The organism is Haloferax litoreum, from assembly GCF_009674605.1.
Lineage (GTDB): Archaea > Halobacteriota > Halobacteria > Halobacteriales > Haloferacaceae > Haloferax > Haloferax litoreum.
Map to the genome: position 1 here is coordinate 999,713 of NZ_WKJO01000001.1, position 55,026 is coordinate 1,054,738.

The 55,026-nt window shown below is 63.1% G+C and carries 57 protein-coding genes and 1 tRNA gene (2 of these 58 only partly in view); 35 read left to right on the top strand and 23 right to left on the bottom strand.

Annotated features, from left to right (window positions below; all coding sequences use genetic code 11):
* A protein-coding gene (locus tag GJR96_RS05205; RefSeq protein ID WP_151161963.1) for an ABC transporter ATP-binding protein crosses the window boundary here: on the top strand, positions 1-90 show its final stretch. It extends 960 nt beyond the left edge of the window; 90 of the gene's 1,050 nt are visible here — the last part of the coding sequence; the start codon falls outside the window, past its left edge; its stop codon occupies positions 88-90.
* Between the two features lie 48 nt (positions 91-138).
* On the opposite strand, the gene GJR96_RS05210 is transcribed toward GJR96_RS05205, so the two are convergent.
* Both GJR96_RS05210 and GJR96_RS05215 read right to left on the bottom strand, forming a co-directional pair.
* The gene (locus tag GJR96_RS05210; protein ID WP_151161964.1) at positions 139-348 is read right to left on the bottom strand and encodes a hypothetical protein; all 210 of its coding nucleotides are present in this window, start codon (positions 346-348) and stop codon (positions 139-141) included.
* A 41-nt stretch (positions 349-389) separates the two neighbouring features.
* The gene (locus GJR96_RS05215) at positions 390-1,070 is read right to left on the bottom strand and encodes a class I SAM-dependent methyltransferase (protein WP_151161965.1); all 681 of its coding nucleotides are present in this window, start codon (positions 1,068-1,070) and stop codon (positions 390-392) included.
* A 126-nt stretch (positions 1,071-1,196) separates the two neighbouring features.
* Between GJR96_RS05215 and GJR96_RS05220 the strand changes: the two genes are divergently transcribed.
* Complete coding sequence (locus tag GJR96_RS05220; RefSeq protein ID WP_151161966.1) at positions 1,197-1,655, top strand: DUF2391 family protein; 459 nt, start codon at positions 1,197-1,199, stop codon at positions 1,653-1,655.
* 115 nt (positions 1,656-1,770) lie between these two features.
* Positions 1,771-2,349, top strand: coding sequence for a DUF7090 family protein (locus GJR96_RS05225; RefSeq protein ID WP_151161967.1), 579 nt, complete (start codon positions 1,771-1,773; stop codon positions 2,347-2,349).
* A 60-nt stretch (positions 2,350-2,409) separates the two neighbouring features.
* On the opposite strand, the gene GJR96_RS05230 is transcribed toward GJR96_RS05225, so the two are convergent.
* From GJR96_RS05230 to GJR96_RS05235, 3 genes are all read right to left on the bottom strand, one after another.
* A complete protein-coding gene (locus tag GJR96_RS05230; protein ID WP_151161968.1) occupies positions 2,410-3,222 on the bottom strand; it encodes a DUF7089 family protein in 813 nt (270 codons plus the stop codon).
* Between the two features lie 4 nt (positions 3,223-3,226).
* Entirely contained in the window at positions 3,227-3,313 is an 87-nt protein-coding gene (locus GJR96_RS18600) for a hypothetical protein (protein WP_449271782.1), read from the bottom strand.
* Positions 3,314-3,464: 151 nt separating this feature from the next.
* Positions 3,465-3,710: a ferredoxin gene (locus GJR96_RS05235; RefSeq protein ID WP_151161969.1), complete on the bottom strand. Its 246-nt coding sequence runs from the start codon at positions 3,708-3,710 to the stop codon at positions 3,465-3,467.
* 78 nt (positions 3,711-3,788) lie between these two features.
* On the opposite strand from GJR96_RS05235, the gene GJR96_RS05240 reads away from it, so the two are divergent.
* Both GJR96_RS05240 and cgi121 read left to right on the top strand, forming a co-directional pair.
* Entirely contained in the window at positions 3,789-6,224 is a 2,436-nt protein-coding gene (locus GJR96_RS05240; RefSeq protein WP_151161970.1) for an ATP-dependent DNA helicase, read from the top strand.
* Positions 6,221-6,715: a KEOPS complex subunit Cgi121 gene (gene cgi121 / locus GJR96_RS05245; RefSeq protein ID WP_151161971.1), complete on the top strand. Its 495-nt coding sequence runs from the start codon at positions 6,221-6,223 to the stop codon at positions 6,713-6,715. Before GJR96_RS05240 ends, cgi121 begins: the two co-directional genes overlap by 4 nt.
* Before the next feature lie 155 nt (positions 6,716-6,870).
* On the opposite strand, the gene GJR96_RS05250 is transcribed toward cgi121, so the two are convergent.
* Positions 6,871-6,943, bottom strand: a tRNA-Gln gene (locus GJR96_RS05250).
* 132 nt (positions 6,944-7,075) lie between these two features.
* On the opposite strand from GJR96_RS05250, the gene GJR96_RS05255 reads away from it, so the two are divergent.
* Together GJR96_RS05255 and GJR96_RS05260 are read left to right on the top strand one after the other, a co-directional pair.
* Positions 7,076-7,648, top strand: coding sequence for an IMP cyclohydrolase (locus tag GJR96_RS05255; protein WP_151161972.1), 573 nt, complete (start codon positions 7,076-7,078; stop codon positions 7,646-7,648).
* Positions 7,649-7,717: 69 nt separating this feature from the next.
* Positions 7,718-8,377 carry a metallophosphoesterase family protein gene (locus GJR96_RS05260; RefSeq protein WP_151161973.1) on the top strand — a complete coding sequence of 220 codons (660 nt, stop codon included), beginning with the start codon at positions 7,718-7,720 and terminating at the stop codon, positions 8,375-8,377.
* Between the two features lie 33 nt (positions 8,378-8,410).
* On the opposite strand, the gene GJR96_RS05265 is transcribed toward GJR96_RS05260, so the two are convergent.
* Positions 8,411-9,757 carry a tryptophanase gene (locus GJR96_RS05265; RefSeq protein ID WP_151161974.1) on the bottom strand — a complete coding sequence of 449 codons (1,347 nt, stop codon included), beginning with the start codon at positions 9,755-9,757 and terminating at the stop codon, positions 8,411-8,413.
* Between the two features lie 273 nt (positions 9,758-10,030).
* On the bottom strand, positions 10,031-11,209 hold the full coding sequence (locus tag GJR96_RS05270) for an aspartate kinase (RefSeq protein ID WP_151161975.1): 1,179 nt from the start codon (positions 11,207-11,209) through the stop codon (positions 10,031-10,033).
* A 185-nt stretch (positions 11,210-11,394) separates the two neighbouring features.
* Here GJR96_RS05270 and GJR96_RS05275 point away from each other — a divergent pair, with 185 nt between their 5' ends.
* Positions 11,395-11,823, top strand: a complete 429-nt coding sequence (locus GJR96_RS05275) for a hypothetical protein (RefSeq protein ID WP_151161976.1) — start codon at positions 11,395-11,397, stop codon at positions 11,821-11,823.
* A 97-nt stretch (positions 11,824-11,920) separates the two neighbouring features.
* Here GJR96_RS05275 and GJR96_RS05280 read toward each other — a convergent pair whose 3' ends face one another.
* Positions 11,921-13,477, bottom strand: a complete 1,557-nt coding sequence (locus GJR96_RS05280; protein ID WP_151161977.1) for a DNA-directed DNA polymerase II small subunit — start codon at positions 13,475-13,477, stop codon at positions 11,921-11,923.
* 145 nt (positions 13,478-13,622) lie between these two features.
* Between GJR96_RS05280 and GJR96_RS05285 the strand changes: the two genes are divergently transcribed.
* Complete coding sequence (locus GJR96_RS05285) at positions 13,623-14,369, top strand: S26 family signal peptidase (protein WP_225317753.1); 747 nt, start codon at positions 13,623-13,625, stop codon at positions 14,367-14,369.
* A 51-nt stretch (positions 14,370-14,420) separates the two neighbouring features.
* Here the strand turns inward: GJR96_RS05285 and GJR96_RS05290 are convergent, their stop codons facing one another.
* Positions 14,421-16,022: a Cdc6/Cdc18 family protein gene (locus GJR96_RS05290; RefSeq protein ID WP_151161978.1), complete on the bottom strand. Its 1,602-nt coding sequence runs from the start codon at positions 16,020-16,022 to the stop codon at positions 14,421-14,423.
* A 1,580-nt stretch (positions 16,023-17,602) separates the two neighbouring features.
* Between GJR96_RS05290 and GJR96_RS05295 the strand changes: the two genes are divergently transcribed.
* The 5 genes from GJR96_RS05295 to GJR96_RS05315 all read left to right on the top strand — a co-directional run bounded on the left by GJR96_RS05295 (position 17,603) and on the right by GJR96_RS05315 (position 22,956).
* Positions 17,603-18,244 (top strand): Era-like GTP-binding protein, encoded by a 642-nt coding sequence (locus GJR96_RS05295; protein ID WP_058572979.1) that lies wholly within the window; start codon positions 17,603-17,605, stop codon positions 18,242-18,244.
* Positions 18,245-18,250: 6 nt separating this feature from the next.
* Complete coding sequence (locus GJR96_RS05300; protein WP_058572980.1) at positions 18,251-18,643, top strand: DUF2073 domain-containing protein; 393 nt, start codon at positions 18,251-18,253, stop codon at positions 18,641-18,643.
* A gap of 49 nt (positions 18,644-18,692) precedes the next feature.
* Positions 18,693-19,697, top strand: a complete 1,005-nt coding sequence (locus tag GJR96_RS05305; protein ID WP_151161979.1) for a Zn-ribbon domain-containing protein — start codon at positions 18,693-18,695, stop codon at positions 19,695-19,697.
* A 320-nt stretch (positions 19,698-20,017) separates the two neighbouring features.
* Positions 20,018-22,588, top strand: a complete 2,571-nt coding sequence (locus GJR96_RS05310) for a DEAD/DEAH box helicase (RefSeq protein ID WP_151161980.1) — start codon at positions 20,018-20,020, stop codon at positions 22,586-22,588.
* 143 nt (positions 22,589-22,731) lie between these two features.
* Entirely contained in the window at positions 22,732-22,956 is a 225-nt protein-coding gene (locus GJR96_RS05315) for a hypothetical protein (protein WP_151161981.1), read from the top strand.
* A gap of 102 nt (positions 22,957-23,058) precedes the next feature.
* Here the strand turns inward: GJR96_RS05315 and GJR96_RS05320 are convergent, their stop codons facing one another.
* On the bottom strand, positions 23,059-23,448 hold the full coding sequence (locus GJR96_RS05320) for a universal stress protein (RefSeq protein ID WP_151161982.1): 390 nt from the start codon (positions 23,446-23,448) through the stop codon (positions 23,059-23,061).
* A 54-nt stretch (positions 23,449-23,502) separates the two neighbouring features.
* Entirely contained in the window at positions 23,503-24,198 is a 696-nt protein-coding gene (locus GJR96_RS05325) for an Sjogren's syndrome/scleroderma autoantigen 1 family protein (RefSeq protein ID WP_151161983.1), read from the bottom strand.
* 152 nt (positions 24,199-24,350) lie between these two features.
* On the opposite strand from GJR96_RS05325, the gene mdh reads away from it, so the two are divergent.
* Complete coding sequence (gene mdh / locus GJR96_RS05330) at positions 24,351-25,265, top strand: malate dehydrogenase (RefSeq protein ID WP_151161984.1); 915 nt, start codon at positions 24,351-24,353, stop codon at positions 25,263-25,265.
* A 199-nt stretch (positions 25,266-25,464) separates the two neighbouring features.
* A complete protein-coding gene (locus tag GJR96_RS05335) occupies positions 25,465-26,406 on the top strand; it encodes a CPBP family intramembrane glutamic endopeptidase (RefSeq protein ID WP_151161985.1) in 942 nt (313 codons plus the stop codon).
* Position 26,407: 1 nt separating this feature from the next.
* Here the strand turns inward: GJR96_RS05335 and GJR96_RS05340 are convergent, their stop codons facing one another.
* Positions 26,408-28,147, bottom strand: coding sequence for an excinuclease ABC subunit C (locus tag GJR96_RS05340; protein ID WP_151161986.1), 1,740 nt, complete (start codon positions 28,145-28,147; stop codon positions 26,408-26,410).
* A gap of 227 nt (positions 28,148-28,374) precedes the next feature.
* Between GJR96_RS05340 and GJR96_RS05345 the strand changes: the two genes are divergently transcribed.
* Complete coding sequence (locus GJR96_RS05345; protein ID WP_151161987.1) at positions 28,375-29,889, top strand: methyl-accepting chemotaxis protein; 1,515 nt, start codon at positions 28,375-28,377, stop codon at positions 29,887-29,889.
* Between the two features lie 38 nt (positions 29,890-29,927).
* Here GJR96_RS05345 and GJR96_RS05350 read toward each other — a convergent pair whose 3' ends face one another.
* Positions 29,928-30,464, bottom strand: coding sequence for a VIT1/CCC1 transporter family protein (locus GJR96_RS05350; RefSeq protein WP_151161988.1), 537 nt, complete (start codon positions 30,462-30,464; stop codon positions 29,928-29,930).
* A gap of 137 nt (positions 30,465-30,601) precedes the next feature.
* On the opposite strand from GJR96_RS05350, the gene GJR96_RS05355 reads away from it, so the two are divergent.
* The 3 genes from GJR96_RS05355 to GJR96_RS05365 all read left to right on the top strand — a co-directional run bounded on the left by GJR96_RS05355 (position 30,602) and on the right by GJR96_RS05365 (position 32,930).
* Complete coding sequence (locus GJR96_RS05355) at positions 30,602-30,877, top strand: hypothetical protein (RefSeq protein ID WP_151161989.1); 276 nt, start codon at positions 30,602-30,604, stop codon at positions 30,875-30,877.
* A 161-nt stretch (positions 30,878-31,038) separates the two neighbouring features.
* Positions 31,039-32,007, top strand: coding sequence for an ABC transporter ATP-binding protein (locus tag GJR96_RS05360; protein ID WP_151161990.1), 969 nt, complete (start codon positions 31,039-31,041; stop codon positions 32,005-32,007).
* On the top strand, positions 32,004-32,930 hold the full coding sequence (locus GJR96_RS05365; protein ID WP_151161991.1) for an ABC transporter permease: 927 nt from the start codon (positions 32,004-32,006) through the stop codon (positions 32,928-32,930). Before GJR96_RS05360 ends, GJR96_RS05365 begins: the two co-directional genes overlap by 4 nt.
* 48 nt (positions 32,931-32,978) lie before the next feature.
* Here GJR96_RS05365 and ligA read toward each other — a convergent pair whose 3' ends face one another.
* Complete coding sequence (ligA, locus tag GJR96_RS05370) at positions 32,979-35,081, bottom strand: NAD-dependent DNA ligase LigA (protein ID WP_151161992.1); 2,103 nt, start codon at positions 35,079-35,081, stop codon at positions 32,979-32,981.
* 257 nt (positions 35,082-35,338) lie between these two features.
* On the opposite strand from ligA, the gene GJR96_RS05375 reads away from it, so the two are divergent.
* The 5 genes from GJR96_RS05375 to fer all read left to right on the top strand — a co-directional run bounded on the left by GJR96_RS05375 (position 35,339) and on the right by fer (position 41,106).
* Positions 35,339-36,664 carry an O-acetylhomoserine aminocarboxypropyltransferase/cysteine synthase family protein gene (locus tag GJR96_RS05375; RefSeq protein WP_151161993.1) on the top strand — a complete coding sequence of 442 codons (1,326 nt, stop codon included), beginning with the start codon at positions 35,339-35,341 and terminating at the stop codon, positions 36,662-36,664.
* Positions 36,661-37,908: a homoserine O-acetyltransferase MetX gene (gene metX / locus GJR96_RS05380; RefSeq protein WP_151161994.1), complete on the top strand. Its 1,248-nt coding sequence runs from the start codon at positions 36,661-36,663 to the stop codon at positions 37,906-37,908. Before GJR96_RS05375 ends, metX begins: the two co-directional genes overlap by 4 nt.
* Before the next feature lie 142 nt (positions 37,909-38,050).
* Positions 38,051-39,343: an O-acetylhomoserine aminocarboxypropyltransferase/cysteine synthase family protein gene (locus tag GJR96_RS05385; RefSeq protein WP_151161995.1), complete on the top strand. Its 1,293-nt coding sequence runs from the start codon at positions 38,051-38,053 to the stop codon at positions 39,341-39,343.
* Between the two features lie 128 nt (positions 39,344-39,471).
* Complete coding sequence (locus tag GJR96_RS05390; protein ID WP_191965885.1) at positions 39,472-40,593, top strand: inorganic phosphate transporter; 1,122 nt, start codon at positions 39,472-39,474, stop codon at positions 40,591-40,593.
* Between the two features lie 123 nt (positions 40,594-40,716).
* A complete protein-coding gene (gene fer / locus GJR96_RS05395) occupies positions 40,717-41,106 on the top strand; it encodes a ferredoxin Fer (protein ID WP_151161997.1) in 390 nt (129 codons plus the stop codon).
* A gap of 735 nt (positions 41,107-41,841) precedes the next feature.
* Here fer and GJR96_RS05400 read toward each other — a convergent pair.
* Together GJR96_RS05400 and GJR96_RS05405 are read right to left on the bottom strand one after the other, a co-directional pair.
* Positions 41,842-42,195, bottom strand: coding sequence for a type II toxin-antitoxin system PemK/MazF family toxin (locus GJR96_RS05400; RefSeq protein ID WP_151161998.1), 354 nt, complete (start codon positions 42,193-42,195; stop codon positions 41,842-41,844).
* Positions 42,192-42,428, bottom strand: a complete 237-nt coding sequence (locus GJR96_RS05405; RefSeq protein WP_151161999.1) for a hypothetical protein — start codon at positions 42,426-42,428, stop codon at positions 42,192-42,194. Before GJR96_RS05405 ends, GJR96_RS05400 begins: the two co-directional genes overlap by 4 nt.
* Positions 42,429-42,628: 200 nt before the next feature.
* Here GJR96_RS05405 and GJR96_RS05410 point away from each other — a divergent pair, with 200 nt between their 5' ends.
* The 4 genes from GJR96_RS05410 (at position 42,629) to GJR96_RS05425 (ending at position 45,450) form a co-directional block, all read left to right on the top strand.
* Positions 42,629-43,585, top strand: a complete 957-nt coding sequence (locus tag GJR96_RS05410) for a hypothetical protein (protein ID WP_151162000.1) — start codon at positions 42,629-42,631, stop codon at positions 43,583-43,585.
* Positions 43,586-43,687: 102 nt separating this feature from the next.
* Positions 43,688-44,713 (top strand): A24 family peptidase, encoded by a 1,026-nt coding sequence (locus GJR96_RS05415; protein WP_151162001.1) that lies wholly within the window; start codon positions 43,688-43,690, stop codon positions 44,711-44,713.
* A 98-nt stretch (positions 44,714-44,811) separates the two neighbouring features.
* Positions 44,812-45,180 carry a phosphoribosyl-AMP cyclohydrolase gene (gene hisI, locus GJR96_RS05420; protein WP_151162002.1) on the top strand — a complete coding sequence of 123 codons (369 nt, stop codon included), beginning with the start codon at positions 44,812-44,814 and terminating at the stop codon, positions 45,178-45,180.
* Between the two features lie 24 nt (positions 45,181-45,204).
* Positions 45,205-45,450 carry a hypothetical protein gene (locus tag GJR96_RS05425; RefSeq protein WP_151162003.1) on the top strand — a complete coding sequence of 82 codons (246 nt, stop codon included), beginning with the start codon at positions 45,205-45,207 and terminating at the stop codon, positions 45,448-45,450.
* A 12-nt stretch (positions 45,451-45,462) separates the two neighbouring features.
* On the opposite strand, the gene GJR96_RS05430 is transcribed toward GJR96_RS05425, so the two are convergent.
* Together GJR96_RS05430 and glmM are read right to left on the bottom strand one after the other, a co-directional pair.
* Positions 45,463-46,059, bottom strand: coding sequence for a GNAT family N-acetyltransferase (locus GJR96_RS05430; RefSeq protein ID WP_225317700.1), 597 nt, complete (start codon positions 46,057-46,059; stop codon positions 45,463-45,465).
* Between the two features lie 39 nt (positions 46,060-46,098).
* On the bottom strand, positions 46,099-47,463 hold the full coding sequence (gene glmM, locus GJR96_RS05435; protein ID WP_151162004.1) for a phosphoglucosamine mutase: 1,365 nt from the start codon (positions 47,461-47,463) through the stop codon (positions 46,099-46,101).
* Between the two features lie 126 nt (positions 47,464-47,589).
* Here glmM and hisA point away from each other — a divergent pair, with 126 nt between their 5' ends.
* Positions 47,590-48,306 carry a 1-(5-phosphoribosyl)-5-[(5-phosphoribosylamino)methylideneamino]imidazole-4-carboxamide isomerase gene (gene hisA, locus GJR96_RS05440; RefSeq protein ID WP_151162005.1) on the top strand — a complete coding sequence of 239 codons (717 nt, stop codon included), beginning with the start codon at positions 47,590-47,592 and terminating at the stop codon, positions 48,304-48,306.
* Positions 48,307-48,324: 18 nt separating this feature from the next.
* Here hisA and GJR96_RS05445 read toward each other — a convergent pair whose 3' ends face one another.
* On the bottom strand, positions 48,325-48,681 hold the full coding sequence (locus GJR96_RS05445; RefSeq protein WP_151162006.1) for a hypothetical protein: 357 nt from the start codon (positions 48,679-48,681) through the stop codon (positions 48,325-48,327).
* Positions 48,682-48,696: 15 nt separating this feature from the next.
* Positions 48,697-48,855, bottom strand: coding sequence for a hypothetical protein (locus GJR96_RS05450; RefSeq protein WP_225317701.1), 159 nt, complete (start codon positions 48,853-48,855; stop codon positions 48,697-48,699).
* A gap of 443 nt (positions 48,856-49,298) precedes the next feature.
* Here GJR96_RS05450 and GJR96_RS05455 point away from each other — a divergent pair, with 443 nt between their 5' ends.
* The 3 genes from GJR96_RS05455 to hisB all read left to right on the top strand — a co-directional run bounded on the left by GJR96_RS05455 (position 49,299) and on the right by hisB (position 50,899).
* Complete coding sequence (locus GJR96_RS05455; protein ID WP_151162007.1) at positions 49,299-49,925, top strand: DUF7344 domain-containing protein; 627 nt, start codon at positions 49,299-49,301, stop codon at positions 49,923-49,925.
* A 140-nt stretch (positions 49,926-50,065) separates the two neighbouring features.
* Positions 50,066-50,239 carry a hypothetical protein gene (locus GJR96_RS05460; RefSeq protein WP_154326179.1) on the top strand — a complete coding sequence of 58 codons (174 nt, stop codon included), beginning with the start codon at positions 50,066-50,068 and terminating at the stop codon, positions 50,237-50,239.
* A 66-nt stretch (positions 50,240-50,305) separates the two neighbouring features.
* Positions 50,306-50,899 (top strand): imidazoleglycerol-phosphate dehydratase HisB, encoded by a 594-nt coding sequence (hisB, locus tag GJR96_RS05465; RefSeq protein ID WP_151162008.1) that lies wholly within the window; start codon positions 50,306-50,308, stop codon positions 50,897-50,899.
* Between the two features lie 6 nt (positions 50,900-50,905).
* Here hisB and GJR96_RS05470 read toward each other — a convergent pair whose 3' ends face one another.
* Positions 50,906-51,715: a hypothetical protein gene (locus GJR96_RS05470; protein WP_151162009.1), complete on the bottom strand. Its 810-nt coding sequence runs from the start codon at positions 51,713-51,715 to the stop codon at positions 50,906-50,908.
* Between the two features lie 138 nt (positions 51,716-51,853).
* Here GJR96_RS05470 and GJR96_RS05475 point away from each other — a divergent pair, with 138 nt between their 5' ends.
* The gene (locus tag GJR96_RS05475) at positions 51,854-52,357 is read left to right on the top strand and encodes an ACT domain-containing protein (protein ID WP_151162010.1); all 504 of its coding nucleotides are present in this window, start codon (positions 51,854-51,856) and stop codon (positions 52,355-52,357) included.
* 291 nt (positions 52,358-52,648) lie between these two features.
* A complete protein-coding gene (locus GJR96_RS05480; RefSeq protein WP_151162011.1) occupies positions 52,649-53,281 on the top strand; it encodes an IMPACT family protein in 633 nt (210 codons plus the stop codon).
* A 51-nt stretch (positions 53,282-53,332) separates the two neighbouring features.
* On the opposite strand, the gene GJR96_RS05485 is transcribed toward GJR96_RS05480, so the two are convergent.
* On the bottom strand, positions 53,333-55,026 hold the 3' portion of the coding sequence (locus tag GJR96_RS05485; RefSeq protein WP_151162012.1) for a TRAP transporter permease. It continues 1,147 nt past the right edge of the window; 1,694 of the gene's 2,841 nt are visible here — the last part of the coding sequence; its start codon lies off the right edge, out of view — the gene reads right to left on this strand; it ends in the stop codon at positions 53,333-53,335.

Sequence of the window (55,026 nt, forward strand, 5' to 3'; positions counted from 1 at the left end):
GTCGTCGCGGACGACGGCGACACCACGTTCGAGGTCGGTCAAGAACTCGTCGTCGGGTTCGACCCCGACGCGGCACACGTCGTAGCGTGAAGCGTGTGCTCGAACGTCTTTTGTGCCCACTACCGCAGACGGCGGCCGTTAGTTGGCGAACGCCAGCAGGAGGAACCCGAACGCGAGAACGAAGAGGAAGACGCCCACAGCCTCGAACTGTCGTCGTCCTGTGGCCGTCAGTGTCGGGTCGTTCACCGTCTGTCTGCGTTTGAACGCGAGAGCACGCTCGGGAGACCGAATTAGCACGAGACCAGCCGTTGCGAACCCGAATGCGGCGAGAAGGGCAGTCGTGTTCATGTCGATTCCACGACGAGACTCGTCGCCCGTGTGTTTGAGTGTTAGGGTGCGACGCCGACGGTGAGCAGCGTTCCGAACGTTCGGTAGCGGTCCACCATGTCTTGGCGCGTCTCCCAACTGTCGGTTGGGAACTCGTCTGCGGACGGAATCTCGATATCCATGTCGGCGATAGAATCCTGTTCGGCGACGTAGAGACCCGCGTCACGGAACGCTTGCCGGTACTTCTCGTGGGACCACCGCGTCATCTCGATTGAGATGTTGTCCTGCCAGTGGTGGGAGTGGACGTTCTCTTCGTAATAGTTGACCGCGCAGTAGAAGGTGCCACCGGGCTTGAGGATGCGAGCGACCTCTTCGAGTGTGTGGTGCGGGTCGGGCGCGTAGTAGAACGCCTCCATCGACCAGACGTGGTCGACGCTGTCGTCGGCGAAGGGCAGGTCGTCGAAGTCGCCGACGAGGTACGTGATGTCCTCGGTGTCGGTGTACTCGCGGGCGTTCTGAACCATCTCCGGGGACCCGTCGAGGCCGACCCCACGACCGATGTGTTTCGTGTCGTAGAGTGCCCGAAGGGCGTACCCACTGCCGGTTCCGAGGTCGACGACGCTGTCGCCTTCTTCGACCGGCATCCGGGCGAGGGCGTGTTTCGCCGTGTGCCAGTGTCGGTCCTCCATCCCTTTGTCGCGGCCATCGGCCGCCCAGGCGTCGAATTCGTCGCGAACGCTCATATTCGCCCCACGGCGTGGGAGGACAAAATGGGTTCGAAGCACAGTCGGGTGAAAACGAGAGTGCAGTCGGAAGACGCACCCAGAGGAGGCACGCCATTTAATTACTGCCGTCGCTACGACCGGAGTATGGTCGGAGTACGCCGCCGATTTGCCCTCGCCGACACGGCACAGCAGGTCGTCGGAGGGTTCCTCCTCGCCGGACCGTTCGTCGTGACCGAGGAGGTGTGGGTGCTCGCGCGAGGGATGTCCCTCAGTCAAGCGATTCTCACGTTCGTCATCGTCCTCGCCGTCGGGTATGGGGCGCTCTACAAGGCAGACGACCGGGACCCGGACAAAGAAAAAGAAGTCGGCGGCATCCCGGTTCGGTTCATCTCGCTCATCAGCGTCTCGTATCTCTCGGTGTTCATCCTCGCACTCGCATTCGACGCGCCGGGGACGTTCCTCTCCGACGTGTCGGGAACTGTCCTGTTCCACGCGTTCGGCTACGAACTCGACCTCGCCGTCCTCCGCATCACGCTCAAAGCGACGAGTGTCGGCGCGGTGTTCAGCGTCATCGGTGCAGCGACGGCCGACTCGCTGTACTGAGCGTCTGTCTCGCCCGACCGTTCTACCGACGAGAACACCACGTGGCCGTGTGATTCTGCCCCGAGTGGGGCGCGATGGCATGAAGGATTAAGTTCGCTGAGTATCTGCTTTGGGTATGGATTACGAGCTCGCCATCGAAGAGACGCCCGAGACGATTTCGGGCGGGACAGGTATCTTGCTTCTTCACCCGAGTATCGGCGAGACTGACCGCATCGACACTGACTTCTTCAAAGTCGACACCGACAACTTCCTCGTCGTCTCGACGCGGACCACCGCACGAGAAGTCGAACAGAAGTTAGAGCACTACGAAGTCGACGAGTCCCGTGCGACCATCCTCGACACGCTCTCTATCGAACGCGGGTACTCTCGACGAAGCGGTGAGAACATCTACTACGTCGCCGCCCCGGACGACTTAGACGCCATCGTAGAGAAGACACGACAGTTCCTCGAACGCCACGACGGGAAACTCCGTCTGAGTGTCGATTCGGTGACCGAGATGGCTTACTACGCCGACGTGGACCGCGCGTTCGAGGCCACCAAGCGCATTCTGGCTCTTCTCGACGAATACGATGCAGTCGGTCTCTTCCACCTCTCGAAAGAGGTCCACGACGAGGAGACACTCCAGCGGTTCCGCGACCTGTTCGACGGTGTCGTCGACCTCCACGAAGACGGAACGGTCACGACCGAGTTCTAACGCACAGACACCGGGACGACACTCTTTCAGCGGTGTGTAACACAGCGTTCTGACCGAGTCTTAGTCGCTCGAATCGGGGTCGTCGCCAGTGTCGGCTAACTGTTCGAACGTCTTTTCGGCCCACCGGACCGCGTAGGTCGGCCCGTGGTCTACGTAGGCGGCCGTATCCAACGCTGCGAACGGCGCAGGAAGGTCGCGGCCGTGTTTGATAGCCGAACAGGCGAACTCGGTCGCCTCGGCGAACGACAGTCGGCCCGTGGCCACGAGTCGTGGGAGGTTCGCGAGTCTGTCGTCGAGTCGTTCACCCGCGTCGACCCACGCGTCGTACAGTCGGTCGTGACGACCGTCCCACGAGGAGAACGCCTCGCGCGTGTGGAGGCCGACCCACCCCTCGTAGAGGGCGGCGGCGACCTGATACACGTCGTTCGGGCCGAGTGGCACCGCGTCCGCGAGGTCACGATACTGCTCGCCGAAGAACGGCAGGAAGTGTTCGGGTACGTCGTCCGTCCCGGCCTGTACGAGTGCCTCGGCGATGAGGAAGTCCAGAAAGTCCTCCGGCGTCCCCTTCGCGCGGTACTTCACGAGGACGGTCGGTGGCGTGGTCTGTCGAGTCCACGTGACGGTTCCGTCGCCGGGCATGCCGATAGTGAAGTCCGACGAGGCGTACCGTCGCAGGGCTTGCGGCGCATCTGCTGGTAGCCACTCTTGGGGGTACGCCGCCGGCGAGAGTGACTCGACGACGAGGCCGAGATTCTCGGCGGCCTCCGGGGGGATAGTGTCGAAGTCCCCGGCCACGTCCACCACGAGTGCGTCTGGTGCGTACTCGTCGCGAATCGATTCGAGGTCCGACGGCAGCGTGCGCGTCTCGAACATCTCCTCAGGCGAGGCTCATACCGACGAACACGACGGCCAGGAGGGCCGACACGCCGATGGTACCGAGCACGATTTTCGTCGCTTGGCTCATAGTGGCACGGTTACTGCCCCCTGCGCTTAAACCCTTACAGTCTGTCGTCGGGCGAATCTCCAGTCGAAACGAAGGGGTTCGGGGACAGTCACCACGGACATCTCTCTCACAGTTCAGCGGTCTCACAAGAGAATGCGCCCGGCCGGCGTCGTCAGGGGACGAGTTGCTCGCCGTCGTCGTCGACGATGCGGATGGCTTCGACGGGACAGACGCGGGCGGCGAACTTCGCGTCGAACTCGGCGTCTTCGGGAATCTCGCGGACGAACACGCCGTCGTCGGTCTCTTCTGCGCCGTCGAGGTCGGCCTTCCCGTCGTCGAGGTTCTTCTGGAACGCGTCCCACTCGTCGACACACTGGAAGATACCGATGCAGGTGTCACGGTCGTACTCGACTCTCATATCGCCACCTTCCGCCGGGCCGTACATAGCCCTGCCGACCCGATGGCTTAAACCGAAGGACGGCCCAACTGGGATGCAATGCGAACAGCGGACCTGACGGGCCTGCCAGCGGGTGTTTCCGAGGCCCTCCACGACGAGGGCATCGAGGAACTGTACCCGCCGCAGGCCGAGGCCGTCGAGGCCGGCCTGACCGACGGCGAGAGCCTCGTCGCCGCCGTCCCGACGGCGAGCGGAAAGACACTCATCGCCGAACTCGCGATGCTGTCGAGCGTCGCTCGCGGCGGGAAGGCACTCTACATCGTCCCGCTCAGAGCGCTCGCTTCGGAGAAGAAAGCCGAGTTCGAACGCTGGGAGGAGTACGGCATCGACGTGGGCGTCTCGACGGGGAACTACGAGTCCAGCGGCGAGTGGTTGTCGTCGCGCGATATCATCGTCGCCACCTCGGAGAAGGTGGACTCCCTCGTCCGCAACAACGCGGCGTGGATGGACCAGTTGACGTGCGTCGTCTCCGACGAAGTCCACCTCGTCAACGACCGAAACCGCGGGCCGACGCTCGAAGTGACGCTGGCGAAACTCCGCCGACTCAACCCGAGTCTACAGGTCGTCGCGCTCTCTGCCACCGTCGGCAACGCGGGCGAAGTCGCCGACTGGTTGGACGCCTCGCTCGTCCAGTCCGACTGGCGACCAATCGACCTCAAGATGGGCGTCCACTACGGGAACGCCATCAACTTCGACGACGGGAGTCAGCGAGAGGTACCGGTCGGCCGCGGCGACAGACAGACGCCTGCACTCGTCGCCGACGCCCTCGACGGCGACGACGCCGACGACCAGGGGTCGTCGCTCGTCTTCGTCAACTCGCGGCGAAACGCCGAGTCCGCGGCGCGGCGGATGGCCGACGTGACAGAACAGTACATTACGGGCGACGAACGAGGCGAACTCGCTGAACTCGCCGCCGAGATACGCGACATCTCGGACACCGAAACGTCGGAAGACCTCGCAACAGTGGTCGCCAAGGGTGCGGCGTTCCACCACGCTGGTCTCGCGTCTGAACACCGAACACTGGTCGAAGACGCGTTCCGCGACAGACTCATCAAGTGCATCTGCGCGACGCCGACACTCGCCGCTGGCGTCAACACTCCGAGTCGCCGCGTCGTCGTCCGCGACTGGCAACGCTACGACGGCGACTACGGCGGCATGAAACCCCTCGACGTGCTCGAAGTCCATCAGATGATGGGCCGCGCCGGTCGCCCCGGACTCGACCCCTACGGCGAAGCAGTCCTCCTCGCCAGAGACGCCGACTCGCGGGACGAACTGTTCGAGCGATACATCTGGGCTGACGCGGAAGACGTGCACTCGAAACTCGCCGCCGAACCCGCCCTTCGGACGCACCTACTCGCGACCATCGCGTCCGGGTTCGCCCACACCCGCGAGGGACTCCTCGACTTCCTCGACCAGACGCTCTACGCGACGCAGACCGACGACCCAGCGCGGTTAGAACAGGTGACAGACCGCGTCCTCGACTACCTCGAAATCAACGGATTCATCGAATTCGAAGACGAGACGATTCGGGCGACGCCGGTCGGCCACACTGTCTCGCGCCTCTACCTCGACCCGATGAGCGCCGCTGAGATTATCGACGGCCTCGAATGGGCGGCGAAGCACCGGTCCGAGAAGCTTCGCGCACTCGACGGCGAGACGAAGCCGGAATCAACGCGAGAATCCGACACGAGCGGCGGATTCCAGCGAGCGAGCGAGATGGTCACCGCCGGCGGAGACGGCGAGAACGGGTCGGACGACGAGTTCGAGTCTGACCGCACGTACCCGACGCCGCTCGGTCTCTACCACCTCGTCTGCCGGACACCGGACATGTACCAACTCTACCTGAAGTCCGGTGACCGAGAGACGTACACCGAACTGTGCTACGAGCGTGAACCCGAGTTCCTCGGCCGCGTCCCGTCGGAGTACGAGGACGTCGCCTTCGAAGACTGGCTTTCGGCGCTCAAGACGGCGCGACTCCTCGAAGACTGGGTCAGCGAGACCGACGAAGACAGAATCACGGAGCGCTACGGCGTCGGCCCCGGCGACATTCGTGGGAAAGTCGAGACGGCGGAGTGGTTGCTCGGTGCCGCTGAACGCCTCGCCAGCGAACTCGACCTCGACGCCGTCTACGCGGTTCGTGAGGCCAAGAAACGCGTCGAGTACGGTGTCCGCGAAGAACTGCTCGACCTCGCTGGGGTCCGCGGCGTCGGCCGAAAGCGTGCCCGGCGACTGTTCGAAGCAGGTGTCGAGACGCGTGCCGACCTCAGAGAGGCGGACAAGTCGCGCATCCTCGCCGCACTCCGCGGGCGACGAAAAACAGCCGAGAACATCCTCGAAGCGGCGGGTCGGAAGGACCCCTCGATGGACGACGTCGACGAGTCGGACGCGCCGGACGACGCCGTCCCCGACGACACTGGGTTCGAAACGGCGAAAGACCGGGCCGACCAACAGGCCAGTCTGGGTGATTTCGAATGAGAGTCCTCGAAGCAGAAGCGACCGTCTCGGACCTCGACGCGTTCATCGCCACGGTCGGCGAGATATCCGACGAGACGGGCGCGACGATTCAGGCGTTCGACGCTCGGTTCGTCGTCGGCCGCGGCCACCTCGAACGGGCGGTCGAACTCGCCGACCGCGCCATCGCCCGTGGGAACGAAATCGCACGGGACCGTGCCGTCGAGTTCATCCTCTACGCCAGCGGTCGCCGGCAAATCAACCGCGCGTTCGAGATGGGCGTCTCCGAGGGGACACACCCCGTCGTGATTGTCGTCGACGGCGGCGACGAGACGGACGCAGAGACGGCGCTCTTCGACCGTCTGGACCTCGAACGGATGGGGACGCTCGACGACTACGACCGAGAACTCGTCTGCGACTTCTTCGACATCGGCGACGCCGAACTCGCCGCCGCAGACGACGACATCCCAGCACTCGTCACCGAACGTGTTGCGCTCCTCACCGTGGACCGCTGAGGCGCTGGGAGAGGTCTTTTCGGATTAGAATCGACCGCAGTCGTGCGATTATTCCACACGAAATGAACCCCTTCAGATTCTGAAAGGTACCCCTTTGTTTCAAGTGGAGACGAGGGGGCGACGGGTCGCCCTGTCAGGTGTAAAACACAGAGAAGTAGTCCCACCAGGATTCGAACCTGGGTCGTTGCCCCCAGAAGGCAACAGGATTGGCCACTACCCCATGGGACTTCGCATCACTTCGTACTTCACGAGTATTTGTAAACGTTGCGTGTCGGGGTTTCAGTGCCAATTGTTCGCACACGGTCGGATAGACGTGCATAAACCGCCACCTATTTGCCCTCGTTCTATCCATTGTCGTGTATGTACGTCGGACGATTCGTCGTCGTCGGTCCCGGAATCGGTGCCTACCGCGTCTCCTCTCGGTCCTTCCCGAATCGACAGGTCGTCGAACGGGACGGGACCCTGACCGTCGGGCCGACGCCCGACGCCCCGGAGACTGACAACCCCTACATCGCCTACAACTGTGTCCGCGAGGGCGGCGACTACGTCGTCGTCGGCAACGGGTCGCAGGTCGACCCCATCGCGGAGAAACTCGACATGGGCTACACGCCCCGTGACGCCCTCGCGGAGATTCTCCTCGCACTCGACTACGAGAAAGACGACTACAACACGCCGCGCATCGCCGGCGTCGTCGGCGCAGACGAAGCCTACATCGGCATCGTCCGCAAGGACGCCCTCGTCGTCGAGGAAGTCGACGAACCCACTCTCGTCGCAACCTACGAAGAAGACGACCCCCGAGCGTTCGACCTGACCGCAGAGAGTGCCGCGGACGCCGCCCGCGAACTCTACGACCACGAGTTCGAACACGCCGTCTGTGCCGCCGCGGCAACCGTCAGTGACTCGGTGGAAACCGCCTACTACAACGGCGAGTAAGAGAGACAGCCAACGACCGGCTTCCAGCCCGGCCACCAACTTTTCACTCACGCGACCGTACTCTTAGCCATGCGTCTGGGCGTCATTTCGGACGTGCACGGGAACCAGCCAGCACTCGACGCTGTTCTGTCGGACATGCCACGCGTCGAGTACGTCGTCTGTGCCGGCGACGTGGTCGGATACAATCCGTGGCCCGACGAGTGTGTAACCGAACTCGCGGAGCGTTCGGTCCCGACCGTCTCGGGGAATCACGACCGAGCGGTGACCGCCGGGACCGGCTTTCGGTTCAACAGTCTCGCCGCCGCAGGCGTCGACTTCGCCCGGGACGAACTCTCCCCAGAGTCACTCGACTGGTTGACGTCGCTGCCGAAGACACGGACTGTCGCCGATGGGCACGTCAAACTCGTTCACGGCCACCCCGAGGACCCCGACCGCTACACGTACCCTGACGATTTCTCGCCAAGTCTCCTCTCGGGTGAAGACCTCCTCGTCATGGGCCACACCCACGTCCAAGACCACGCCGTCTACGACGACGGTATCGTCCTCAACCCGGGGAGCGTCGGCCAACCTCGCGACGGCGACCCGCGGGCGGCCTACACCGTCGTCGACCTCGACGCGATGTCCGTGGACGAACACCGCGTCGGGTACGATGTCGACCGTGTGGCCGAACGCGTCACCGAGGTCGGCCTGCCGGAACGAATCGCCACTCGTCTCTACGAAGGGCGGTAGAGCGCAAAAGAAAGCGGACTGCCGTCTCTCGACTCAGTTCGAGACGGGTTCGAGTCTCGCCGAGAAGTGCCGGAGTTCCTTCATCGGCGGTTCCTCGACGATTTCGAGGCCGCGGTACTCTTCGGCCGTCTCCATGACCGTCGCCGCCGTCTCGGCGATGTGTTCGAGGTGTTCGTAACTGTAGGTTCGCCGCGGAAGCGCCAGACGGACGAGGTCCGGGCGGTCGGTGCCGGGGAACGCGAACCCACCGAGTTCGACGCCGCGGACGCCGCCTTCACGGTAGAGCGCACAGACGAGTTCCTGCCCGGGGTACTGGTCTTTCGGGATGTGCGGGAATATCTCGCCGGCGTCGAGGTAGACAGCGTGGCCACCCGTCGGAAGGTAGACAGGGACGCCTTCCTCGGAGAGCAAGTCGCCGAGTTCGGCCACTTGTTCGACTCGGTCGCTGACGTACGGCGGCGAGACTGCTTCGCGCAGGCCGACGGCCATCGCCTCGATGTCGCGACCCGAGAGACCACCGTAGGTGGGGAACCCTTCGAAGAGAATCGCGCGCTGTTTGGCGTGCTCGAAGGTGGTCTCGTCGCGCATCGCAGTGAACCCGCCGATGTTGACGAGGGCGTCTTTCTTCCCGGACATGGTGATTGCGTCGGCGTGGGCGAACTGTTCGCGGGCGATTTCTGCGACCGACTGGTCTTCGTAGCCCGCTTCGTGTTCCTTGATGAAGTGGGCGTTCTCGGCGAACCGGCAGGCGTCGATGACGAACAGTGCATCGATGTCACGGGCGAACTCGGCGACGGCGCGGATGTTCGCCATCGAGACGGGTTGGCCGGCGACGGAGTTGTTCGTAATCGTCTGGACGACGACCGGAATCGCGTCTTCGCCGACTTCCTCGACGAGGGCGTACCCCGCGTCGATGTCGAAGTTCCCCTTGAACTTCTCGTTCGAGTTGGGGTCACGGGCGGCAGGCGACGGGCAATCGACGGGTTCGGCACCCTGATTGACGACGTGTGCCCGCGTCGTGTCGAAGTGCGAGTTGTTCGGCACCACGTCGCCTTCTTCGAGAAGGACGCCGTAGAGGACGTTCTCGGCACCACGGCCCTGATGCGTCGGGATGACGTACTCGAATCCCATCACGTCGCGGACGGACTCGGCGAGTCGGGCGAACGATTCGCTCCCGGCGTACGCTTCGTCGCCGCGAATCATGGCGGCCCACTGCTCGGCCGACATGGTTCCCGTCCCAGAATCAGTGAGTAAGTCGATGTAGACGTCGCGAGCGTCGAGATTGAATACGTTGTACCCTGCCCGTTCGAGGGCGGCCTCTCGTTCCTCGCGAGAGGGAAGTTCGATGGGTTCGACCATCTTTGCTTTGTACGAGCGCATACCCCGACACACGCCTGCGAATGTGAAGAATCGTATAGGCGGAAAAGCGAGGGACGGAGCGCGTTTCTCGGCGTTCGTGGACGAGAGTGTACATCGGTGTGGGCGCCGCTGTGAGCGTCGTTTGCCACCCGGAGAATGCGCGCAAACACCCCCAACTATCACTCACTCCGTGGCCGCGTCGCTACGGTCGAACTGCCGCCAAACGGAACCCGGGAGGGAACCACGGGTCGAACGTCCAGACGGACGCGCCGTGGACGGTACAGAACTGCTGCGTTAGAATTCCTGCTGGATGATTTTGAGTGTGTCTTCGCGGTCGTCCCACGCGACGAAGACAGCGACGGACGTCGCAGACGTGATGACGTCGTGGATGTTGATGCCGGCGTCGGCAATCGGTTGGACGATGTCGAGGATGACACCCGGTCGGTTCGGCAGTTCGCCGCCCGTGACGCGGATGACGGCGATGTCGTCTTCGACGGTGACCGACGAGAGTGCGTCGTCGGAGACGACCCGGTCGTGCAGGACTGCCTCGGCCTGATTGGCGTCGTCTTCGAGGACGTAGAACGTGATGGAGTCCATCCCGGAGGCGACCGAATCGACGTTGATTTCCTCGTCGCGGAGGGCGACAGAGAGGTCTGCGAGGATTCCCGGCCGGTTGCGAATCGCCCGGCCCGCGACGGTGAGACACGCCAGCGGTTCTTCCTGCATGTCGATGAGGTTGTGGAACTCGCCTTCGATGAGCGTTCCGCCGGTGAGTAGGTCACCGTGTTGGTAGTGGACGACGCGAACGTCGAGTGCTTCGTCCTTGTAGGAGAGCGCAGAGGGTGCGACGACTTCGGCACCGCGGAACGAGAGGTTCCGGAGTTCGTCGACGGTGATGCGGCCGACGTTCCGCGCGCCCTCGACGACGCGCGGGTCGCCGGTCATGACGCCTTCGACGTCGGTCACGATGACGACTTCGTCGGCGTCCATGTACTTCCCGAGCATGACGGCGGTGGTGTCGGACCCGCCACGACCGAGCGTCGTAATCTCGCCGGCGTGGTTCTGTGCGAGGAACCCCGTGATGACCGGGACGACGCCGTCTAACTCCTCGGCGAGTTTGGCGGCGCGTCGCTGGGTCTCTTCGACGTCGACTTCGCCGAGGTCGTTCGTGATGACCGGCCAGTCGTCGGCACCGGGTTCGACGAACAGGGCGTCGACTCCACGGGAAGCGAGGGCCGCCTTCAGCATCCGAACACTCGTCCGTTCGCCCATCGAGACGATTTCGGCCCGGTCCCTATCGTCTGCGTCGAACTGAATCTCGTCGAGCAAGTCGTCGGTCGTCGACCCCATCGCGGAGGCGACGACGGCGATTTCGTGGCCCTTCTCCACGGCCGCCGCGATGGAATCTGCGGCGCGGTTGATGCGGTCACCGCTCCCGAGCGAGGTGCCGCCGAACTTTGCGACTACGCGCATCGTTCCTCCGAATCGTGGTGCTTCGACGCTTGGTGCTCAATCATGCGAGGGGCTAACGCGGGGGGACGTATAACTATGTCCTCTTTTTCAACCGTTGCCGACATCCCGAAATCCGGTGGCGAGAGGGCCCTTATCCACCGTCTCTCGGTACGGAGGTTTATGAACGAAGGAGCGGAACGTTCACTATGGAAGTCAGAGACGCCGTCGACTCCGACGCCGAAGCGCTCGCCGCCGTCGCGAACGCGCCGAGCAGAGCGATGCGTCGGTTGATACGCGACCGAACCGTTCGGGTCGCCACGGAGGACGCCGGTTCCGACCCGAACGTGGACGCGCCGGCGGCAGTCGAACCGATTCTCGGGTTCGTCGGGTTCGACGTGCAAGAGGGCGTCGTCCACGTGACTCGCCTCGACGGTACGGAAGCGGCGGTGCGCCGCCTCCTCGAAGAACCACTCCGATTCGCGAGTGTAGAGGGCCTTCCGGTGGAAGTCCTCGTCGTCGAGTCCGAACCAGCGCTTCGCGACGCGGTGACGAACGCCGGATTCGAGCAAGTTGGCGACGGCCCACGGTTCGACGGCTATCCGACGGCCCGGTATCGGTACACCGAGACGGCGTAATCGACCGTCGAAACCGAGCGTTCGAGTGGAAGCGAAGGGGTCCAGTCGTCGGTGTCGGCGCACCTGTCGAACGCGGCTCCGACGAGAGAATCCAGACTCAGGAGAACTTTCTGACCGTCATGTTCAGCGTGTCGAGGTCCACGATAGGCGCGTACCCCGAGTCGGGGTCGATGTTGACGGACTTCTGGAAGTCGGTCTGTGACTGCCAGCACCCGGAGTTGACCGCGAGGACGTTGTGGTACTTGCCCCACCCGAGTTTGTGGACGTGGCCGGTGTGGAAGATGTCCGGCACCTGCTCCATGACGAGGTAGTCGAGTTCCTCGGGCGCGAGGCGCGTGTGGCCACCGAACTGCGGCGCGACGTGGCGCTTCTTCAGCAGTTGGTACATCGCCTTGTGGGGTTCGTCGTAACTCGCCTTCTCCGCGGGGAGTTCGGCGATAACCTCGTCCAGCGAGACGCCGTGGTACATGAGGATGTTGACGCCTTCGAGCGTGACCATCGAGGGGTTGCTCGTGATTGTGGCGTCGTGCGCAGACATGATGTCGCGGAGTTCGTCGTCGAATCCGGGTTGCGGTTCCGCGAGGCGAACCGCGTCGTGGTTGCCGGGAATCATCACGATGTCGAGGTCACCGGGGACGGACTTGAGGTGCTCTGAGAACGCCTCGTACTGGTCGTAAATGTCGATGACGTCGAGTTCTTCGTCCTGATTCGGGTAGACACCCACTCCTTCGACCATGTCGCCGGCGATGAGGAGGTACTCGATGTTCGCCGCCTCTTCTGTGTGTAGCCAATCGGCGAACCGGTCCCACGCTTCCGCCATGAACTCCTGACTGCCGACGTGCACGTCGGAGATGAGCGCCGCCTGCACGTGGCGGTCCGCGGTGTTCGGCTTGTGACCACGGGGAACGTCCGGGAAGTGCATCGAGTCGACGAAGAGGATACCTGCGTCTCCAGAGAGCGTCCCCTGAACCGCGATGCACTCGTCCATGAGGAGTTCGTCGACGTACGCAGCGATGTCCTTGTCCTTCATCACGAGACACGGGAACGTCCCCGTCGTGTCTTCGAGTTCGACAATCCAGTGACCGCTCTTGGTCGAGCGAACGTCGTTGACGAGGCCGACGAGTTCTGCGTCCTCGCCGCCGGACATCTTGGAGATGGCCTTGGCCGGGCGGTGGTTGACGCGCCCGCGGAGCATCTTCGAGAGTTTCTCGTACCGGTCGCGGAACACCTTCACGAAGTCGTCGTACTCGCCGGTTCCAGTCGACTGGCCGGTCATGTCGTTCGCAATTTCGAGTGACCGGAGCGCCGGGTCCGTGTTACGTCCGCTCCACGACCCCTTCGCTTCAGGTGGAGTTGTATCGCCGACAGGTTCGGTCTCGTCGTTCGATGTTGCAGGGGAAACAGAGGGGTCTCTCTCGGGCGCACCGCTCGTAGGTGCGACCTCGGGCGGGTCCGCCTCGGGTGTAGACGCGAGCACCCCGCGGACGTGGTCGGCAGTGATTCGAAGCGCGTCGTCCGGGGCTGACTCGACGACTTGGGCGAGTGTCACGCCCGGGTCGTCCGACCCAGCGATGAGCGTCACGGCCTCACGTTCTGCGTTGTAGCCGCGACTGACGAGTGCCCGGACGATGCGCGCCGGCGTCTCCAGTGGCACACGGCGAAATCGGCGGAGCGGAGCAAAAAGGGTGCCGAAACCCAGAACGTTGAAACCCAGTCCGGGTAAATTGGGAGTGATGAGTGCCGACGACGGTCCCCCGGTCCCCAAATCTTCACGGGGTGGGTCCGACCCCGACGAAGGGTTGCTCAAGCGACTTCGAACGGCGGAAGACGGCCCACTCCTGTTCATCCGCGAAGCACTGATTAGTGCCTTCGCGGTGCTCGCTGTCGGCTTGTTCCTGTTCGCCGTCAGTGGTGTCTGGCCACCAATGGTCGCTGTCGAGAGCGGCAGCATGGAACCGCACATGCACAAAGGTGACCTCGTGTTCATCACTGGACCGGAGCGATACGCGCCCGACGCGGCAGTCGAAGGCACGTCCGTCGTCACCGCCGAAGTCGGTGCCGACGTCGGCTATCGAACGTTCGGCGGCGACGGTAGCGTCATCGTCTACGACAATCCGGGCGTCGGGGGCCCACCCATCATCCACCGCTCGATGCTGTGGGTCGAAGAGGGTGAAAACTGGTACGACAGGGCCAACCCCGACCACATGTCGGCGAGCAACTGTCAGCAACTCACCCACTGTCCGGCACCCTACGACGGGTTCATCACCAAAGGCGACAACAACGCGCGCTACGACCAGGTGAGCGGTATCAGCGAACCCGTCCGCCCCGAGTGGGTCCAGGGCGTCGCCCGCATCCGCATCCCGTTCCTCGGGTGGGTTCGCCTGACTCTCGCGAGCACCATGTCGACGGCGACACCGGTGACGCCAGTGACTGTCGAACAAGTACCTGCTTCAGTCGTGCAGGCACCTGTTCCAGTCGAACAAGCACTCTCGGCCTCGATGGCCAACGACCCGGTCCACGTCGCCCAGTCGTCGCTGGCAGCGTGAACCGACCGAAAAATCGCTCTCCTCTCTGTGCAGTGTCGTCGTCGCTTCCGCTCAGTTATCGAACCGCGCCTGCACGAACGGTTGGGCGCTCTCGATGTCACCGAGACGCGAGTCCGTGAGTAAGACGGCTTCCGTCTCGTCGATGGGAACGGAGAGGCTGATTTCTTTCGTCCGACCGTAGCGTCCCTTCGAGACGACGACGGCGTTGACGATGCCGAGCATGTCGAGTTCCGAGATGAGGTCCGTGACGCGACGCTGCGTGAGCACGTCGGCGTCTATCTCCTCGCAGAGGCGCTTGTAGATGTTGAACACCTCGCCGGTGTTGATGTTGCGAACACCGTTCTTCTCGAGGAGGATGATAGCGAAGAGGACGATTTTCGACTGCGTGGGTAGCGTCCGGACGACTTCGACGACCCGGTCCAGTTCTATCTTGTCCTGCGCCTGCCGGACGTGTGCCTCTTCGACGGTGTCGGCCTGTCCGCGCTCGGCGAGTTCGCCCGCAGTACGGAGCAAGTCGAGGGCACGGCGGGCGTCACCGTGTTCCTGCGCGGCGAACGCGGCACACAGCGGGATGACGTCGTCGGTCAGCGCGCCGCCTTTGAACGCGACGTCGGCGCGGTGTTGGAGGATGTCTCGAAGTTGGTTGGCGTCGTACGGCGGGAAGACGATTTCTTCCTCGCCGAGACTCGATTTGACCCGCGGGTCGAGGAAGTCAGTGAACTTCAGGTCGTTCGAGATACCCATGATAGAGATACGCGAGTTGTCGAGTTCGGAGTTCATCCGCGAGAGGTTGTAGAGCGTGTCGTCGCCGGATTTCTCGACGAGTTTGTCGATTTCGTCGAGCATGATGACGACCACGCGCTCTTTGTAATCGACGGCGTCGAAGAACGTCGTATACACTCGGTCGGTGGGCCATCCGGTCATCGGCACCGTCTCCATCTCGTCGGCGTCGTTCGAGAGTTCCTCGGCCCGTTCGTCTATCTCTGCAATCGAATCGTAGGGGGTGTCCGCGAGCGCGTTCGGGTCTTCTGTCGCCCGCGTGCGCATCTCGTCGAGACGGTCGAGTTCCGCCTCGATTCGTTCGAAGTTCTTCTCGATGAACTTGTTCGCGAGTTGGGCGAGGACACGATACTGCGTGTCCGTCACCTCGCAGTTGATGTACTCGACTTCACACGGCACGTCGTACTTCTGCGACGTCGATTCGAGTTCCTGACTCACGAACTTCGCGCTCGCAGTCTTTCCGGTCCCGGTCTTCCCGTAGATGAGAATGTTCGACGGCGTCTCCCCCCGTAGCGCAGAGACGAGAATCGTCGCCATCTGGTTGATTTGGTCGGTACGGTGGGGGAGTTCGTGCGGCGTGTACGACGGCCGAAGCACCTCCTTGTTCTCGAATATCGGTTCTCCGGCGAGAAGGTCGTCGAACAACCCTTTCGACTCGTCGTCGTCGTTCAACACAACCTTGTCGAGTCCGACGTCGGGGTCTTTGTGCTGGTCGACGTCGACGTCGTCCTCGTCTGGAACGTCGGCATCGGGGCCGATGCTCGCCTGGATGTCGATATCCTCGGCGGATACGTCGGTCGGTTCTGCGTCCCGTGCAGAACTATCCGCTTCTTCTGCCCGGTGACCACCTTGTGAATTGTCGTCCTCACCCATCGTGAATACCCCTTCGTTTCAATTGGAATGGTCGCCCGAAACGGCCCTGAGAGAGCATGAAACCGGGGATGGCCGGTATCTGCTCGTGAAGCCACAGCAGGCGATTCCAGATGATGCAAAGGAACCAAACGAAGAGTTGGTACAAAAGTCTTACTTCTCCGACTTGTCGGCCACCCGAGCACCCAAAAATCGAGAGACAAGAAGGGTTTCGACAGGAGAGTTTCCGAGTCCGACCTCGCAGAAGACGGTTCTGTCCGTCGGAATCACGTGACGACAGGTTCTGTTCGGGTCGACGTTCGATTCGGTTCGGGCCGACACTCGACGGAACGGCGGACTTACCACAGGCAGGTCACGTATTATCGGCAGTCACTCCCACCTGTCGGTAGGTACTCTCACCAATCGGTAGGTGGTCACCACCGATGTCGACCGTCGCGTAGATGTCGAACGCGGTCTGGATGTCGGACGCACTCGAAAGAGCCCCCACGAACCGATACTCATTCGCGAGTGCGCGAGGCGCAATTTCTCGACGGGAAGTGTCCCGAGACGTGTATGGAGTGACGTTTGGACGAGTGAACAGGGGGGTGGCGTTCGCCCTCCGGCGGGTCAAGCGAGTCGACGAGTCGTTCGTATGGAGCGACTCCGACACGAAAAATCCCGCCCGGTGACCCCTCCATTTCGTGTGGAAACGGACAAGTCGCGCTATCGACAAAATCTGGGAGTAGCAGTGTTCTCGTTGGCGTTTAACCCCTCCATTTCCCCTGCAATTAAGTGTCGATTCTCCAGTTCGACGGGAAACCCCTGGGTCTCGCTTCCCCCACACCCCTTCGTTTCGGGTGGAGACGAGAACAGGTAGGGTAGGGGGTTCGGCGGCTTCTAGAAGAGCATGCTTTTATTATACTGGACTGCGCACCATATCCGTAGTAGATAAAAATGCGTTATTATTAGGTGGGTACAGCCTAGAATTAACAGTCGACCGCCGTCTAGCGGTTCACCCACCCTCCCCCTCTCGTGCCGTTCCACCTGAAACGAAGGGGTGGGGGTGTTCCCCCCGGCCCGTTTCTCGTCCGTCGCCACTCACACTCGTCGAGTTCCGACTCGAGAACCCGTCAGGTCGTCGGTCTGGTTCACTGTTCGACGAAACAGGCTCACTTTCACGCCGTCGTGGGTTACACCCTCTCTTCGTGTCAGTCGACGTTCCAGCGAGACGACCTGCACGTGGACACGGCGTAGATGTACGCTTTACTGGTCCCACCCACGATAAACGTCTACGCTTTACTGGTCCCACCCACGATAAACGTCTGCTACACGTCCGATAAACGTCCAATTATCAGCGTTCGTGTGTGCGCACGGGAACAAGAAGTATACCATCTCCCGAATTACCGGTCTGCACACGAACACAGGGGTGAGACCGGTCGAATCGATGGGTTTCGGGAGGTTCGACCCGAAGAGACGGACACACTCGGTTCTGGTAATTGTATCTGAAACTTGACTAGTGTCTGACGTAGTGCTTAAGTGAGTCCGGTTGGGTGATACCTCCATACGCCCTCCACGACGCGTTCGGGAGGTGCGGGAGGCCCAGGATGGGACTGCTCACAGATCTAAGAGACAGCATCTCACGAGTCGTCGACCGGCTCTTTTCGGAGAGCGAGCCGAAGCGGATCGGAATTTATGGCCCGCCCAACGCCGGGAAGACGACTCTCGCAAATCGTATCGCCCGTGACTGGACCGGTGACGCAATCGGTCCCGAGAGCCACATCCCTCACGAGACCCGTCGCGCCCGACGGAAGGAGAACGTGGAAATCGAACGGAACGGCAAGAAAGTCACCATCGACATCGTCGACACGCCGGGTGTCACGACGAAAGTCGACTACAAGGAGTTCCTCGAACACGACATGGAGAAAGACGACGCAGTCCGTCGGTCCCGCGAGGCGACCGAAGGCGTCGCCGAGGCCATGCACTGGCTCCGCGAGGACGTCGATGGTGTCATCTACGTTCTCGACAGCACCAAAGACCCTATCTCACAGGTCAACACGATGCTCATCGGTATCATCGAGAGTCAGGACCTGCCGGTGCTCATCTTCGCGAACAAGATAGACCTCGAAGAGTCGAACGTCGAGCGCATCACCAACGCGTATCCGCAACACGAGACGGTCGAACTCTCGGCTCTCGAGGGAGAGAACATGGACGAAGTGTACGCAAAAATCGCGGAGTACTTCGCGTGATTCACCATGCCTGAAGCAACGGCCTCCGACAACGGCTCTGGTGGGGTCCAGATAGACCTCTTCAGTGGAAATCGGATGGCAAACCTCACGAGCATGGAGAAGATTCGTCTCATCCTCGACGGCGTTCGCGATGGCAACATCGTCATCCTCGAAGAGGGTCTCTCGCCCGACGAAGAGTCGAAGCTCATCGAAGTGACGATGGCAGAGATTAGCCCCGACGAGTTCAACGGCATCGAAATCGAGACGTATCCGCGCTCACAGACCGCAGACCAGAGTTTCCTCGACCGACTGATGGGTCGGCAATCGACGCAGAAACTCACGGTCATCGGTCCGGCGAACCAGATTCAGACGCTCCACAAAGACGAGAATCTCATCAGCGCGCTCGTCTCACGAAAGTAGGGGGTTCGCAAACGACCAATCACGCGCCATCCGGCGCCCACATCTACCAATGCCACATCAATGCACGACGTGCGGTAAGGTGTTCCCCGACGGCTCGAAAGAGATGCTCTCGGGGTGCCCGAGCTGCGGCGGTAACAAATTTCAGTTCCAACCCGCGTCTAGCGCCGGCGGCACTTCCGCCGACGCCGCGGGGGGCAGTGACGACACTCGTTCGCAGCACGGCGCCGGAACGCGGGACTTGACGTCCTCTGCGGCCGACGCCGTCCGTGAACGAGCGACAGAGACAGACTCCCGTCCCGATACCGGTGACGAGGAAGTAACGGTCAGCGACTGGGTGAACTCCAAGCGAGAGTCTGGAGCACCGGCAGACGCCGCCAGACCTGATTCGTCGCGTGCGTCGTCGACTGACGCGTCGACCGGTCCCGCGAATGGTTCACCGAACGAACCTGCGAGTGATTCACCGAGTGCACCATCTGGTGAGTCGAGTAGCGACGACGCGTCTCGCGGATGGGGCGAGTGGCCCACTGCGCCGAACAGTCCGTCAGAGACCGAACCCGAACCCCCTCGTGGCACCGCCGCACGCGAAGCGACGAGGTCGGAAACAGCAGGGTCGTCGGACCACGCGCCGCACATCCGCGCACGAGAGACGGACGAAGACACCTCTCAGAAGAGCGCTCGAAGCGACGTGGTCACGCCGGAGGAACTCGCTGCTGCCGGTGCGAACCACCGTGAGTCCACCGACCAACCCGAACCCGGTGTCGCTGCGTCAGACCGTAACGAGACGCCAGACGAAGCGTCTGCACGACAGACTGCCCCGCCGGACGTCGACGGGACGACAATCGAACCGTCGTCCGACGAGCGTCCTGACCTCGACCAACTCCGCGAGGAACTCAACGACCAGTTCGAGAGCATCAAGATTGTCAACCCCGGCCAGTACGAACTCAACCTCATGGAACTCTACGACCGAGACGAGTACATCATCTCGCTCCGTGAGGATGGCCGGTACGTCATCGAAGTCCCCGACTCGTGGGGTCCTGGGTCGCGAGAAGACTAACCTGTCACCTTCGCTTCTGGACTCGTCGACTTCGTCCGGATTGGCTGGTCTTCCAGACGAGTGGGCACAATCGTTATATACGATAGTTGAGATTATATTCTCTTGGGGAACGCTATGTCCAACCCACGCACGAGTACAAGAGTCGCCGAATGGGCGGCGCTCGTTGGAGCGTCGCTTCCGGAACCGCGACCAGACGACCCCGACTTCGACGCTGCCGACAGCGCTCGGTGACGACCATCACCGACGCAGCGGACGGCAGTTCATTTCACTTTCACCGTGCTCTACGAACCCTTATCGGCGAGGGCACGTAATCCAAATCGATGCCGGCCTCTGAGGACGTCGCGTACGTCGACCACCCGCTACTCGTCCCGTCGTTCATCGAGCGACGACTCTATCAGATTCGACTCGCAGGCGCTGCACGCGACGACCACACCCTCGTCTGTCTCCCGACCGGTCTCGGAAAGACGACGGTCAGTCTCCTCGTCACCGCCGAACGACTGTACGAAGTCGGTGGCACGTCGCTGTTTCTCGCCCCGACGAAACCGCTCGTCCAACAGCACGCAGACTTCTACCGTGAGGCCCTCACCATTCCCGACGACGAAATCGTGGTCTTCACCGGCGACGTTCGGCCCGATGACCGGGCCGAACTCTGGCAAGACGCCCAGATAGTCATCGCGACGCCGCAGGTCATCGAAAACGACCTCATCGGGAACCGAATCTCGCTCAGTGACGTGACGCACCTCACGTTCGACGAGTGCCACCGCGCCAGCGGCGACTACGCGTACGTCTACATCGCAGAGCGCTACCACGCCGACGCCGAAAACCCGCTCGTCACGGGGATGAGTGCGTCACCCGGTGGCGACCAAGAGGCCATCCTCGAAGTGTGTGAGAACCTCGGTATCGCCGACGTCGAGGTGATGACCGAAGGTGACGCCGACGTCGACGAGTACACGCACGACACCGACGTGGAGTGGAACCGCATCCAACTCCCCGACGAGATACTGGTGATTCGCGACGCGCTCAACGAGGTCATCACCGACCGACTGGAGAAACTCAAGCAGTTGGGCGTCGCGCGTTCGACTAACCCGGACGTCTCACAGAAAGACCTCAACCGAATGCGGGCGGAACTCCAGCGCCTGATGAACGCCGACAAGTCTGAGGGCTACAAGGGGATGTCGACGCACGCGGAGGTGATGAAACTCCGGCGTGCGGTCGAACTCGTCGAGACGCAGTCCGTCGAGTCCGTCCGGCGCTACTTCGAACGCCAGCGAAACGCGGCCCGGTCGTCCGGGGCGTCGAAGGCGAGTCAGCGACTCGTCGCGGAACCCAAAGTTCGGGAAGCGATGCGAAAAGCGGAGTCGTTCGACGGACTCCACCCGAAGTTCAGGAAGACGCGCATCCTCCTCGCCGAGACACTCGGTATCCACGACGGGGAACGCGTCATCGTGTTCACCGAGTCGCGCGACACCGCCGAGGCGTTGACCGAGTTCCTCTCTGAGAACTTCTCTGTCCGCCGATTCGTCGGACAAGGTGACCGCGAGGGGTCCGACGGAATGTCCCAGAAGGAACAACAGGAGACACTCGACAAGTTCCGGAGCGGCGAGTTCGAAGTCCTCGTCTCCACGTCCGTCGCAGAGGAGGGACTGGACGTGCCGGAAGTCGACTTGGTGCTCTTCTTCGAACCGGTGCCGACGGCCATCCGGTCCATCCAGCGGAAAGGCCGAACTGGTCGGCAGGCAGACGGCCGCGTGGTCGTCCTCCTCGCCGAAGACACGCGCGACGAGGCGTACTTCTGGATATCGCGCCGACGCGAGAAGACGATGCAGAACGAACTGCGCGAACTCAAGGGTGCTGCGGCGGATATCGAGGCCGAACTCGACCACTCACAGCGTGACCTCGCGGCGTTCGCAGGAGGAGAATCCACCGGAAACGAAGGGGGTGACGCCACGACGAACGCAAAAGCGGAGAGTGAACCTGTCGACTCCTCACCCGATGAGGCTTCCGAAACTGTCGCTGCTGCGAGCGCGAAGAACGGACAGTCCGGCCTCGCCGACTTCGGTCCTTCAGACGAGCAGTTGGCACGGGCCGAACCCAGCGACGAGTCCGACGAGCACCCCGACAACGCGGAGGCCACGGGAGACGAACCCACTGGCGACACTGACGACGTGAACGGCGACGCCGGCGACGACGACTCGACAGTAGACGACCAGACGGGAACCATCGCGACGGCCGGGGCCGACGACGGCGTCGAAATCGTCGTCGACCAGCGCGAACTCGATTCGAACATCGCGCGCACCCTCTCGAAGCGAGAGGACTTGACGACGCGACTCGAAACGCTCGCCGTGGGCGACTACGTCCTCTCCGACCGCGTCGCAGTCGAGCGAAAGAGCGTCTCGGACTTCCTCGACACGCTCACGGGTGGCGACCGCTCACTATTCGAGCAAATCGCCGACCTGACGCGCCACTACGCCCGCCCGCTTCTCATCGTCGAGGGCCGGGGCCTCTACGAAGAACGGAACATCCACCCCGGAGCGATTCGCGGCGCACTCTCGTCTGTCGCCGTCGACTTCGGCGTGAGCGTCCTCTTCACCGAAGACGAAGACGACACCGCAGAGATGCTCGCGACCATCGCCACGCGCGAACAGACCGACCGAGAGCGGAACGTGAGCGTCCACGGCGGCAAGAGCGCGAAGACGCTCGACGAACAACAGGAGTACGTCGTCTCCGCCATCGCCGACATCGGTCCCGTCACCGCGCGAACGCTCCTCGAAGCGTTTGGGAGTGTGGAAGCGGTGATGACCGCGAACGAAGACGACTTGCAGGAAGTCCGTGGCGTCGGCGCAGTCACCGCCGAGCGAATCCGAGAAGTCATTGGGTCGGAGTATCGCTGAGACCGAAACGTCGCGCCGCCCCCGAAGACGACGATTCCTCCCGAGATTCGACACGAAACCTGTAGCGACAGTCGTCGATATTGGTCACTATTGTTGCAGCGGAAAAAACATTATATGGTCGGGGACCAAATTACTACTCGAACATGAGTAATTCTTCCTCGACTACCGACGCCCCGACCGGACAGCGCGCGTTCTACGGCGAACCACAGCACGAAGACAGCCACGTGAACGACCGCGACATCTTCTGTGCGGCCGAATCACGCGACGACGAACGCGGTCTGTACGCCCAGACTTCGCACTACCTCGCTACGAACGACGAAGACTTCGCGCACACGACCGGAACGCAGCACACTGTTCGCGTCGCGTAAGCACCGCCCGTGAGTCGAGGAAGCGGCTTTTCGTGGAGACGTAGTCCGTACTGCGACGGTATCGGTACCCTCCGGTAGCCAGCGGTTCCGCACGGCGTTGGTTCAGGGAACCACGGTCATCGGGACGACTTCCGCTCGAAGCACAGTCTCTGCGGCGCTTCCGAAGACCGCTCGTTCGACGGGACCATCTTCGTGGTGACCCATCACGACGTGGTCGTATCCGTGTTTATCGACGGTGTCGAGAATCTCTTCACCGACTCGGTCGGCGTTCCACACGTCGACGGTGATGGTGGTCAGTTCCGGTTCGTCCGGAATGTCTGCCGAGGCGAGTCGCTCACGGGCGTCGTCGAGGATGGCTTCAGTCGCGTCGGTCGCTTGGTTCGTGAAATGGACGACGTGGAGGGACCCACCCATTCCGACGGCCATGTCGATTGCGAAGTCGAGGGCGCGTTTACTGGCGTCGGTGCCGTCGACGGGAATGAGAATTTGCATACCGAGTGGAGGGACCGGGGAGGCGTAAGTTCTACTGACTCGCTGGCGTCCCGACTAGCGGTCCAGTGCCGCGATTGCTTCGGCCGCTTCCCGTGCTGCTGCGAGGAATTCGCGCGCGCGACGTGGGTCGTCTGTCGACTCTGCTTGTTCTGCGGCCCACGTCAGCGTCCGAACGAGTGACTCGCGCGCAGTCGAAACACCGTCAGACTGTGTCTGACGAGCCGACGAACTTCGTTCGTCGACATCGCTGGACTGTGTTCGGCGGGCCGACGGACTCCGTTCGGTGGCGTCGACCGACTGTGTCTGGTGTGCGGTTCGGGTGGACGACGATGCGCGCCTCGTTGTCGACGACTGCGCGACATCACCAGTGGGTTGCGCGGCAGTTTCAGCGACGGACTGCGTCGCCGATGGTGTTCCTGTCGTCTCGGCGGACTCGTCTGTCCTCTGCTGGTCGGTCGCACCCTCGGCCGCCTGCGGAGTCGATTCCGCCTCAGCGACCGCTTCGGCGGCGTTCTCGGCATCCGCGTCGGCGCTGGCGGCGGCCTGCCCCTGGGTCTGGCAGGTCGGACAGAACTCCTGTCCGTCGTAGCGGAAGATGGGGTCGCCGCACTGGTCGCAGTGCTTGTTCGTCATCGTCGCGCCCTTGAGGAGCAACTCGCTCATCCGCTGTGTTGAGCGGCGTTTCTCCTCGTCGCGCTCGTACTTCTCTCGAAGTCGCTGACGTTCCGCCTCCTTGTCGAACTCGCTCATGTGGGTCTGGACGCCGCGTACGTCGAAAAACCCCACGGCGTAGACCGAGTGTGATGACCGATTCGACGACTGTCGAATTGTGAATCGACAGACAGTGGCACGGTGTTCGTTCCGAAACGTTTACTCGGAATCCACAGCGACGCTAATGTGGTATGACGAAAGTTAGCGTGATTGGCGCGGCCGGTACGGTTGGCGCTGCGGCTGGATACAACCTCGCGCTTCGTGACGTCTGCGACGAACTCGTGTTCGTAGACATCCCGAAGATGGAAGATAAGACGGTCGGTCAGGCGGCCGACACGAACCACGGCATCGCGTACGACTCGAACACGGTCGTCACGCAGGGTGGCTACGAGGACACCGCTGGGTCCGACGTGGTCGTCATCACGGCAGGCATTCCGCGCCAGCCGGGACAGACCCGTATCGACCTCGCGGGCGACAACGCCCCCATCATGGACGACATCGGCTCCTCGCTCGCCGAGTACAACGACGACTTCGTCTCCATCACGACGTCGAACCCCGTCGACCTGCTCAACCGTCACCTGTACGAGACGGGCGACCGTGACCGCCACAAAGTTATCGGCTTCGGCGGCCGCCTCGACTCCGCGCGCTTCCGCTACGTCCTGAGCCAGCGCTTCGACGCGCCGGTCAAGAACGTCGACGCGACCATCCTCGGCGAACACGGTGACGCGCAGGTTCCCGTCTTCTCGAAGGTCCGCGTCAACGGCAACGACCCAGCGTTCTCCGCCGACGAGAAAGACGAGATTCTCGGCGACCTCAAGGAGTCCGCCATGGACGTCATCGAGCGCAAGGGTGCGACCCAGTGGGGTCCGGCGACGGGCGTCGCACACATGGTCGAAGCCGTCCTGCACGACACCGGCGAAGTGCTCCCCGGTTCGCTCGTCCTCGACGGCGAGTACGGCTACGAGGACACCGCCTTCGGCGTCCCCGTCAAACTCGGCTCCAACGGCATCGAGGAGGTCGTCGAGTGGGACCTCGACGACTACGAGGCCGACCTGATGGACGACGCCGCCGAGAAACTCCGCGACCAGTACAACAAAATCGCGTAAGTCGGCCGACTTCGCTCAGACACGACTTTTTTCGCGGGCGTCCGACCGCTCACCGCTTCGCTACCACATCGTCTCTCTCGCGTCCACCTCCCTCTCACGTTTGCCTGTCGCTCGTGTTCGTCTCTCTCGTGTCTGCCTGCCTCCCTCGAACACCGTCACTCGGGCTAACAGTTTTCTCACACTCACGCGAAATTCACGTATGGACACACGTGGAGAGACACCGACCGAGTTGGGTTCACGCCCGGCGTCGTTCGAATCGCGTCGCGTCCTCCTCTTCCTCCTCGTCGCCTTTGGACTCGCGGCGGCGACTGCGCTGGTCGTGTACCTCACCGGCGGGTTGACCGACTCGCCGCAGATAGCCTTCGGCTTGCCACTCTGGCTTGTCCTCGTCAGCACGTTTTACATGTTCTCGCCGACCGTTGCGAACGTCGTCACTCGACTGGTGACCGACGAGGAGTGGGAAGACCTGCGCGTTCGACCCGCGTTCCGCTCGAACGCGCAGGTCTACCTCCTCGCGTGGCTCGCTCCGGGCCTGCTTACGGGGGTCGGGACGGTGTTGTTCTTCGTCGCCTTCCCTGCGTATTTCGACCCCAACGCGTCGGCGTTTCGTGACGTGTTGCCGGCCGGTGCACCGCTCGAACTCGTCTTCGTCGTACAGGTTCTTCAGGCACTCTTCCTCGGTGCGACACTCAACACACTGTTCGCCTTCGGAGAGGAACTCGGGTGGCGGGCGTACCTGCTCCAGAAACTCCTCCCGTTAGGACCGCGACGGGCCGTCCTCGCTCTCGGCGTCGTCTGGGGGGCGTGGCACTGGCCCCTCATCGCGATGGGGTACAACTACGGTGTCGATTACGTCGGCGCGCCGTGGACTGGCTTTCTGGCGATGGTCTGGATGACGACGGCGACGGGGACGTTCCTCGCGTGGGTCGCGCTTCGCGCCGACTCGGTCTGGCCCGCGGCCCTCGGTCACGGGATGATAAACGCCTTCGCAGGTATCGGATACATCTTCGCGACGTCCGGCGCACCGTCGCTGCTCGGCCCGACTGTCGTCGGCGCTGTGGTCGTGATTCCGTGGACGCTCGTCGCCATCGTCCTCTTAGTTCGGTCGCCGGTGTTCGGAGCGTCGCCGCCACTCAGATAGGTCACAGTCGCCGCTTCAGTTCCTCTGCCGTTTTCGCCCCCACACCCGGCACGTCCGTCAGGTCGTCGAGCGTCGCTTCCCGGACACCCTCGACGCTTCCGAACCGCGTCAACAGCGCACGTCGCGTCTTCGGACCGATTCCCGGAACGTCGTCGAGGACCGTCTTCACCTCGTCGCGGAGCGTCTGGTGGTACTGAACCGCGAATCTGTGGGCCTCGTCGCGGACCCGCTGGAGGACGTGCAAGTGTGGCGCGTCGTCCGGCCAGTCGAAAGTTCGGTCGGGCGTGATGACCAGTTCGCGCTCTTTGGCGATGCCCACTGCGGGGACGTTCCACCCCGTCTCTTCGAGTGCGTCGAGGGCGGCGTTCAACTGTCCTTTCCCGCCGTCGATGAGGAGTAAATCGGGGTCCGGTCTGTCGTCCCGGCCTTCGAGTGCTCTGGTCGCCCGCCAGTGAATCAACTCGCGCATGTTCGCGTAGTCGTCGTTCCGTTCGGGGAGTCGGCGGCGGCGGTAGTCGGCCGTCTCGGCGCTGCCATCGACGAAGCACACGTCGCTCCCGACGACGGACTTCCCCTGTGCGTGACTCACGTCGAATCCTTCGATACGCGAGACGCGGCGCACGTCGAGAGTCAGTTCGCGGGCGAGCGTCGCGAGTCCGTCGTCGCGTCCGGCGCGTCTGCGGGCGTTCTTCAACGCGAGTTCGACGAGTTTCGCCTCACGCCCGGCACCGGGGACGCGGACGCTCACGCCCTCGGATTCGAGCCACGACACCACGTCCTCGTCGTCCGGATGTTCGGACAAGACGACTGCGTCGGGGAGTTCGCGCTCGGCGTAGAACTGCGCGAGGAAGGCCGAGAGGACGGCGGCGGTCCGGTCTTCGCCTTCTGGAGCGTCGAGGTGGTGGCGCGTTCTATCGACCAACTGGCCGCGCTCGGCGTGGAGACGGGCCACCGTCGCCGAGTCACCGCGGAGTGAGACGCCCAGTACGTCTATCGCTCGCTCGTCGGACTGTGACGAGACGGCGGCCTCACCCGCGCCGTGGAACGATTCGACCGCTTCGAGTCTGTCGCGGAGGTTGGCGGCGCGTTCGAACTCTTCGTCCTGTGCCGCGGCCTCCATCTCTCGGCGGAGCGGGTCGGCGAGGACGCCAGTTTCGCCTTCGAAAAACCGGACCGCCGACTCCACGTCCTCTCGATAGGCGTCTTCGGCTATCTCGCCGGTGCATGGGGCGGTACAGAGACCCATCTCGAAGTCGAGACACGGACGCGAGCGATTCGCGTACTTGTGGTCCGAACACCCGCGGAGGCCGTACGTCTCGCGGATGGCCTTCACCACCGTCTCGACGCGGCCTTTGTCCGTGTACGGCCCGAACACGGTTGCGGAGTCCTCGGGGTCACGTGTCACTTCGATGCGCGGGACGGGGTGGTTCGTCAGTTGGACGAGTGGGTAGGACTTGTCGTCTTTCAGGCGGACGTTGTACCGTGGCTGGTGACGTTTGATGAGGTTGGCTTCGAGGAGAAGTGCCTGCGTCTCGGTGTCCGTGACGGCGAAGTCGATGCCCTCCGAACGAGCGACCATCCGCGAGATACGCTCTGACCGTGGGTCGGCGTACGACCGGACACGAGCGCGGATATCCACCGCTTTTCCCACGTAGAGCACCGTCTCACCGTCGAAGAACTGGTACACGCCGGGGTCGGACGGCAACTCGCCAGCCCGTTCTCTGACCGCACCTGCGTCCATCTGGCAGTGGTTGCCCCGCGAACGGCTTGAGGCTGACGCGTCTTCGACGGAGTGAGTCGAACGGGGACATCGCGAACTGTGTGCGCGCCGCTGCGTTCGTCACCAGTGTCACCTCGTGTCTGATTCTCACCCCATCGATTCCATAGACGACACTTTTGCACAATAGTTATCGCCGATGATAATTGGCTCGAAACTTACTCGTGTGGGGGTCGGAAACGTGGGTTCAAATGGCACTCGGAATTATCAGCCGTCTTCGCTCGTGGTTCGGCAGTCAGACAGCGATACCTGACGGCGGAACCGCTGCAGTCGTCGACGCGCCCGACTTGAACGTCGACGACGACGTCCTCCTCGACGGTGTCGGTCTGCCGGCGTTCGTCCTCGACGAAGAAGGCCGTGTCGCCGCGTGGAACTCTGGTGTCGAAGCACTCACCGGAACGACTGCGCACGCAGCACTCGGCCACCACAACGTGGGCGAACTGTTCTACGACGAATCTGCCGCGACAGTTCTCGCACAGACCGTCCTCAAACAGCCAAACAGTGCGGACGAAACAGAGGGCATCGAGTTAGACGACCCGGACCGACTCCTCTACGCCGAAGAAGAGACGTTCGCCGACGCGAACGGCGTCGATTGCCACGCCCGACACACTGCGATGCCGTTGTACGAAGATGGCGAACTCGTGGGCGTCCTCCAGACCGTCCGAAACCGAACCGAGGAAGTCGAGCGCCACCGCGAAATCGCCACACTCGTAGACGAAGTCGAACAGACGCTCACGGAGTTGAGTCAGGGGAACCTCGACGCTCGTGCGACCATCGACGACTCTGCTGTCGTCGACGACCAACTCCTCCTCGTCGTCGATTCGGTGAACGAGACGGCGCGGAACCTCTCTCAGTTGACCTCGAACGTCCAGGACGAGACGGAGACGGCGACGGCAGCGGTCACTCGTGCAGCGTCTGCCGCCGACGCTATCGTCGAGAACGTCGAGCAGCAACGCAACTTGCTCGACGAGGGGTCGACGCAGATGCAGCAGTTCAGCGCGACGATGGAAGAGGTCGCCGCGACGGCCGACGAAGTCGACGCCGCGGCAGGTGAGGCCCGAGAAGCGGCCGCAGAGGGTCGCGAGGCGAACACTGAAGCGCGGTCGGCAACCGAGAGTGTCGTCACCATGAGCGACGAACTCGTCGACCGAGTGACCGAACTCGGCGACCGGATGGACGACATTGAGGCCGTCGTCGAAGTCATCTCCGAAGTCGCAGAGCAGACGAACCTGCTGGCGCTCAACGCCAACATCGAGGCTGCCCGCGCCGGCCAAGACGGCGACGGGTTCGCCGTCGTCGCAGAGGAAGTCAAGTCGCTCGCCGACGAGACGCGCCAGCACACCGAAGACATCACGGCACAAATCGAGAGCATCCAGTCTCGCACCGACGAGGCCGTCACCGCGGCGACCGAATCCAACGACCGAATCGAACACGCCGACGAGAGCATCACCGAGATGCTCGAAGCGTTCGAGGAGATTGCGTCGTCCATCGATGTGGCCGCCGACGGCGTCGCCGAAGTGTCGCGAGCGACGGACGAACAGGCCGAAGCGGTCGAAGACCTCACTGCGACCATCGAGGACGTTCACGACCGAACCATCGAAACCGAGGGCGCAGTCGACAGCATCGTCACGGCAACCGACGAGAGCGCACAGGCGCTCACAGCGCTCTCGATGGAAGTCGAAGAACTGACCGGCGGCCGACCGTAAGCCGTCTCGAAATCGACGGACGAACTGCCGTTTTTTGCTCAGGCGAATCCAGCGAGGAAGTTCCCGACTGCGTAGGCGACTGCCGCCGCGGCCATTCCGACGACGAACATCTCTCCTCCGTTTGCGACCCACGACCGGTTCGTGACGAGACTTCGACTCGCACCGACGACGAAGAACGCCGTGCCGGTGACGACGAGAGAGATGGGAAACAGCGGTTCGAGACGGAAGACGTAGGGGAGAAGCGGCGTCCATCCGGCCACGATAAAGGCGAGGAACGTCGCAGCGGCGGTCTGTACGGGCGTCTTCCCGTCGGTTCGGACGTGACCGTCGCCTACCGCATCGTGGTAGTCTTCTTCCGACCGCTCGGAGAGGTAGTTACTCATCCCCATCGAGAACCCGTCGGCGAAGAGGTTCGCGAACCCGAGGACGATGACGATGCCCGGACTCAGCGCCGCGCCCGCGACGCCGGCGACGACGGCGAACGTCGTGACGATGCCGTCGTTCGCGCCGTAAATTATCTCGGGGAGGTAGCGCCCGGACGACTGTACGTCGTCGCCGAGCAACGTCTCGAGCATAGCGGAGACGTACGCTCGCTGGAGGCATAAACCGACGGGCAGAGTTGGAACTCCACGACACGAGTGTCTGGGTTTCGGGCGGGCGTTCGACGACTGGATGCGGCACGCGTAAGAGTCCCCCGGCCGAACCACGGCCCATGAGCGACGACGACACTGCCCAACTCTGGTTGGTCGAGCGGTCCTACGACGACAGGGACCTCATCGTACTCATCTACGCGACGACCGACGGCGAGTACGAACTTCGCAAGGAACTCGCCGCGGCGGTGATGCATCAGCGGCGGATGGCCACGACGGCGGCAATCGAGGCACCGGTGGCGAATCTCGAGTCCGTCTCCGACGACGCCCTGCGTGAGCGATACGCCGCCGAGGCGACGAAGATGTCCGAGACGCACGACCCAGAGGACGAAGTCTGAGGTCGAATCTCGGTCGCACAGACTTCCGTGTCCCGCGCAGGCACTCGAACCGCCGTACAGGCTTTCGCGTCTCCGCACAACCCGTCTCGTCCTGCGAATCTGTTATCGGCCCTGATTCTTGCACCTAAAACCCTTTAACCCAGTACGACGCAGGCCCGTCCATGGCCGCCATCGAACTGAACGGGGTGACGAAACGGTTCGAAGACGACCGTGGCGTACTCGGTACGCTCGGGCTTTCTTCCGACACCGACAGCGTGACCGCCGTCGAAGACCTCTCGTTCTCCGTCGAGGACGGAGAGGTGTTCGGGTTCCTCGGTCCCAACGGCGCCGGAAAGTCGACGACTATCAACATGCTCTTGGACTTCGTCCGTCCGACGAGTGGGTCCGTCCGCGTCCTCGGACACGACGCACAGGCCGAGAGCGTCGCCGTCCGTCGCCGGACCGGTGTCCTCCCAGAAGGGTACGACGTGTACGACCGTCTCACGGGTCGTGAACACGTCGAATTTGCAATCGAGTCGAAAGAAGCAGACGACGACCCGGACGAACTGCTCTCCCGTGTCGGACTCGACCCCGACGACGCTGAACGTCGCGCCGGTGGGTACTCGAAAGGGATGGCTCAGCGTCTCGCACTCGCGATGGCACTCGCTGGGAGTCCAGACCTCCTCATCCTCGACGAACCGTCGTCGGGGCTAGACCCCGCAGGTGCGCGCGAGATGCGCGAAATCGTCCGCGCGGAGGCTGACCGTGGCGCGACGGTGTTCTTCTCCAGTCACGTGCTCGGACAGGTCGAAGCCGTGTGTGACCGCGTCGGCATCATGCGCGAGGGCGAACTCATCGCCGAAGACAGCATCGAGAGCCTCCGTGACCGACTGGAGGCCGAGGCGATTCTCCGCCTCGACGTCGAGGGCGACGCCGACCTCTCGGCGGTTCGCGCCGTCGACGGCGTCTCGTCGGTCGAATCCACTGATGGCCGCCTCGTCGTCGCGTGTTCCGACGACGCGAAGACGCGGGTCATCGAGGCAGTCGAGTCTAACGGGTCGACGGTCGCCGACTTCGAGACGGACTCGGCGTCGCTGGAGGACATCTTCCTCGCGTACACCGAAGACGAGAAACAGGAGGTCACGGCATGACCCTCGAATCCGTCGCGCGCAAAGACTTCCGCGACGCCATCCGTTCGCGGTGGCTCTTGGGCCTCACGCTGTTCTTCAGCCTCATCATCGGCGGGTCGACGGCGCTGTTCTACGGCGTCCTGCTGAAGGGTGCGGGCGCGAACTCGGAGACGTTGTTCGGACTGACGACTGCGCCGGGCGGTCTGTTTAGCTTCTCGTACGCGGGCATGCTCGGGTTCATCCTCGCGCTCATCGCACTCGTCACCGCTCACGGGTCGCTCATCGACGAACGCGAGTCCGGGACGATGAAACTCCTGCTCTCGCTGCCGAACTCCCGACGCGACGTGGTGTTCGGGAAACTCGTCGGCCGGACGCTCGTGGTCCTCGTCTCGATGCTCGCCGGGTTCGTCATCGCGCTGTTCGCGATGCTCTTTACCGGCGGACAGGTGATGTTCGCCTCCTACGCGGGTCAGGTCGCCCTCTCGGGACTGTTGGCGACAGCGTTCGTCTCCATCGGCGTCTGGCTCTCGGCCACGTCCGAGTCGCAACGGCAGGCCCTCTTCAGCACCATCGGCCTGTACTTCATCTTCGCCGTTCTCTGGTCGACGGTGGCTACGGGCGTGCCGCGGGTTCTCAACTGGGCCATCGAGCAACTCCCGGGCATCGAACCGATGGCAGGCGAACAAGTTGCGCTCATGCGGATGTTCATCAAGTACCTGAATCCGCTTCGCGCCTACGAGACGCTCGTGGCGCAACTGTACGGTCCGGCCCCCGCGGCCCGTCTGTTCAAGGCGGGACTCGGCGAGTCACTGGTCCTCCAACCCATCTTCCAGGAGTCGATTCCGTTCTACCTCACCGGGCCGTTCATCCTCGTCATCCTCCTCGGGTGGATTGTCATCCCGCCACTCCTCGGCTACTGGACGTTCACGCGCGTCGACCTCTGAGGACGTAGATTCTGCGTACCGGCCCGCCTCGTGGCGGTCCGTCACTTCTCACTCCGTCGGATACGAGACGCCGCGCTCTGCGAGAAACGTCGCAAACTCGTCTTCGTCGAGCGTCGGCACTTCGTTTTCGTCGGCGTCGTCGCGTTTCGACTGCCCCGGGTTCTCGCCGACGACGAGGTAGTCGGTGTTGCCCGAGACTGACCCCGTGACGTTGCCACCGTGCGACTCGACGAGTTCGCGGACGGCGCTTCGACTCACTTGCAGGGTCCCCGTCACGACGATGGTGACGCCGTCGAGTTCGTCGCCGCCGCCTTCGACGGGTTCTGGGTCGACACCGTGGTCGAGGAGTGACCGAATCACGACGCGATTGTCTTCGTTCTCGAAGAAGTCGCGGACGCGGTGGGCCACCGTCTCACCCACGTCGGGGACGGTGGTCAGACGCTCCTCGAACGCGTCGAACCGCGACTCGTGGACGTCTTCGTCGATGGGGAACTCGTCGATGGACCCGAACTCGCGGGCGAGGGCACGAGCGGTCGCTTCCCCAACTTCGGGGATGCTCAGACCGACGAGGAACGAGGCGAGCGACGGCGATTTCGTCCCCTCGATGGCGTCGACGAGGTTCTGTGCGCTCGTCTCGCCCCATCCTTCCAGTTCGACTAACTCGTCCACCGTCAGGTCGTAGAGGTCGGCGACGTTCTCGACGAGTCCCGACTCGACGAGTTGGGCGACGCGTTCGCCGCCCAGTCCGTCGATGTCCATCGCGCCTTTGACCGCGAAGTGGCCAATCGACGCTTCGCGCTGGGCCGGGCAGGTGAGACCACCGGAACAGAACGCCAGCGGTCCGTCCCGGTCTACCGGACTCCCGCAGACGGGACACTCGTCGGGGAACTCGTAGGTCCCGCCGGCGTCCTTGACGACTTCGACCACCTGTGGAATGACGTCGCCCGCGCGCTTCACGCGGACGCGGTCACCGAGGGCCACGCCAAGCGACGCGATTTCGTCCGGGTTGTGGAGTGTCGCCCGCGAGACGGTCACGCCACCGATGTCCACCGGGTCGAGAAGTGCGACCGGGGTGAGTCGCCCCGTCCGACCGACCTGCACCACGATGTCCCGGACCGTCGTCACCTCGTGGCGGGCGGGGAACTTGTAGGCGAACGCCCACCGAACCGACCTGCTCTTTTCGCCTAACTGCTCGCGTGCCTCGCGCGAGTCCACCTTGATGACGGTGCCGTCGATTTCGAAGTCGAGGTCGTCGCGCAGGGCCAGCATCTCGTCGCGGTAGTCGATTGCGCCCTGCACGTCGTCGGCGAATTCGACGTGGTCGTCTGCGACACGGAGGCCCCAGTCGTGGAACCGGTCGAGCGCCGCGCGCTGTGTCTCGGGCGTGACGCTCGCGTTGAGGACGTCGTAGAAGAAGACGGCGAGGGGTCGCTCGGCGACGACAGAGGGGTCGAGGTTGCGCAGGGTTCCGGCGGCGGCGTTTCGCGGGTTGGCGAAGGGGTCTTCCCCCGCTTCGACACGCTCGCGGTTCAGGTCGCTGAAGGCCGGTTTCGGCATGTAAATCTCTCCGCGAACGGCCAGTCGCTCGGGTGGGTCACCACGGAGTGAGAGCGGAACCGTCGGAATCGTCTTCACCTGTGCGCTCACGTCGTCGCCGCGCTGACCATCGCCGCGGGTCGCCGCGCGGACGAACTGGCCGTCTTCGTAGACGACTTCTATCGAGAGACCGTCGAACTTGGGTTCGCAGACGTACGTGACGTCGCCGACTTCGCGGCGGACCCGTTCGTCGAACTCCCGCAGGTCATCGGCCTCGGTACTCTGGTCGATAGAGAGCATGGGTGCGGTGTGTTCGACTGTCTCCAGTCGCTCGATGGGTTCGCCCCCGACGCGGTTCGTCGGACTGTTCGTCGTATCGAGGTCGAACGTGCCTTCGAGCGCGACGAGACGAGAAAAGAGCGCGTCGTAGGCCGCATCGGAGACGAGCGGTTCGGCCTCGACGTAGTAGCGGTAGTCGTGTTCGCGGATGGCCTCGCGGAGGAGTGCGGCCTGTCGTTCGGCGTCCTCGCGTGCGAGTTCCTCGGCGAGGTCGAACTCGGTCGGCGGGTCCCGAAGATAGGGGTTCGACTCGGTGTCGGCGTCGGCGTCACTCATTGGTCGGAGTGTCGGACGGACGGCGGGTAAACACTCCGGGCGGTGTCGCAGTCCTGCGTCGCTTCAGGCGAAGAGATGCGCCACACCGAGTGCGGTCATGAAGATACTGCCGAACCGGGAGAGCGTCACGTTCCACTCGGCACGTCACTCCCCTCGATTCGGCTGTACGCCGGTCTCTTCGGCCAGTCTCACCCACCGTGGGCAACGCTTGCCGTAACTAGTGGTTATTCTTCGCTCCAGAAATATGCACCTCATACATGACCCGAGGTTTCCGCACTCGCGGCCTCCACGCCGGACAGGACCCCGACCCGGCCACAGGGGCCCGTGCCCCACCACTCTATCAGACCACGTCGTACGTCTTCGACGACGCGGACCACGCCGCTGACCTCTACGCCCTCGAATCGGACGGCGACGTGTACTCGCGCATCTCGAACCCGACGACTCGTATCCTCGAACGCCGACTCGCCGCCCTCGAAGCGGGCGTCGACGCGGTGGTCACCTCCTCGGGAATGGCCGCCCTCGACGCCATCACCACCGTCCTCGCCGCCGCCGGCGACAACGTCGTCCTCTCTGAGGACATGTACGGCGGCACGTCGTCGTACTTCTCGAAGACGGCGACTCGCAGAGGAATCGAACCACGAACTGTCGAGACGTTGGACGTGGATGCCTACGCCGACGCCATCGACGACGACACCGCGTTCGTCCACGTCGAGACGGTAGCGAACCCCTCTCTGAAGACGCCGGATTTCGAGGCCATCGCCGACGTGGCCCACGACAACCGTGTCCCACTCGTCGTGGACAACACGTTCGCGACACCGGCGCTCTGTCGGCCCATCGAACACGGCGCAGACATCGTCTGGGAGTCCACGACGAAGTGGATTCACGGGTCGGGAACCACCGTCGGCGGCGTCGTCGTTGACGGTGGCACCTTTCCGTGGAACGCCACGGACTACGACGAACTCTCCGGCGAGAACCCGGCGTTCGGTGTCGACTTCGTCGAGCGATTCGGCGAACGCGCGTTCTCACAGGTCGTCCGGCACCGTGCCGTCAGAAGCACCGGCAGTTGCCAGTCGCCCTTCGACGCGTGGCAGACCATACAGGGCCTCGAAACACTCGCACTCCGGATGCGCGCGCACTGCGAGAACGCCCGACAGGTCGCCGAACACCTCCGCGACCACGAGGCCGTCTCGTGGGTGTCGTACCCCGGATTCGAGGACCACGAGACGCACGAACTCGCCTCGCGGTATCTGGAAGGAGGGTACGCCGGGATGGTCACCTTCGGCCTTGACGGTGCGGACGACGAGGAATCCTACGAGGCGGCAAAGACCGTCTGCGAGTCGGTCGAACTCGTGAGTTTCCTCGCCAACATCGGCGACGCGAAGTCGCTTCTCATCCACCCGGCGTCGACGACCCACGCCCAACTCTCGCTCCACGAACAGCGTGCGGCGGGTGTCGAACCCGACATGCTCCGCCTCTCGGTCGGTATCGAAGATGCCGCGGATATCGTCGCCGACATCGACCAGGCCATCGAACAGGCGTTTGCAGCACGACCCGTCGCTGCGACTGGTGAGGTGGAATTATGAGTCGCACGCGAACCGCTCCGGGCCGACGAGTCGAATCGGACGTCGTCGACGTGGGCGAGTTCCAGTTCGAGTCGGGCGAAATCATCCCCAACTTGCACGTCGCGTACGAGGCCTACGGCGAGTTCACCGGCGATAATGCAATCGTCGTCTGTCACGCTCTCACTGGAAGCCAACACGTCGCTAGCCTCGGGAGTGGGTCCAGTGTCTCGGGACAGGCCCGCGCGTGGTGGTCCGATATCGTCGGACCGGGCAAAGCAATCGACACGAACGAGTACTACGTCGTCTGTGTGAACGTTCCGGGGTCCTGTTACGGGACCAGTGGTCCCGCGAGTGAGGGACCGGACGGTGAACCGTGGGGGACCGACTTCCCGCCGGTCACCGTCTCTGACTGGACGCGCGCACAGCGTCTGCTCCTCGACCACCTCGGAATTGGCCGACTCCACGCCGTCGTCGGCGGGTCCGTCGGCGGAATGAACGCGCTGGACTGGGCCGTCCAGTACCCCGACGACGTGGACCGCCTCGTCGTCGTCGCGGCGGCGGCGCGACTCGACCCACAGTGTCTCGGCCTCGACGCCGTCGCGCGTCGTGCCATCACGACCGACCCGAACTGGAACGGCGGCGACTACTACGGCGACGACCATCCCGACCCCGAGCAGGGACTCGGATTGGCCCGGCAAATCGGCCACCTGATGTACCTCTCGAAAGACTCGATGGACAGAAAGTTCGGTCGGCGTTCCGCTGGTCGCGGTGGCCGTGGGGACACGTACCCTGCCGACCCGGCGGCGGCGTTCTTCCCCTACCGCGAAGTCGAGTCGTACCTCGACTATCAAGCAGAGAAGTTCGCCGAACGGTTCGACGCGAACTCGTATCTGTACCTCACACGCGCCATGGACGACTTCGACCTCTCGGAGGGGTACGAGTCCGACGCTGCTGCACTCGCCGCGTTCGAGGGTGAGGCACTCCTCATCTCCTTCACTGGCGACTGGCACTTCACGACCGAACAGTCGGAGTCGCTGGCGGAGGCCTTCCGCCGGAGCGACGCCCCGGTCGCACACCACGTCGTCGAGTCCGACCACGGCCACGACGCCTTCCTCGTCGAACCCGAGAAGGTCGGCCCACCACTCGGTGACTTCCTCACAGAGGGTGTCGCTGGCCGGGCCGTGACCGACACCGTCGCCGACGGCGGCGAACCGGAGTCGGAGAAGGACTTCGCACCGGTTCACTCGTCGCTGTTCAGTCGGTAGGCGGACCACAGTTCGGTCCTCGCTTTGGCCCCCACCGCGTGTTTCGCCGGCACGACCAGCGCCGCGTGCAGTCGCGTCGCAGACACCGGCGGGAATTGCGCGCGTCACCCTGTTTTAGCCCCGTCAGACCGAGTCTCGAATCATGAGTGACGACAAGCCGGGATTCCACACCCGGAGCCTTCACGCAGGACAGGACCCGGACGACGCGACCGGTGCCCGCGCCCCACCATTGTACCAGACTACCTCGTACGTCTTCGAGGACGCCGCGGACGCCGCCGCGCAATTCGCCCTCGAAAAGCCCGGGCACATCTACTCGCGCCTGATGAACCCGACGGTCGGGATGCTCCAAGAGCGTCTCGCCTCGCTCGAAAGCGGCGTCGGTGCCGTCGCCACCTCCTCGGGAATGGCCGCGTTCGACCTGTTGAACTTCCTCCTCGCGTCCGCCGGCGACAACATCGTCTCCGCCTCGTCGCTCTACGGCGGGACCTACACCTACCTCACGCACTCTGTCGAGCGCCGCGGGGTCACGACCCGCTTCGTCGACACGCTCGACGTCGACGCCTACGAAGAGGCAATCGACGACGACACCGCGTTCGTCCATCTCGAAACCATCGGCAACCCTGCGCTCGTGACGCCCGACATCGAGGCCATCGCCGAGGTTGCGCACGACCACGGGACGCCGCTCGTCGTGGATAACACGTTCGCCACGCCGTACCTCTGCAATCCCATCGAACACGGTGCCGACCTCGTCTGGCAGTCCACGACGAAGTGGATTCACGGCGCTGGCACGACCATCGGCGGCATCCTCGTCGACGGCGGGAACTTCCCGTGGAGCGAGTACGCCGACGACTATCCCGAGATTGCCAAGCCGAATCCGGCGTACCACGGCGTCAACTTCGACGAGACGTTCGGCCCGGCCGGGTTCACCTACGCCGCCATCGCCCGCGGTCTGCGTGACCTCGGTAACTCCCAGTCACCGTTCGACGCGTGGCAGACGCTCGAAAAACTCGAATCGCTCCCGCTTCGGATGCGCGCACACTGCGAGAACGCGCAGGCCGTCGCGGAGTTCTTAGACGACCACGAGAAGGTGTCGTGGGTGAACTACCCCGGCCTCGAATCCCACGAGACCCACGAGGAAGCCTCGAAGTATCTCGACGGTGGATACGGCGGCATGATTACGTTCGGACTCGCAGACGGCTACGAGGCGGCGAAGGGTACCGTCAACGGCGTCGAACTCGCGTCGCTCCTCGCCAACGTCGGCGACGCGAAGACGCTCGTCATCCACCCGGCGTCGACGACGCACCAGCAACTCACAGAAGAAGAACAGGCCGCCGCGGGCGTCACACCGGACATGGTCCGTCTCTCGGTCGGTATCGAAGACGTAGACGACATCATCGCCGACCTCGACCAGGCGATTCGCTCGGCGTCGGTCTGAAACGCTCCCTTCACGGGTCGCCTTCGCACAGGTGAGGAATCGACCGTTCGACCATCGCTCCTTTTGCAGATGAGTGGGAATGGGAGTGCGTGGTAGAATCACTCCTGTTCGTCGGACTCCTGGTGGCAGTGTTCGTCGGGTTCAACATCGGTGGGTCGTCCACGGGGGTCGCGTTCGGGCCGGCAGTCGGGAGCGACGTGCTCGGCAAACTCGCTGCCGCGGCGTTGATGACCGGGTTCGCGCTCCTCGGTGGGTGGACTATCGGACGGGAAGTCGTCGCCAAGATGGGCGGCGAAATCGTCCCGCAGAGTGAGTTCACTCTCGCCGCGAGTGTCGCCGTCCTCTTCTTCGTCGGGTTGGCGCTCTTGGTCTCCAACACGTTCGGGGTCCCTGCATCCACGTCGATGACTGCGGTCGGCGCAATCGCCGGCCTCGGCCTCGCCCGCGGGTCGCTCAACTCCGACGTGATGCTCGAAATCATCTCGTGGTGGATTGTCGCGCCGGTCATCGCGTTCTGGATTTGTGCCGTCATCGGTCGGTACATCTACCCGTATCTCGACGCGTGGCTCAAACTCGACCAGAGTCCGGGCGCCCTCGTCGAACTCGACCGAAACGGCACCATCCCGCGCCCTCGCCTCGGGCCGAATACGACCTTCCGCGAGTTCGGGAGTACGATTCTCGTCGTCGTCGTCGCCTGTTACATGGCGTTCTCCGCGGGGGCGTCGAACGTCGCCAACGCCGTCGCACCGCTCGTCGGCAACGGTGCAATCGGCATGAACGCCGGTATCCTGCTCGCGTCCGGTGCGATTGGACTCGGCGCGTTCACCATCGCCCGCCGGACCCTCGACACCGTCGGAAACGACCTCACCGACCTCCCGATTCTCGCGGCACTCATCGTCGAGGCAGTGAGCGCGTCGCTCATCTCGTTCCTCTCGGCAATCGGCATCCCGGCGAGTCTGGCAGTCAGTGCGACGATGTGCATCGTCGGCCTCGGGTGGGGGCGTGCGACCCGGACCGTCAAACTCGGCGAGGCGCTCAGCGGCCGAGAATCGGTGCAAGTGTCGGTCAACGCCCTCGCCGCCGACCGTGAGGACGAAGTCCCGAAGATGGGCGAAGAAGCGCCCGACGAACTCTCTGCCCACGACCTGTTCGACCCCGGCACGACTGGGCGTGTCATCTTCTTCTGGATGCTTACGCCGTCGCTGTCGGCCATCGCCTCGTACGCGCTGTTCTCGTCGAGCGTCTTTTAAGAAGAGAATCCTCCGTTCGGGTGACGTCTCTCTTCGGTCTACTGTGACTGAGGCCATCACGCCGGCCAGTTTCGCCGCACGGAACAGCAAAGTCTAATGGTGTGGCCTCCGAACCGCTTGTTGATGCCCACGGTAACCTACCTCAACTACGAAACTCTCGACGACCAGGGCTGGGACCTCGACGACGAGGACCTCTTCGAGAAAGCGGCTGACGCCGGTCTCGACGCCGAAAACTACGGTGAGCTCGAAGTCAACCAGGGCGAGTACATCCTCGAAGCCGCAGAGGCGCAGGGCTACGACTGGCCCTTCAGCTGCCGCGCAGGTGCCTGTGCGAACTGTGCCGCCATCGTCAAGGAAGGCGACATCGAGATGGACATGCAGCAGATCCTCTCCGACGAGGAAGTCAACGACAAGAACGTCCGTCTGACCTGCATCGGTTCGCCCACGGCTGACGAGGTCAAGATCGTCTACAACGCGAAGCACCTCGACTACCTGCAGAACCGCGTCATCTAAATTCTGCTGTCAGTACACTATACGTACAACAGCAGTAACTTGGAGACGCACAAAACACCCAAAACATCCATTCTTTAGCAGAAGAACGCTTGAACTACTTGTATAGCCATTTGCTCGAACTGCCGAGTGATAATTACTGACTCGAAACGTCACACGGACCTGTAAACTGGTGTCTGTTCGTGTTGCACCACGAAATCAGTCTATACAAGTACTAGAAAACCAGCTCTGTGGAATTCCTCTGTGATTGACGGGTGTGGCGTGCAACATACAGAGGATGAGTTCAGCACAGCACCAGCGCTATTGTCCCGACTTGACAATGAAAAACACTATGCTAAATGTCACTCATTTTTGATTATGCCTACAACTGGGTTCGTTTTCTGGATACCCATTGCGTTCGTACTTATCGTCGTTGCTTCGTTTGTTGGGACAATACTCGCCCTGCAAGTCTACCATGGTGATAGAACGGTAAACCTCCCTTTTTCAGATTTTATTAAGAGATTCAGTAACGATAGGAGATAATAACACTCTCCTACGGGGAATTTGGGGCTTGATGTGTATACCTCTCCGTTATCTCTTGAAAGAAGCCCTCGCCTGACCGACTCGCGCCCTGTATTCAGCACGAACTCTGTAACCCGCCATCAGATGATGGTTTCAACAGAGCTATTATGTCGTATCCTCCTGAGAGTCCGAAAAGAACCAGCCTCGGCTCCCCCACATCGCATTCGTTGACCTCCTTCAGTTGAGTCCGAGGCTCAGTTTCAGTGCGTCGTCTACCTGCGTCATCGTTCCTGCATCCAGATTCCCGACGACCGAGTGAATCCGCTTCTCGATGGAGACGACCCGAATCTGGTCCAGACGAACCGACGAGTCCTTCTCGAACGGCGAGTCGTCCGCTTCGACCAGCACCTCGAATGGGTAGCCTCGGTACGTGCCAGTTGCGGGTGCCACGATGGTCGTACTCGAATTCGCGTTCCCGACGTCGTTCTGGACGACGACCGCTGGGCGGGTCTTCTTCATTTCGTGACCCTCAGCAGGGTCGAGTCGGACGATGACGACGTCGCCGCGTTTCACTTCTGTCTTCTCACTCATTCATCCAGCCCGTTCCACGCCTCGTCCGACGTGTCGTCCCACGTTTCGGCCAACGATTCCGCACTTTCGGATGCTTCCCGATAGGCGGCGGCGAGTTCGTCTTCGTCGGGCTGGTCGTTTTCGACTTCCACCACGGCAACGGTCACGCGCTTGTTCGCGTATTCCGTTCCGAGATAGATTCGACCTCGGTCGTCGGTGTCGTTAGTTCGCAGGTCTCGGGCGTCTACTTTCATTGTGTTACCCACTATGACCCACTGTCGAATAACTCTTACCCACTATTGCCCACAAATACGGCGAGTGAGACAACTGCCGAAAGAACCGCGTCATCTAAGACGCCAACTCAGCACTTTCTTTCGGTAGTCGGTCGGTGAGCGACTGCACCGTCTGTCGAACCGCCGACAGGCATTTGTCACCTTGTACGGTGCGTCTGCATGTGTCGCCGTTCACCGACGCCCTCCCCGACGAACTCGATTTCTCGCTTCCATCCGAACCGGCCGAACTTGGACGCCTGAGTACCTTCCTCGTCTGCGTCTCGCTCACGACTGCCGGTGCGTACTGGCTCTCACTCCGTCTGCGTGGTGTGCCCGTCTTCGACCTGCTCTCGTCGCCGGGCATCGCAGGACTCGCGCTCCCGACGCTCGTGTACGCGAGATATGCGGATCTCGACCTTCCACTGCGCGTCGACGCGTCGCTGACGCGGGTTCGGCTGGAAACTGTCGGAACCGCTCTTTCGCCCGTCTTCGCGCCCATCCTCGCCCTCGTCGCCGTGACTGTCGCGACTCCGCTCGTCTTTGGCACGTCGTTCGCGGCGCTCGTCGGGTCGACGTTTCACCCGAAGGCGTCGGTGTTGGCCACTGCCTCGTGGTGGGTCGAACCGACGTTTCTCGCCGGGGCTGGTTATGGCGTGTTGACCGCGCTGGTGTTCGAACACCTGCGAACACGGATGTCGCTCTCGTCGCGCGGGGCCGTCCTCTCTGCGGCGGCACTGGGAACGTACTTCCACGGTGGACTTCGAAGCGCCGCGCTCACGCTCGTCTCGTTCCCCAAACAGTGGCGACTCGGCCTCTTCGCCATCCTCCTCGTCGCCACCGTCGCCGGTGGCATCACCGTCGGATTCGTCTACTGGAGTGCCGTCGAACGTTCGATTCGGGTGGTCTACCGCCCCGTCTTCGTGCCTGTCTTTGCGCTCGGGGTGGTCTCTCTCGTCGCGTTCGTGACGCTGTTTGCCGAGATTCCCGGTGGGTTCGAACACGCACTGTGGGGACTCGCGTTCGGGTGTGCCGCGCACGGATACGCCCGAACCGGGTCGGTGTGGGTTCCAGTCGTCACGATGTCGCTGTTCGGTCTCGCCGTTCGTCTCGTCGGGTTCGTCGAACTCGCCGTCTTCTAACCTCGTCCGGTTGGGTCGGTTCCACCCCTGCACACCAGACTCCCAGTTTCACGACTGAGAACCTTCCCGAACACCTAACTCCCCTGCCCCCAGTCTGCCGGTATGTTCGGTATCGGCACGCTCCCCGACCTCTTGCGACTGGTCGTCGTGCCCGTCCTCGCGTGGACCGCGTGGCGGGACATCCGCACGCGACGCGTCCCGAACGTCGTCTGGTACCCACTGGCGGCGCTCGGACTCGTCTTGCTCGTGTGGGAGACTCTCGGCCACCTCCCGGTCGAGACGGTGTTCGACCGCCTCTACCTCATCCGGGTCGGCGTGAGCGTCTTCTTCGTCGTCCCGCTCTCGTACATGTTCTGGCGACTCGGCGGATTCGGTGGTGCCGACGCCAAGGCACTCATGGTCTTCGCCATCCTGTTGCCGACGTTCCCGAGTTACACGCTCGGCGAGCTCGTCTTGCCCCTCGAACAGACGACCCTCGGCGTCTTCTCGATGACTATCCTCACGAACACTGTCATCGTCGGCCTCGCGTATCCCATCCTACTCGCGGCCCGTAACCTCGCGGCCGGTGAGTTCGAGTTCCCACTCTCGTTCGTCGGCCGGCGCGTCTCCGTTCCGTCGCTCGCAGACACCCACGGCCGCCTGTTCGAATCGCCGGACGGCGTCACGCGAAGCGGTCTAGACCTCGACGCGCTTCGGATGTACCTGCGCTGGCGCGGCCTGTCGCTCGCTGACCTCAGAGCGGCACCCGAGACGCTCCGTGACCCGGAGACTATCGGTGAGACGTTCGAGCCGACCGACGGCGCGGTCCACCGGCAAGTCAGCACCGACGGTGGGTCCGCGGCGAACGCAACCCGTGACGAGGACCACGAGTCTGCCCGGGATGCTGCCCAAGACACCGACTTCGAGGACCCGTGGGGTGCAGCCGCGTTCCTCGACTCTATCGAGGGGTCGGCCTACGGGACGACACCGGAGAAACTTCGCGGTGGTCTCGAACTCGTGACGTCCCGCGAGTCCGTCTGGATTTCGCCGGGCATCCCGTTCATCGTCCCGATGTTCGTCGGTCTGGTCGTGGCGTTCGTCTACGGGGACATCCTCTTCGGCGTCCTCGGTGCACTCGGCATCGCCTGACCGATGGGGGCCAAAAGTCACTCGGCGTCACGCGACGGCGACCCGACGGCGTCCGACGACGCACAAGAGATAACCCCCGTGACCCCGTGGCCGGAACCATGACGGTCGATGTCGACTTCGGCGAGGACGGACTCGTCCCCGCCGTGGCGCAGGACGCTGACTCCGGCGAGGTACTCATGCTGGCGTACGTCTCGCCGGAAGCCCTCGAACAGACGTTAGAGACGGGCCGGGCACACTACTATTCGCGCAGTCGCGACGAACTCTGGGAGAAGGGCGCATCGAGCGGTCACACACAGGACGTACAGGAGGTTCGGGTCGACTGCGACGCCGACACGCTTCTCTACGTGGTCGACCAGAACGTCGGCGCGTGTCACACCGGCCACCGGTCGTGTTTCTACCGGACCATCGACGGCGAGAACGTCGGCGAACGCGTCTTCGACCCCGACGCCGTGTACGACGACGAGTAACCGGATGACGAATCGACAGCAGGGATGGTAAACGAAATCACCGTCGTGTCGGCCGCCGTCGGACTCGGGTGTTTCGCACTCGGGTGCCGAATCCTCAAGAGCGCCGCCGCCGCCCGGCGCGTGGCCCGGTCGGACGACCCCGAGTTCGTCCTCGACCCGACACGGGAGGACCCACCGGACGACGAAATCGACAGCGATGACCTCGAACGTGGGTTCATGTTGCTCGTCTTCGGGTCACTGGCGCTCGTCTTCGCGGCGATTAGTCTGTGAGGCCCGTGGTCGTTATCTCGGGAGCGTCCGCTTCATGAGGACTACAGCGTAGGTTTCCTCCCAGAAGCTGGTCTCGATTCGGTCGGTGGTCTCGAACCCTTTCGAGCGGTAGAACTGTCGTGCCCGCCGATTCTCCGCGAACGCTTCGAGGACGAGGTGCTCGAACTGTGTGGGGATGGCCGATGTAACTGCGTCGAGCAGTTCTGTCCCGACACCGCGACCCCACCACGAGGGGTCGACATAGAGGACCCACAACCCTGCGTCGTCGTCGCCGACGAACGATTTGGCTTCGTCACCCCAGCGTGTCGCGGCGAACCCGACGACGGTGGCACCGTCGTCTGCCGCTGTACCGTCGTCTGCCGCAGTTGCATCCCCGTCGTCGTCGTCGACAGCGACGACGTACCGACCCGACTCTGTCTCGTTGAGCGTGGTTGCGTACTCGAACTGCTCGCGGAGTCGCTTTTCGTCGGGTTCGGCTTCCGGGTCTGGAAGGTGGTCTTCCGGGAGGATGTGGTCGTACGCTTCCGCCCAGCATCGAGCGTCCACACGACGAACACCGCGCATCTCGCCGACGGACTGAGGAGGCCTGATAGTGATGTCGCTGTCCACGTGTTCGACTCTCGACCACTCGTAAAAATGGTTTCTCGGCTACAACTCGTCCAGCGCGGAACGGAGCGCGTCGGCCGCGCCCTCGGCGAGTTCGGTCGCTCGTTCCTCGCTTCGGCCTTCAGCGTAGATGCGAACTTTGGGTTCGGTCCCCGACGGGCGAACGAGCACCCACGCGTCGCCGTAGTCGAGGCGGTAGCCATCGGTCGTATTCGGCGTGGCGTCGGCGGCAGTGGCGTACTCGTCGGCGGCGTTGAGCATCGCTGTCAACTCCGCTTCCTCGGTGTACTCGATGTTGATGCGGACGTTGAAGTAGTCTTGATACGGGGCGACAATCTCGCTCGCCGGGCGCTCTGCGACGAGTTCGAGGAACTTCGCCGCGATGTACGCACCGTCGCGGACGAGACGGTAGTTCGGGAAGAAGACGCCCCCGTTCCCCTCGCCGGCGACGGGGACGTTCGTGCCGGCGCGCCAGAGGTCGCGGATGCGCGTGATGAGGTTCGTCGCGCCGATGGGCGTGAGTTCGAGGTCGGCACCGACCTCCTCGCACACGTCGACGAGTCGCTGGGAGACGTTTACCGCGGAGACGGTTGCGTCGCCGGGTTCGAGGAAGGCGGCAGCGAGTGCGGCGAGCGACGCTTCGCCGGAGATGGATTCACCGTGCTCGTCGACGAAGACGGCCCGGTCGGCGTCGCCGTCGTGGGCGATACCGAGGTCGGCATCCGTCGCGCGGACGAGTCGTTCGAGGTCTCTGAGGTTCTCTGGGACGGGTTCGGACTCTCGGCCGGGGAAGTGGCCGTCCGGTTGGGCGTTGACTGTGCGGACCTCACAGCCGAGTTCGCGGAGGAAGTCGGGCGTGACGAGTGACCCAGCACCGTGTCCGGGGTCGAGTGCGACGGTGAGATTCGCCTCGGCGATGGCCTCGCGGTCCACGTTGGCGAGGAGTTCCTCGCGGTAGTCGTCGTTCGCGGTGTCTACCGACCGACACGTCCCGACCTCGTCCCACGCGGCGACGTCGAACTCCTCGGTGAGGATGTGGTCTTCGATGCGCTCTAACTCGTCGACGGAGAGTTCGACACCGTCTTCGCCGACGAGTTTGACGCCATTGAACTCCGGTGGATTGTGAGAGGCCGTGATGACGACGCCCGGAATCGACTGGGCTTCACAGTACCGGACGGCGGCGGGCGTTGGCACGACACCCAGGTCGTCTACGTCGACGCCGACGCTCGCGAGGCCGGACGTGGCGGCGTTGACGAACATCTCTCCTGTGGTTCGAGTGTCGCGTGCGATGGCGACGCGGTCGGCGGTCCAGACCGTGCCGGCGGCCTTGGCGACGCGGAGGACGAACTCCGGTGTGAGGCTCTCACCAACCACACCGCGCGTCCCGCTGGAACCGAAGAGTTTCATTGGGTATGTCTGTATCACGCCACGACAAAGCCGTTCCGAACTGTTGCTTCACGACTTACACAATGTCTCGTCTGCGACGTCACCGGATTCGGTGCGTTTAGGCACGTCGCTCGCTCACGATGCTGTATGTTCCCGGAGTTCGAAGTCGTCCCCGCTGTCGACATGCAAGACGGTGAAGTCGTCCAACTCGTCCAGGGCAAACGCGGCACCGAAAAGACGTACGGCGACCCGGTTCAGGCCGCCCGTCGCTGGGTCGACGCCGGCGCGAAGACACTCCACCTCGTGGACCTCGACGGTGCCTTCGAGGGCGAGCGAAAGAACGCTCCGGCGGTCGATTCTGTCCTCGACGCGGTAGACGTCCCCGTCCAACTCGGCGGTGGGATTCGAACCGCCGACGACGCCCGCACTCTCCTCGACAGGGGTGTCGACCGCGTCATCCTCGGAACGGCGGCAGTCGAGAACCCCGACATCGTCTCGGAACTCGCCAGTGACTACCCCGACGGTGTGATGGTCAGCCTCGACGCGAAGGACGGCGAAGTCGTCGTCTCCGGGTGGACCGAAGGGACCGGTCTCGACCCCGCAGAGGCCGCCGCCCGCTACGAAGAACTCGGCGCGGCAGCAATCTTGTTCACCGACGTGGACGTGGAGGGACAACTCGAAGGTGTCCACCTCGAAACGACTTCGAGAGTCGTCGACGCGGTGGATATTCCGGTCGTCGCGTCCGGCGGTGTCGCCTCGCTCGACGACATCTCCGAACTCCGTGACGTTGGTGCCGCCGCCGCCGTCGTCGGGACGGCACTCTACGAAGGTCGCTTCACACTCGAAGAAGCGATGGACGCGTAACCCACGCTCTCTCCGGACTCAGAGGCGAACGTAGCGCCCGACGACCGCAGCGACACTGTCGACGACGCCGTAGACGCCGACGGCGACGAACAGTACCCCGATGAGCGCGGTTTCGGGGCGCGGTGTCGCGAGAAATGGGCCACCGAGGACGAGCATGCTGAGCGTCACGACGTCTCGTTTCGGGTTCAGTTCGAGTCTGTTCGTGGCCGACACGCTGGGTCGTGCGGCGCGCTGTGTTCTCTCTGGCGTACCGTTTGCAGGTCGTGGTCGGTCTGTTCGTGCCGTGTTCGCCGTTCGCCCCTCGTCTGCTCGTTCGTCCCTCGATTCGTCTCTGCGAGTGTTCGCTGACAGACCACCGTCTACCGTGTGGGACATTCTGTCTCCCCCTCGTCAGCGATTGTTCTGTGTCCCATCGGCGAGTACCGTCGCGCCAACTGCCAGTGCGACGAGTGCGAGTCCGAGGCCAACGGCTATCTCTGACCGTGCTGTCAGCAGGAGTCCCCCGACGCAGATGGTGTATCCGGCCACCAGCGCTCCCTTGCGATGCATGTCCCTCTCTACGCGTCCAAAGATATGAATTTCAGGCAGACGAGCGTCTGACGTTCGACTCGAAACGAGGGGGTCCGCGAATCACCGTCGATACTGAGTCTCTTGCTCTCCTTAGCTATCGGGAATCGTTGGTCGGACTTGCGTCGCCGACGGCAGTCACTCACACCACGCCCGGTGCCGGCATACCACGAGGATGTTTGTTCACCAAATGGTGTCCATTCGGTTACGCAACGAGTCGTGAGTGGTCGTCGACCACCGAGTAACGAGTTCCTTTCAGAAAAACCGCTGTACTGCGACACTGTCGGCGTGTACTATTTGTCAGTTCCTAACGATGAATGTCGGTGTTACAGACACGTTAGGAAGTCTATCAGGGGACTAACTAAGATAATGTCTCTTCTTCAACACGTACGGAACGCACACGAGGAACGACCAATGGAGGAACTATGAGCGGGTCGACACCCAGAGAACAGAACGCCCCTCTCGGAGTCGCGACGTCGATAGAATCGGTCGACGATTCGGTTGACCCACCGACCAGAGACGATGTCTTCGAGGCACTGAGCAACCGCCGACGCCGATACGCCTTGCACCACCTCAAACGCATCGACGACGACGGCGAACCGGTCGAACTCTCGGAGATTTCGAGGCAGGTGGCAGCGTGGGAACTTGGAACCGACCCACGGGAACTGTCGTACGACGACCGAAAGAACGTCCACACGTCACTGTATCAGTTTCACGCGCCGAAGATGGACGAACTGGGACTCGTTCAGTACGACCAACGTGGTGGAACGGTCGAACTCACCGAGTATGGCAGGGAGATAGACGTCTACCTCGAAACGGTCTCCGAAGAGCAAATTTCGTGGAGCGTCTACTTCTTCTTACTCTCTGCTGGAATGATTGTGCTCGTCGGTGCTGCGTGGGCCGACCTCTTTCCCTTCTCGACGATTCCCGGCATCGCGTGGGCCGAAGTGGTCGCATCACTCTTCTTGTTCTCTTCGGCCGCCTTCGTCTACCACAGTCGGTACTCGATGCGCGTCGGGAACGACGGTCCACCGCCGGAGGTGGGAGAATGACACGACAGAGAGGCGTGGTCGCCACCCTGTCGCACACCATCCACACTGCAAGCGTGTGCTCGTCGGGCGACACACCGACTGCAACGACTCCCAGCGTGACCGACGAGATTCGTGTCTCTCGACTGGCGAGGCGGTGGTGAATGGGTTTCTTCGACCGTGTACCGGGCATGGTCTCAGGTGCCCCTCGGCGAAACGTCCTCGTCTTCTTGTTGTACCTCTTGTTTCTCTTCTTCTCTGTGAGTCTCTTTTTCATGGAACGAACCGCCGCCATCGTCGTGCTTTCGTCACGTCCGCCTCGGTGGTGGACGGTGTGACGCTGACGCGGTCGGCCTCTGCCGCCGACGCGAATTCATATATGTTCGGCCTCCCTCGAACGCGACATGAGCGACGCCGACCGAACCGCGGCCGTCTCCCGCGAGACATCCGAGACGACCATCGACGTGACACTCGCCGTCGACGGCGACGGCGACACCGTCGTCGAAACCGGCATCGGGTTCTTCGACCACATGCTGGAGGCCTTCGCCAAACACGGCCTGTTCGACCTGACCGTCCAGTGCGACGGTGACCTGCACATCGACGACCACCACACCGTCGAGGACGTGGCTATCGTCCTCGGCGAGGCGTTCACGGAGGCACTCGGTGACAAGCGTGGTATCGTCCGGTACGCCGACCGGAAGGTCCCACTCGACGAGGCAGTCGCGTCCGTCGTCGTGGACGTGTCCGGTCGCCCGTTCTTCGAGTTCTCCGGCGATTTCTCGCAACCGTCCGTCGGAGAGTTCACGAGCGTCATGGCAGAGCACTTCGCCATGTCGCTGGCGATGAACGCCGGACTCACGCTCCACGCCGGTGTCGACGGCGACAACGCCCACCACGAGGTCGAAGCGTTGTTCAAAGCGCTCGCACGCGCCCTCGACGACGCGACCCGGGTCGACCCGCGTCGCTCTGACACGCCGAGCACGAAAGGGAAACTGTAGCGCGTCTCAGGGTTTTCGGAGCGTTCCGCCGTCGTCGACGAGGAGTCCGCGTTCGACCGCGTAGTCGAAGATATCGGCGACTTCGTCGTCGTCGAGGTCGTACGCGTTCGACGCCAGCGATTCCACGTCGGCGCGTTCGACGGGGAACTCGCGGTTCTGGAGGATACGAACGACTTTTCTGAACTGTGGCGGCTCAGCCGGTGTGTCGTCGGCGGTTGCGCCGTCACCATCCGCGCTGTCTTCTGGTTCGTCACTCGCCACGTCGTCTACGGGTTCGTCGCTGGAAGCGTCGTCTCCCGTCTCGTCTTCGGCACCGGCGTCGCCCTCGGCGTCGACTGAGTCGTCTCCGTCAGTCTCGTCGTTGGGACTCGATTCGCTCTCGTCTGTCTGCACCGAGTCAGCGTCGAGTGGGTCTGCGGCGGCAGTCTCTGCCGAGTCCGGTGAGTCGTGGTCGGCTGGTTCGGGTGGTGACGGTGCCGGGTCGACGGCGTCGACGTCGACTGTCGCCGCGTCGCCAGCCGATTCAGAACCACCTGCTTGCGGAGTCGCAGACGCCCCCGTCTCGGCGGATGCGTCGTCGGGAACCTCCACGTCGCCGGACTGTGTCCGGCGGCCCGACGAGCCTTGCTCGTCGACGTCTGCATCGACGCCCAGTCGCGTCAGGAGTGGTTCGACGACGTCCGTCAGCGTCTCTTCACAGTGTTCACAGAGGACGACCCGTCGTTGGTCGTCCGCGGGCGTGAGTTCCGGCGGGAGTACCTCGTAGACGCCGGCGGCGTCGGCACCGCAGAAGTCGCACGTGCGTAGTTGGCGCATGCACGAGGCGTCTTCCCCGCGACGGTTAAACCCTCTTGCCGACGCGGGTAACGACCACGTCGGACCGTGCCGACCACGGTCCAGTCGTGCGTTCGACATACCACTTAATGTGACTGCCCGCAAACTGCGGGACGACGAATGTTCGACGAGATTATGGAGAAGTTCGAAGGCAGTCCGAGCCAACAGGCTGTCATTCGACTGCTCTTAGAACGCGGCTTCTCCGTGAACGACGAGGGACGGGTCGTTTCGGGCGGTATCGAGATTCCAAACACTGGCATCGCCCGTGAGGCCGGTGTCGACCGGCGCGTGGTGGACTCGACGACAGACGCCATCCTCGCGGACGAAGAACTCCGGCGCATCTTCCAGAACATCTCGGCGATTCCGAGTCTGATGGACCTCGCACCGGTCCTCGACCTCTCCGTGCTCACCGTCGAGGTTGCGAACGCCGACGAACCGGGAATCGTCGCTGCCGTCACCTCGAAACTCGCCGACGCCGGCATCTCTATCCGCCAGACGATTAGCGAGGACCCGGAGTTCACCGACGACCCGAAACTCTACGTCATCACGGACGAACCCGTCCCCGGCGACCTACTCAACGACCTCTCAAACCTCGGGTTCGTCCGGCGCATCACCATCGCCTGAACGCCTGTTTCGCCTGTTTCGCCTGTTAGTTCGTTGTAGTTTCTGTCAACCCGGCAATAAGATTCATATGTGATTTCGAGCTATCTAGTCACATGTCTCACGTCCGCAACTGTATGTGCTGTGGTGCGCAGATTTCGGAGACACGCCACCTCTGCGGGGTCTGTATCCAAAACGGGTGTACGTCGTACGCGAACGCCTGCGGGCAGTGACCTGACGGCCGGGCCGTTCTGACGACCGGACAACTCCGCCCGGTGGGAATCCTTTTGCATGCCGCGACTCCAACTCGGAGTCATGACTGACGCCTACCGTACTGTCGCGGACCGGGCCGAAGCACGGTTCGAGGTCAGTGGTTCTGAGTTCATCGGCTACATCTCGCCGGCAGAGACGGTTGCAGAAGCGGAGGCGTTCATCGACGAAATCGAAGAGCGACACCCGGATGCGACGCACAACGTGCCCGCGTATCGCGTGCCAGCAGGTGAGGCGTCGTCTGCCGTTCCCGGCGGGGGGAACGTCATGCTCCGCGAGTACCAGAGCGACGACGGTGAACCGACCGGTTCGTCGGGGAAACCCGCGCTCAACGTCCTCGTCCAACAGGACGTACGCAACGTCGTCGCCGTCGTGACGCGGTACTACGGCGGGACGAACCTCGGTGTCGGTGGCCTTGCTCGGGCGTACTCTCGTGCCGTCAAAGAGGCCCTCGACGCGGCCGGTATCGTCGAAGAGATACCGCACGAACGGTTCACTGCCACGGTCGATTACGACGACTCCGGGGACGTTCGCGGCATCCTCGAATCGACCGGCGTCGAGTTCGAGGCCGATTACGACCAGCGCGTCTCCTTTTCAGTTCGCGTCCCCATCGACGACGCCGACGCACTCCGCGATAGACTCCGGAGTGCGACGAGTGGTCGTGTCGAGATAGAGTAGAATGAGTAACGACCGTGAGACGAACGAAGACCGAACGGCGAACCGACTGTCTTAGTCGGTCGGTTCGGGTGACCCTGCTGGGGCCTCTCGCTTCCCCTGTTCTGCTTCGCGGCGGTTCTTCAGCGCGAGTGCGCCGAAGATAATCCCACCGACGCCGCGCATCGCCAGGTCGACAGTGACCGTCGTGGGGACAGTCCCGACGAGTCCGAGTGCGCCGCCGAGGTCGAACACCGCATTCAGTAGCAACATCGGTGCCATCAGCAGGAACGCCGCGACGGCGAAGAGGCCGCGTTCGACGCGAGTCACGCGACTGTAGAAGTATCCGATAACCGTCGCACCTAACGCGATGACGCCGATGAAGACGCCGAGGACAGGAATGACGACTTCGGGGATGAAGAACCCGAGGTCGGCGATATCCGCACCGGTGATGACTGCGGCTTGTTCACCGCGTCCGCGGAGTAGCAGGATACCCGGCGTGAGCGCGAACGCGAACGGGACGACTGCCTTGTTGAGTGACAGCGAGAACGCCTTGACCCCGGTCTGGAACGGGTCCGACCGGGCGATACCAGACGCGGCATACGCTGCCACTGCGACCGGTGGTGTGATGTCTGCAATCACCCCGAAGTAGAGGATGAACAGGTGTGCCGCCAGAAGCGGGATGTCCGACGACTGCGCGATGGCCGGTCCGAGGAGGGAGACGAGGATAATGTACGTCACCGTCGTCGGCATCCCCATCCCGAGGATGATGGACGCGATAGCCGTAAAGAGCAGGAGCAGGACGATAGACCCGCCCGCGACCGCTTTGATGAGCGCCGTCAGGTTCGGTCCGAGACCCGTCGCGCTGACGACGCCGGGGATGATACCCGCGGCGGCGACGGCGACGACGACTTCCGTCGAGGTCCGCGCACCGGAGTCCATCGACTTGCCGATGAACGTCACGTAGCGGAACGCGTTGACGTCCGATAGCGACGGCCGAGAGACTGCGTTTGCGATTCGGTCGGACGCCTCGTCGACCGCGTCGTCGAATTCGAGGAGCGGTGAGTCGAGTGCCGGCCGAGCGAGCATCACGACGAGACTCACAAAGATGGCGAGGATGCCGAGTTCGCCGGCGGCAGCGAGGACGGCATCGACGATGCCGAGGGCCTCACCACTGCCGCCAGTGAGTGCGTCGATGATGCCGACACCGGCCGTGGCGTACGCGGCGATTTGTGCGACGAAGAGGGTCACAATCCCACCGATGAGCGGGATGCGAGTCCGCTCGTTGTACGCTGCGACCACCGAGAGGAGCGCCATGATGGCGATGAGCGTGAACCACGCGGACCGCGCGACGGTCAGGCGCTCGACGAGGAGGTAGTACAGCAACAGGAGAATCGGGATGAGGTAGAACCACCCGCGTGCGAGGTGGAAGCGAAGGTCGACGACCTCAGAGCGGTCGAGGCCGCCGATGTTGGCCCGAGTCGCTTCGAGGTGGACCATGACCCACACACCGAAGAAGAACACCACGGCGGGAATCGCCGCCGCGATGATGATGTCCGAGAACGGGACGCCGATGAACTCAATCATCAGGAACGCTGCTGCGCCCATGACTGGCGGGAGAATCTGCCCGCCAGAGGACGCAGACGCTTCGACGGCACCCGCGAACTCAGAGCGGTAGCCAGAGCGCTTCATCAACGGGATGGTGAAGGCACCGGTCGTCACGGTGTTCGCAATCGAGGACCCGGAGATGGTCCCCATGAACCCGGACG

What these genes read in the sequence shown, in the direction of transcription:
- GJR96_RS05210 (WP_151161964.1), bottom strand. Translation starts at nt 348, where the DNA reads ATGAACACGACTGCCCTTCTCGCCGCATTCGGGTTCGCAACGGCTGGT.
- GJR96_RS05215 (WP_151161965.1), bottom strand. Translation starts at nt 1,070, where the DNA reads ATGAGCGTTCGCGACGAATTCGACGCCTGGGCGGCCGATGGCCGCGAC.
- GJR96_RS05220 (WP_151161966.1), top strand. Translation starts at nt 1,197, where the DNA reads ATGGTCGGAGTACGCCGCCGATTTGCCCTCGCCGACACGGCACAGCAG.
- GJR96_RS05225 (WP_151161967.1), top strand. Translation starts at nt 1,771, where the DNA reads ATGGATTACGAGCTCGCCATCGAAGAGACGCCCGAGACGATTTCGGGC.
- GJR96_RS05230 (WP_151161968.1), bottom strand. Translation starts at nt 3,222, where the DNA reads ATGTTCGAGACGCGCACGCTGCCGTCGGACCTCGAATCGATTCGCGAC.
- GJR96_RS18600 (WP_449271782.1), bottom strand. Translation starts at nt 3,313, where the DNA reads ATGAGCCAAGCGACGAAAATCGTGCTCGGTACCATCGGCGTGTCGGCC.
- GJR96_RS05235 (WP_151161969.1), bottom strand. Translation starts at nt 3,710, where the DNA reads ATGAGAGTCGAGTACGACCGTGACACCTGCATCGGTATCTTCCAGTGT.
- GJR96_RS05240 (WP_151161970.1), top strand. Translation starts at nt 3,789, where the DNA reads ATGCGAACAGCGGACCTGACGGGCCTGCCAGCGGGTGTTTCCGAGGCC.
- cgi121 (WP_151161971.1), top strand. Translation starts at nt 6,221, where the DNA reads ATGAGAGTCCTCGAAGCAGAAGCGACCGTCTCGGACCTCGACGCGTTC.
- GJR96_RS05255 (WP_151161972.1), top strand. Translation starts at nt 7,076, where the DNA reads ATGTACGTCGGACGATTCGTCGTCGTCGGTCCCGGAATCGGTGCCTAC.
- GJR96_RS05260 (WP_151161973.1), top strand. Translation starts at nt 7,718, where the DNA reads ATGCGTCTGGGCGTCATTTCGGACGTGCACGGGAACCAGCCAGCACTC.
- GJR96_RS05265 (WP_151161974.1), bottom strand. Translation starts at nt 9,757, where the DNA reads ATGCGCTCGTACAAAGCAAAGATGGTCGAACCCATCGAACTTCCCTCT.
- GJR96_RS05270 (WP_151161975.1), bottom strand. Translation starts at nt 11,209, where the DNA reads ATGCGCGTAGTCGCAAAGTTCGGCGGCACCTCGCTCGGGAGCGGTGAC.
- GJR96_RS05275 (WP_151161976.1), top strand. Translation starts at nt 11,395, where the DNA reads ATGGAAGTCAGAGACGCCGTCGACTCCGACGCCGAAGCGCTCGCCGCC.
- GJR96_RS05290 (WP_151161978.1), bottom strand. Translation starts at nt 16,022, where the DNA reads ATGGGTGAGGACGACAATTCACAAGGTGGTCACCGGGCAGAAGAAGCG.
- GJR96_RS05295 (WP_058572979.1), top strand. Translation starts at nt 17,603, where the DNA reads ATGGGACTGCTCACAGATCTAAGAGACAGCATCTCACGAGTCGTCGAC.
- GJR96_RS05300 (WP_058572980.1), top strand. Translation starts at nt 18,251, where the DNA reads ATGCCTGAAGCAACGGCCTCCGACAACGGCTCTGGTGGGGTCCAGATA.
- GJR96_RS05305 (WP_151161979.1), top strand. Translation starts at nt 18,693, where the DNA reads ATGCCACATCAATGCACGACGTGCGGTAAGGTGTTCCCCGACGGCTCG.
- GJR96_RS05310 (WP_151161980.1), top strand. Translation starts at nt 20,018, where the DNA reads ATGCCGGCCTCTGAGGACGTCGCGTACGTCGACCACCCGCTACTCGTC.
- GJR96_RS05315 (WP_151161981.1), top strand. Translation starts at nt 22,732, where the DNA reads ATGAGTAATTCTTCCTCGACTACCGACGCCCCGACCGGACAGCGCGCG.
- GJR96_RS05320 (WP_151161982.1), bottom strand. Translation starts at nt 23,448, where the DNA reads ATGCAAATTCTCATTCCCGTCGACGGCACCGACGCCAGTAAACGCGCC.
- GJR96_RS05325 (WP_151161983.1), bottom strand. Translation starts at nt 24,198, where the DNA reads ATGAGCGAGTTCGACAAGGAGGCGGAACGTCAGCGACTTCGAGAGAAG.
- mdh (WP_151161984.1), top strand. Translation starts at nt 24,351, where the DNA reads ATGACGAAAGTTAGCGTGATTGGCGCGGCCGGTACGGTTGGCGCTGCG.
- GJR96_RS05335 (WP_151161985.1), top strand. Translation starts at nt 25,465, where the DNA reads ATGGACACACGTGGAGAGACACCGACCGAGTTGGGTTCACGCCCGGCG.
- GJR96_RS05340 (WP_151161986.1), bottom strand. Translation starts at nt 28,147, where the DNA reads ATGGACGCAGGTGCGGTCAGAGAACGGGCTGGCGAGTTGCCGTCCGAC.
- GJR96_RS05345 (WP_151161987.1), top strand. Translation starts at nt 28,375, where the DNA reads ATGGCACTCGGAATTATCAGCCGTCTTCGCTCGTGGTTCGGCAGTCAG.
- GJR96_RS05350 (WP_151161988.1), bottom strand. Translation starts at nt 30,464, where the DNA reads ATGCTCGAGACGTTGCTCGGCGACGACGTACAGTCGTCCGGGCGCTAC.
- GJR96_RS05355 (WP_151161989.1), top strand. Translation starts at nt 30,602, where the DNA reads ATGAGCGACGACGACACTGCCCAACTCTGGTTGGTCGAGCGGTCCTAC.
- GJR96_RS05360 (WP_151161990.1), top strand. Translation starts at nt 31,039, where the DNA reads ATGGCCGCCATCGAACTGAACGGGGTGACGAAACGGTTCGAAGACGAC.
- GJR96_RS05365 (WP_151161991.1), top strand. Translation starts at nt 32,004, where the DNA reads ATGACCCTCGAATCCGTCGCGCGCAAAGACTTCCGCGACGCCATCCGT.
- ligA (WP_151161992.1), bottom strand. Translation starts at nt 35,081, where the DNA reads ATGAGTGACGCCGACGCCGACACCGAGTCGAACCCCTATCTTCGGGAC.
- GJR96_RS05375 (WP_151161993.1), top strand. Translation starts at nt 35,339, where the DNA reads ATGACCCGAGGTTTCCGCACTCGCGGCCTCCACGCCGGACAGGACCCC.
- metX (WP_151161994.1), top strand. Translation starts at nt 36,661, where the DNA reads ATGAGTCGCACGCGAACCGCTCCGGGCCGACGAGTCGAATCGGACGTC.
- GJR96_RS05385 (WP_151161995.1), top strand. Translation starts at nt 38,051, where the DNA reads ATGAGTGACGACAAGCCGGGATTCCACACCCGGAGCCTTCACGCAGGA.
- fer (WP_151161997.1), top strand. Translation starts at nt 40,717, where the DNA reads ATGCCCACGGTAACCTACCTCAACTACGAAACTCTCGACGACCAGGGC.
- GJR96_RS05400 (WP_151161998.1), bottom strand. Translation starts at nt 42,195, where the DNA reads ATGAGTGAGAAGACAGAAGTGAAACGCGGCGACGTCGTCATCGTCCGA.
- GJR96_RS05405 (WP_151161999.1), bottom strand. Translation starts at nt 42,428, where the DNA reads ATGAAAGTAGACGCCCGAGACCTGCGAACTAACGACACCGACGACCGA.
- GJR96_RS05415 (WP_151162001.1), top strand. Translation starts at nt 43,688, where the DNA reads ATGTTCGGTATCGGCACGCTCCCCGACCTCTTGCGACTGGTCGTCGTG.
- hisI (WP_151162002.1), top strand. Translation starts at nt 44,812, where the DNA reads ATGACGGTCGATGTCGACTTCGGCGAGGACGGACTCGTCCCCGCCGTG.
- GJR96_RS05425 (WP_151162003.1), top strand. Translation starts at nt 45,205, where the DNA reads ATGGTAAACGAAATCACCGTCGTGTCGGCCGCCGTCGGACTCGGGTGT.
- glmM (WP_151162004.1), bottom strand. Translation starts at nt 47,463, where the DNA reads ATGAAACTCTTCGGTTCCAGCGGGACGCGCGGTGTGGTTGGTGAGAGC.
- hisA (WP_151162005.1), top strand. Translation starts at nt 47,590, where the DNA reads ATGTTCCCGGAGTTCGAAGTCGTCCCCGCTGTCGACATGCAAGACGGT.
- GJR96_RS05445 (WP_151162006.1), bottom strand. Translation starts at nt 48,681, where the DNA reads ATGTCCCACACGGTAGACGGTGGTCTGTCAGCGAACACTCGCAGAGAC.
- GJR96_RS05450 (WP_225317701.1), bottom strand. Translation starts at nt 48,855, where the DNA reads ATGCATCGCAAGGGAGCGCTGGTGGCCGGATACACCATCTGCGTCGGG.
- GJR96_RS05455 (WP_151162007.1), top strand. Translation starts at nt 49,299, where the DNA reads ATGAGCGGGTCGACACCCAGAGAACAGAACGCCCCTCTCGGAGTCGCG.
- GJR96_RS05460 (WP_154326179.1), top strand. Translation starts at nt 50,066, where the DNA reads ATGGGTTTCTTCGACCGTGTACCGGGCATGGTCTCAGGTGCCCCTCGG.
- hisB (WP_151162008.1), top strand. Translation starts at nt 50,306, where the DNA reads ATGAGCGACGCCGACCGAACCGCGGCCGTCTCCCGCGAGACATCCGAG.
- GJR96_RS05470 (WP_151162009.1), bottom strand. Translation starts at nt 51,715, where the DNA reads ATGCGCCAACTACGCACGTGCGACTTCTGCGGTGCCGACGCCGCCGGC.
- GJR96_RS05475 (WP_151162010.1), top strand. Translation starts at nt 51,854, where the DNA reads ATGTTCGACGAGATTATGGAGAAGTTCGAAGGCAGTCCGAGCCAACAG.
- GJR96_RS05480 (WP_151162011.1), top strand. Translation starts at nt 52,649, where the DNA reads ATGACTGACGCCTACCGTACTGTCGCGGACCGGGCCGAAGCACGGTTC.